Annotated in this window: 49 protein-coding genes and 1 other RNA gene (1 of these 50 cut by a window edge); 31 read left to right on the top strand and 19 right to left on the bottom strand. The window is 65.1% G+C overall.

Annotated features, from left to right (window positions below):
* Positions 1 to 57 precede the first annotated feature (57 nt).
* The 8 genes from C7449_RS18485 (at position 58) to C7449_RS18450 (ending at position 10,067) form a co-directional block, all read left to right on the top strand.
* Positions 58 to 570: a TRAP transporter small permease subunit gene (locus tag C7449_RS18485; protein WP_108004463.1), complete on the top strand. Its 513-nt coding sequence runs from the start codon at positions 58 to 60 to the stop codon at positions 568 to 570.
* Entirely contained in the window at positions 567 to 1,895 is a 1,329-nt protein-coding gene (locus C7449_RS18480; RefSeq protein WP_108004377.1) for a TRAP transporter large permease, read from the top strand. Before C7449_RS18485 ends, C7449_RS18480 begins: the two co-directional genes overlap by 4 nt.
* A 127-nt stretch (positions 1,896 to 2,022) precedes the next feature.
* Positions 2,023 to 3,090, top strand: coding sequence for a TRAP transporter substrate-binding protein (locus C7449_RS18475; RefSeq protein WP_108004376.1), 1,068 nt, complete (start codon positions 2,023 to 2,025; stop codon positions 3,088 to 3,090).
* 118 nt (positions 3,091 to 3,208) lie between these two features.
* Positions 3,209 to 4,573: a glutamine synthetase family protein gene (locus C7449_RS18470; RefSeq protein WP_108004462.1), complete on the top strand. Its 1,365-nt coding sequence runs from the start codon at positions 3,209 to 3,211 to the stop codon at positions 4,571 to 4,573.
* Positions 4,574 to 4,698: 125 nt separating this feature from the next.
* On the top strand, positions 4,699 to 6,084 hold the full coding sequence (locus C7449_RS18465; protein WP_108004375.1) for an aldehyde dehydrogenase family protein: 1,386 nt from the start codon (positions 4,699 to 4,701) through the stop codon (positions 6,082 to 6,084).
* A complete protein-coding gene (locus tag C7449_RS18460) occupies positions 6,081 to 7,226 on the top strand; it encodes an iron-containing alcohol dehydrogenase (RefSeq protein ID WP_108004374.1) in 1,146 nt (381 codons plus the stop codon). Before C7449_RS18465 ends, C7449_RS18460 begins: the two co-directional genes overlap by 4 nt.
* A gap of 297 nt (positions 7,227 to 7,523) precedes the next feature.
* Positions 7,524 to 8,231, top strand: coding sequence for a ParA family protein (locus C7449_RS18455; protein ID WP_108004373.1), 708 nt, complete (start codon positions 7,524 to 7,526; stop codon positions 8,229 to 8,231).
* 312 nt (positions 8,232 to 8,543) lie between these two features.
* Positions 8,544 to 10,067, top strand: coding sequence for a globin-coupled sensor protein (locus C7449_RS18450; protein ID WP_108004372.1), 1,524 nt, complete (start codon positions 8,544 to 8,546; stop codon positions 10,065 to 10,067).
* A 252-nt stretch (positions 10,068 to 10,319) separates the two neighbouring features.
* Here C7449_RS18450 and C7449_RS18445 read toward each other — a convergent pair whose 3' ends face one another.
* The 4 genes from C7449_RS18445 to uvrC form a co-directional block, all read right to left on the bottom strand.
* The gene (locus tag C7449_RS18445; RefSeq protein ID WP_108004371.1) at positions 10,320 to 10,796 is read right to left on the bottom strand and encodes a molybdenum cofactor biosynthesis protein MoaE; all 477 of its coding nucleotides are present in this window, start codon (positions 10,794 to 10,796) and stop codon (positions 10,320 to 10,322) included.
* Between the two features lie 3 nt (positions 10,797 to 10,799).
* On the bottom strand, positions 10,800 to 11,054 hold the full coding sequence (moaD, locus tag C7449_RS18440; RefSeq protein ID WP_170115941.1) for a molybdopterin converting factor subunit 1: 255 nt from the start codon (positions 11,052 to 11,054) through the stop codon (positions 10,800 to 10,802).
* Positions 11,054 to 11,629 (bottom strand): CDP-diacylglycerol--glycerol-3-phosphate 3-phosphatidyltransferase, encoded by a 576-nt coding sequence (gene pgsA / locus C7449_RS18435; protein WP_108004369.1) that lies wholly within the window; start codon positions 11,627 to 11,629, stop codon positions 11,054 to 11,056. The genes moaD and pgsA overlap by 1 nt, the downstream gene beginning before the upstream one ends.
* A gap of 304 nt (positions 11,630 to 11,933) precedes the next feature.
* Complete coding sequence (gene uvrC / locus C7449_RS18430; RefSeq protein ID WP_108004368.1) at positions 11,934 to 13,982, bottom strand: excinuclease ABC subunit UvrC; 2,049 nt, start codon at positions 13,980 to 13,982, stop codon at positions 11,934 to 11,936.
* A 494-nt stretch (positions 13,983 to 14,476) separates the two neighbouring features.
* On the opposite strand from uvrC, the gene C7449_RS18425 reads away from it, so the two are divergent.
* Positions 14,477 to 15,112, top strand: coding sequence for an outer membrane protein (locus C7449_RS18425; RefSeq protein ID WP_108004367.1), 636 nt, complete (start codon positions 14,477 to 14,479; stop codon positions 15,110 to 15,112).
* Between the two features lie 162 nt (positions 15,113 to 15,274).
* On the opposite strand, the gene C7449_RS18420 is transcribed toward C7449_RS18425, so the two are convergent.
* Positions 15,275 to 16,585, bottom strand: a complete 1,311-nt coding sequence (locus tag C7449_RS18420; protein ID WP_108004366.1) for a L,D-transpeptidase family protein — start codon at positions 16,583 to 16,585, stop codon at positions 15,275 to 15,277.
* 485 nt (positions 16,586 to 17,070) lie between these two features.
* Between C7449_RS18420 and C7449_RS18415 the strand changes: the two genes are divergently transcribed.
* Together C7449_RS18415 and C7449_RS18410 are read left to right on the top strand one after the other, a co-directional pair.
* Positions 17,071 to 17,922, top strand: a complete 852-nt coding sequence (locus tag C7449_RS18415; RefSeq protein WP_108004365.1) for a DUF4432 family protein — start codon at positions 17,071 to 17,073, stop codon at positions 17,920 to 17,922.
* 83 nt (positions 17,923 to 18,005) lie between these two features.
* On the top strand, positions 18,006 to 18,344 hold the full coding sequence (locus C7449_RS18410; protein ID WP_108004364.1) for a TIGR01244 family sulfur transferase: 339 nt from the start codon (positions 18,006 to 18,008) through the stop codon (positions 18,342 to 18,344).
* A gap of 192 nt (positions 18,345 to 18,536) precedes the next feature.
* On the opposite strand, the gene C7449_RS18405 is transcribed toward C7449_RS18410, so the two are convergent.
* The 4 genes from C7449_RS18405 to C7449_RS18390 form a co-directional block, all read right to left on the bottom strand.
* On the bottom strand, positions 18,537 to 20,222 hold the full coding sequence (locus tag C7449_RS18405) for a thiamine pyrophosphate-binding protein (protein ID WP_108004363.1): 1,686 nt from the start codon (positions 20,220 to 20,222) through the stop codon (positions 18,537 to 18,539).
* Entirely contained in the window at positions 20,219 to 21,415 is a 1,197-nt protein-coding gene (locus tag C7449_RS18400) for a CaiB/BaiF CoA transferase family protein (protein ID WP_108004362.1), read from the bottom strand. Before C7449_RS18400 ends, C7449_RS18405 begins: the two co-directional genes overlap by 4 nt.
* 153 nt (positions 21,416 to 21,568) lie before the next feature.
* The gene (locus C7449_RS18395) at positions 21,569 to 22,525 is read right to left on the bottom strand and encodes a DMT family transporter (RefSeq protein WP_108004361.1); all 957 of its coding nucleotides are present in this window, start codon (positions 22,523 to 22,525) and stop codon (positions 21,569 to 21,571) included.
* Positions 22,522 to 23,481: an alpha/beta fold hydrolase gene (locus C7449_RS18390; RefSeq protein WP_108004360.1), complete on the bottom strand. Its 960-nt coding sequence runs from the start codon at positions 23,479 to 23,481 to the stop codon at positions 22,522 to 22,524. The genes C7449_RS18395 and C7449_RS18390 overlap by 4 nt, the downstream gene beginning before the upstream one ends.
* Positions 23,482 to 23,675: 194 nt before the next feature.
* Between C7449_RS18390 and C7449_RS18385 the strand changes: the two genes are divergently transcribed.
* From C7449_RS18385 to metF, 4 genes are all read left to right on the top strand, one after another.
* The gene (locus C7449_RS18385; protein WP_210204755.1) at positions 23,676 to 24,410 is read left to right on the top strand and encodes a ribonuclease T2 family protein; all 735 of its coding nucleotides are present in this window, start codon (positions 23,676 to 23,678) and stop codon (positions 24,408 to 24,410) included.
* A 199-nt stretch (positions 24,411 to 24,609) separates the two neighbouring features.
* The gene (ettA, locus tag C7449_RS18380; protein ID WP_108004358.1) at positions 24,610 to 26,259 is read left to right on the top strand and encodes an energy-dependent translational throttle protein EttA; all 1,650 of its coding nucleotides are present in this window, start codon (positions 24,610 to 24,612) and stop codon (positions 26,257 to 26,259) included.
* Positions 26,260 to 26,847: 588 nt separating this feature from the next.
* Positions 26,848 to 27,864, top strand: coding sequence for an ArsR/SmtB family transcription factor (locus tag C7449_RS18375; RefSeq protein ID WP_374828209.1), 1,017 nt, complete (start codon positions 26,848 to 26,850; stop codon positions 27,862 to 27,864).
* A gap of 1 nt (position 27,865) precedes the next feature.
* Positions 27,866 to 28,759: a methylenetetrahydrofolate reductase [NAD(P)H] gene (metF, locus tag C7449_RS18370; RefSeq protein ID WP_108004356.1), complete on the top strand. Its 894-nt coding sequence runs from the start codon at positions 27,866 to 27,868 to the stop codon at positions 28,757 to 28,759.
* A 388-nt stretch (positions 28,760 to 29,147) separates the two neighbouring features.
* Here the strand turns inward: metF and C7449_RS18365 are convergent, their stop codons facing one another.
* The 6 genes from C7449_RS18365 to C7449_RS18335 form a co-directional block, all read right to left on the bottom strand.
* Positions 29,148 to 30,140 (bottom strand): DMT family transporter, encoded by a 993-nt coding sequence (locus C7449_RS18365; RefSeq protein ID WP_108004355.1) that lies wholly within the window; start codon positions 30,138 to 30,140, stop codon positions 29,148 to 29,150.
* Between the two features lie 132 nt (positions 30,141 to 30,272).
* Positions 30,273 to 31,487, bottom strand: a complete 1,215-nt coding sequence (locus C7449_RS18360) for a lytic murein transglycosylase (protein ID WP_108004354.1) — start codon at positions 31,485 to 31,487, stop codon at positions 30,273 to 30,275.
* Between the two features lie 354 nt (positions 31,488 to 31,841).
* The gene (locus tag C7449_RS18350) at positions 31,842 to 32,639 is read right to left on the bottom strand and encodes a glycoside hydrolase family 25 protein (protein ID WP_108004352.1); all 798 of its coding nucleotides are present in this window, start codon (positions 32,637 to 32,639) and stop codon (positions 31,842 to 31,844) included.
* A gap of 159 nt (positions 32,640 to 32,798) precedes the next feature.
* On the bottom strand, positions 32,799 to 33,455 hold the full coding sequence (locus C7449_RS18345; protein ID WP_170115940.1) for an outer membrane protein: 657 nt from the start codon (positions 33,453 to 33,455) through the stop codon (positions 32,799 to 32,801).
* Positions 33,456 to 33,598: 143 nt separating this feature from the next.
* A complete protein-coding gene (locus C7449_RS18340) occupies positions 33,599 to 34,276 on the bottom strand; it encodes a class I SAM-dependent methyltransferase (RefSeq protein WP_108004350.1) in 678 nt (225 codons plus the stop codon).
* Positions 34,276 to 35,523 carry a DUF3419 family protein gene (locus C7449_RS18335; RefSeq protein WP_108004349.1) on the bottom strand — a complete coding sequence of 416 codons (1,248 nt, stop codon included), beginning with the start codon at positions 35,521 to 35,523 and terminating at the stop codon, positions 34,276 to 34,278. Before C7449_RS18335 ends, C7449_RS18340 begins: the two co-directional genes overlap by 1 nt.
* Positions 35,524 to 35,728: 205 nt before the next feature.
* Between C7449_RS18335 and C7449_RS18330 the strand changes: the two genes are divergently transcribed.
* Entirely contained in the window at positions 35,729 to 37,111 is a 1,383-nt protein-coding gene (locus C7449_RS18330) for a serine hydrolase domain-containing protein (protein WP_108004348.1), read from the top strand.
* Between the two features lie 27 nt (positions 37,112 to 37,138).
* Here the strand turns inward: C7449_RS18330 and C7449_RS18325 are convergent, their stop codons facing one another.
* The 4 genes from C7449_RS18325 to C7449_RS18310 form a co-directional block, all read right to left on the bottom strand.
* Positions 37,139 to 38,041 (bottom strand): lytic transglycosylase domain-containing protein, encoded by a 903-nt coding sequence (locus tag C7449_RS18325; protein WP_108004461.1) that lies wholly within the window; start codon positions 38,039 to 38,041, stop codon positions 37,139 to 37,141.
* A gap of 136 nt (positions 38,042 to 38,177) precedes the next feature.
* Complete coding sequence (locus tag C7449_RS18320; protein WP_108004347.1) at positions 38,178 to 38,813, bottom strand: LysE family translocator; 636 nt, start codon at positions 38,811 to 38,813, stop codon at positions 38,178 to 38,180.
* A gap of 88 nt (positions 38,814 to 38,901) precedes the next feature.
* Positions 38,902 to 40,116 (bottom strand): pyrophosphate--fructose-6-phosphate 1-phosphotransferase, encoded by a 1,215-nt coding sequence (locus C7449_RS18315; RefSeq protein ID WP_108004346.1) that lies wholly within the window; start codon positions 40,114 to 40,116, stop codon positions 38,902 to 38,904.
* A gap of 115 nt (positions 40,117 to 40,231) precedes the next feature.
* Positions 40,232 to 41,134 (bottom strand): DMT family transporter, encoded by a 903-nt coding sequence (locus C7449_RS18310; protein WP_245414441.1) that lies wholly within the window; start codon positions 41,132 to 41,134, stop codon positions 40,232 to 40,234.
* Between the two features lie 211 nt (positions 41,135 to 41,345).
* Here C7449_RS18310 and C7449_RS18305 point away from each other — a divergent pair, with 211 nt between their 5' ends.
* The 15 genes from C7449_RS18305 to murC all read left to right on the top strand — a co-directional run.
* Positions 41,346 to 42,059, top strand: coding sequence for a J domain-containing protein (locus tag C7449_RS18305; protein WP_170115939.1), 714 nt, complete (start codon positions 41,346 to 41,348; stop codon positions 42,057 to 42,059).
* Positions 42,056 to 42,829 carry an N-acetylmuramoyl-L-alanine amidase gene (locus C7449_RS18300; RefSeq protein WP_108004345.1) on the top strand — a complete coding sequence of 258 codons (774 nt, stop codon included), beginning with the start codon at positions 42,056 to 42,058 and terminating at the stop codon, positions 42,827 to 42,829. Before C7449_RS18305 ends, C7449_RS18300 begins: the two co-directional genes overlap by 4 nt.
* A gap of 298 nt (positions 42,830 to 43,127) precedes the next feature.
* Positions 43,128 to 43,655, top strand: a complete 528-nt coding sequence (locus C7449_RS18295; RefSeq protein ID WP_108004344.1) for a lytic transglycosylase domain-containing protein — start codon at positions 43,128 to 43,130, stop codon at positions 43,653 to 43,655.
* A gap of 129 nt (positions 43,656 to 43,784) precedes the next feature.
* Positions 43,785 to 44,180: RNase P RNA component class A (gene rnpB, locus C7449_RS18290), an RNA gene on the top strand.
* A gap of 445 nt (positions 44,181 to 44,625) precedes the next feature.
* Positions 44,626 to 45,066, top strand: coding sequence for a division/cell wall cluster transcriptional repressor MraZ (mraZ, locus tag C7449_RS18285; RefSeq protein WP_108004343.1), 441 nt, complete (start codon positions 44,626 to 44,628; stop codon positions 45,064 to 45,066).
* Positions 45,067 to 45,080: 14 nt separating this feature from the next.
* Positions 45,081 to 46,106, top strand: a complete 1,026-nt coding sequence (rsmH, locus tag C7449_RS18280) for a 16S rRNA (cytosine(1402)-N(4))-methyltransferase RsmH (protein ID WP_108004342.1) — start codon at positions 45,081 to 45,083, stop codon at positions 46,104 to 46,106.
* Between the two features lie 3 nt (positions 46,107 to 46,109).
* Entirely contained in the window at positions 46,110 to 46,493 is a 384-nt protein-coding gene (gene ftsL, locus C7449_RS18275) for a cell division protein FtsL (protein ID WP_108004341.1), read from the top strand.
* Positions 46,493 to 48,244 carry a peptidoglycan D,D-transpeptidase FtsI family protein gene (locus C7449_RS18270; RefSeq protein ID WP_108004340.1) on the top strand — a complete coding sequence of 584 codons (1,752 nt, stop codon included), beginning with the start codon at positions 46,493 to 46,495 and terminating at the stop codon, positions 48,242 to 48,244. Before ftsL ends, C7449_RS18270 begins: the two co-directional genes overlap by 1 nt.
* A gap of 66 nt (positions 48,245 to 48,310) precedes the next feature.
* Complete coding sequence (locus C7449_RS18265) at positions 48,311 to 49,762, top strand: UDP-N-acetylmuramoyl-L-alanyl-D-glutamate--2,6-diaminopimelate ligase (protein WP_108004339.1); 1,452 nt, start codon at positions 48,311 to 48,313, stop codon at positions 49,760 to 49,762.
* Complete coding sequence (locus C7449_RS18260; RefSeq protein ID WP_108004338.1) at positions 49,759 to 51,192, top strand: UDP-N-acetylmuramoylalanyl-D-glutamyl-2,6-diaminopimelate--D-alanyl-D-alanine ligase; 1,434 nt, start codon at positions 49,759 to 49,761, stop codon at positions 51,190 to 51,192. Before C7449_RS18265 ends, C7449_RS18260 begins: the two co-directional genes overlap by 4 nt.
* A gap of 211 nt (positions 51,193 to 51,403) precedes the next feature.
* Positions 51,404 to 52,504 (top strand): phospho-N-acetylmuramoyl-pentapeptide-transferase, encoded by a 1,101-nt coding sequence (mraY, locus tag C7449_RS18255; protein ID WP_108004337.1) that lies wholly within the window; start codon positions 51,404 to 51,406, stop codon positions 52,502 to 52,504.
* Between the two features lie 4 nt (positions 52,505 to 52,508).
* Positions 52,509 to 53,912 (top strand): UDP-N-acetylmuramoyl-L-alanine--D-glutamate ligase, encoded by a 1,404-nt coding sequence (gene murD, locus C7449_RS18250; protein WP_108004336.1) that lies wholly within the window; start codon positions 52,509 to 52,511, stop codon positions 53,910 to 53,912.
* A gap of 9 nt (positions 53,913 to 53,921) precedes the next feature.
* Positions 53,922 to 55,076, top strand: coding sequence for a putative lipid II flippase FtsW (gene ftsW / locus C7449_RS18245; RefSeq protein WP_108004335.1), 1,155 nt, complete (start codon positions 53,922 to 53,924; stop codon positions 55,074 to 55,076).
* A gap of 3 nt (positions 55,077 to 55,079) precedes the next feature.
* Complete coding sequence (gene murG, locus C7449_RS18240; RefSeq protein ID WP_108004334.1) at positions 55,080 to 56,204, top strand: undecaprenyldiphospho-muramoylpentapeptide beta-N-acetylglucosaminyltransferase; 1,125 nt, start codon at positions 55,080 to 55,082, stop codon at positions 56,202 to 56,204.
* A protein-coding gene (murC, locus tag C7449_RS18235; protein WP_108004333.1) for a UDP-N-acetylmuramate--L-alanine ligase crosses the window boundary here: on the top strand, positions 56,201 to 57,457 show its 5' portion. It continues 159 nt past the right edge of the window; 1,257 of the gene's 1,416 nt are visible here — the first part of the coding sequence; the start codon lies at positions 56,201 to 56,203; its stop codon lies beyond the right edge, outside the window. The genes murG and murC overlap by 4 nt, the downstream gene beginning before the upstream one ends.

The following is a 57,457-nucleotide window of genomic DNA, read 5'->3' as shown; positions in this document are numbered from 1 at the left end:
AATATGAACGAGGTGGCCTGACTTCGCGTGGGGCCGTCATCAATGGGACTGTGCGCGATGCCTGAGTTCGTCAAGCATTACGTCCGTATCGTTGACTCACTTAACCGCAGGGTCGGCATCTTCGCGATGTACCTGATCTTCCCGATGGGCTTGATCCTGCTCTATTCGACCATGATGCGCGTCGCCTTCGGCTACCCGGTCAACTGGGTGATGGAGATGTCGCAGTTCATGCTGTCGGCCTACTACCTGCTCGGCGGCGCCTATTCGATGCAGATCGACGCCCATGTGCGCATGGACCTGTTCTACGGCATGATGAAGCCGAGAACCCGGGCGATCACCGATTCATTCACAATCCTGTTCGTGATTTTCTATCTGGTCGTGCTGTTCTGGGGCGGCGTTTCCTCCACCGAATATTCGATCACCTACAATCAGAAGAACTACACGGCCTGGGCTCCGGTCATGTGGCCGATCAAGATGATCATGACGCTCGGCATCTTCCTGATGCTGCTCCAGACCATTGCCCAGTTCTTCAAAGATGTCGCTGAAGCGCGCGGAAAGCCGATCGCATGAGCTCCGAATTCATCACCATCTTCATGTTCGCCTCCATGCTCGTGCTGATGGGCACGGGGCAGCGGGTCTACGGTGTCATCGGCGCGGTAGGCGCCGCGGCGGCGCTCTGGCTGTGGGGAAATGGATCTTTCGAACTTCCCTTCAACGCCGCCTTCCAGGTGCTCAACTGGTATCCGCTGATCACCGTGCCGTTCTTCGTCTTCATGGGCTACATGCTGTCGGAATCCGGCATCGCCAACAATCTGTACCGGATGTTCCATGTCTGGTTCGGATCGGTCCGCGGTGGGCTGGCGATCGGTACGATGGGGCTGATGATCGTCATCTCGATGGTCAACGGCCTCTCGGTCGCGGGCATGGCGATCGGCGCGACGGTCGCGCTGCCGGAACTCCTGCGGCGCGGCTATGACAAGGTGATGATCACCGGCGTCATCCAGGGCGGGTCGTCGCTCGGCATCATGGGGCCGCCCAGCGTGGTGCTCATCCTCTATGCGATGATCGCGCGCCAGCCGGTGCTGCAGCTGTGGCTGGCCGGCATCGGCCCGTTCATCCTGATGGCGATCATCTTCACCGCCTACATCTACATCCGCTGCCGCCTGCAGCCGGAATTGGGCCCGGCGCTGCCTCCGGAGGAGCGCGCCAGCATCACCTTGCGCGAAAAGCTCGTCCTGCTGCGCGAGGGGCTGCTGCCGTTCGGCCTGTTCGCTACCATCATGGGACTGTTCCTCACCGGCACGACCAGTCTCGTCGAGACCTCGATGGTCGGTGCGCTGCTGGCCCTGCTTGCCGCGTGGGGCTCCGGAAAACTGAGCGCCACCGTGGTGGAGAAGACGACGCGCAACACGCTGGCGGTTTCGGCGATGTTCCTCTGGATCATCCTGGGCGCCCTGTGCTTCAGCGCCGTCTATGACGGGCTCGGCGCGATCAAGGCGATCGAGAACCTCCTGCTGCACACCTGGGAATTGAGCCCCTGGGGCGTCCTGTCGATGATGCTGTTCTCGTTCATCATCCTCGGCATGTTCCTCGACGACACGGCCATGCTGGTCATCGTGGCGCCGCTCTACATTCCGCTGGTCAAGATCCTCGGGTTCGACCTGGTCTGGTTCGGCATCCTCTACACCATCACCTGCCAGATCGCCTACATCGTGCCGCCCTTCGGCTACAACCTGTTCCTGATGCGGGCGATGGCGCCGCCCGAGATCACCATCGTCGACATCTATCGTTCAATCGTGCCGTTCTTTCTTCTGATGGTGTTTAGCATGATCATCGTCATGGTGTTTCCGGACATCGCGATGTGGCTGCCGGAGGTCTATTCCGGGAAGAGGTAAACGCTCACTGCTTGGGGAGGAACCATGGAGCTAAGCGTGCAACGACTTGGAGACGGGGACGGCGCTGACCGCGCCGACCCGCCGCCGCAACGGAACTGATCCAATCACTTCAATAGGGGGAATTGAAATGACTGATGCCAAGACCATGAACAAGCGTGAATTCCTGCGGAAGTCCGTCCTGACCGGTGCGGGCGCCGTCGGCGCGACGACGCTCGCCGCGCCCTATGTGAAGGCGCAAAGCCCGATCAAGTGGCGGCTGCAGACCTATGCCGGTCCGGCCCTTGCCGACCATGTCGTCAAGCCGGCAATCGACGCCTTCAACAAGGCCGCAAACGGCGAGATGGTCATCGAACTCTACACGGCCGACCAACTCGTGCCGCAGGGCGAACTGTTCCGCGCCGTCCAGGCCGGCACCATCGATGCGGCGCAGAGCGACGACGATTCCATGGCCTCGCCGGTCGACGTCTCGGTGTTCGGCGCCTATTTCCCGTTTGCCTCGCGCTACAGCCTGGACGTGCCGGTTCTGTGGAACTGGTACGGCCTGAAGGAGATCTGGGAGGAGGCCTATGGCGAGGTTCCCGGCGTGACCTGGCTTTCGGCCGGCGCGTGGGACCCGTGCAACTTCGCCACCACCAAGCCGATCCGCAGCCTCGAGGACCTGAAGGGCCTGCGCGTCTACACCTTCCCGACCGGCGGCCAGTTCATCTCGCGCCTCGGCGTCGTTCCGGTGACGCTGCCTTGGGAGGACATCGAGGTCGCCCTGCAGACCGGCGAGATCGACGGCATCGCCTGGTGCGGCGCCACCGAAACCTACAGCGTCGGCTGGGCGGAGGTCACCAAGTACTACCTCACCAACAACATCTCCGGCGCCTGGTCGGGGTCGTTCTTCGCCAACACCGAAAAGTGGAATGCGGTCCCCGACCATCTGAAGGAGATCTTCAAGCTGGCGATGGATTCCTCCCATTATTACCGCCAGCACTGGTATTGGTGGGGTGAGGCGCACTACCGCACGACCGGCGGCAAGCTCGAGCTCACGACCATTCCCGAAGAGGAGTGGAAGACCGTGGAGGACATGGCGCTTACCTTCTGGGACGAGGTCGCCGCCAAGAGCCCCCGCAACGCCAAGGTGGTGGAGATCCTGAAGAAGTATCAGGAGACCATGCGCAAGGCTGGCGCTCCGTATCGCTACGGCTGAGCCCGGCCGGACTGAAAGCGAAGGCCGGCCGCTTCGGCGGCTGGCCCCCCAGGAGAACGAGCCGGGCAGTACCGACCGGTTCGGAATGGCAGGACAATCCGAGGACCGCCTGATGGCCGTGACCTATAGTTTTGATGAGTTGAAGAAGGATACGGCCGAGGGCCGCATCGACACCGTTCTCGTATGTTTCGTCGACATGCAGGGGCGCCTGATGGGCAAGCGGTTCCACGCACAGTACTTCGTGGATGGGGCCTACGAGGAAACGCACAGCTGCAACTACCTGCTGGCCACCGACATGGAGATGGAGACGGTCCCGGGCTATCGCGCCACCAGCTGGGAGGCGGGTTACGGCGACTATACGATGAAGCCGGACCTCTCGACGCTGCGTCGAATCCCGTGGCTGGAGGGCACGGCGATGGTCCTCTGCGACGTGCTCGACCATCACACGCACAAGGAGGTGCCGCATTCGCCGCGCGCGATCCTGAAGCGCCAGGTCAAGCGGCTGGAGGCGATGGGGCTGAAGGCCTACATGGCGACCGAACTGGAGTTCTACCTGTTCGATCAGACCTACGACGATGCCCGCGAGAGCGGCTTCCGGGACTTGCGGCCCGTCAGCGGCTACAACGAGGACTACCACATCTTCCAGACCACCAAGGAAGAGGATGTGATGCGGGCGCTGCGCAACGGGCTGCAAGGTGCGGGCATCCCGGTCGAGAACTCCAAGGGCGAGGCTTCGCCCGGCCAGGAGGAAATCAACGTCCGCTATGCCGACGCGCTGACCATGGCCGACCGTCACGCCCTCATCAAGAACGCCTGCAAGGAGATCGCCTGGCAGCGCGGCAAGGCCGTCACCTTCCTTGCCAAGTGGAACTACGGCTCGGCCGGTTCCTCCTCGCACATCCACCAGTCGCTTTGGAGCGCCGACGGCAAGACCCCGAAGTTCTACGATCCGGAAGCCAAGTACGGCATGTCCGACCTGATGCGCTGCTACGTCGCCGGGCTTCTCAACCACGCCAGCGAGGTCACCTATTTCCTGGCGCCCTACATCAACTCCTACAAGCGCTTCATGGCCGGCACCTTCGCGCCGACCAAGGCCGTCTGGAGCAAGGACAACCGCACGGCCGGCTATCGCCTTTGTGGCGAGGCCACGAAGGGCATCCGGATCGAATGCCGCGTCGGCGGATCGGACCTCAACCCCTATCTCGCCATGGCCGCGCAGATAGCCGCGGGCATCGCCGGAATCGAAGGCAAGCTGGAGCTGGAAGCGCCGTTTGTCGGCGACGCCTACGGCGGCAAGAACGTCCGCGAGATTCCGAAGACGCTGCGCGAGGCGACCGAGTTCATGGCGACATCGACGATGCTGCGCGAAGCGTTCGGCGAGGACGTCGTCGATCATTACGTCCGGGCCGCGCAGTGGGAGCAGGAGGAGTACGACCGGCGCGTGACCGACTGGGAGGTGGCGCGCGGCTTCGAGCGGGCCTAGGATTTACAGAAGGCTGTTTGTCCATGCCCTCTCTCCGAAAACGGCGGGAGGGCATTTGGCTGCGGAAGGTGAATGGGCGCGAAGGCGCCGACTGAATTGTAGATGCAACTGACAGGAAGACGATCATGACCATGATCAAATGCATTTCCCCCGTCGACGGCTCGGTCTATGCCGAGCGCGAGGCGATGCCGCTGGAGGCGGCGAAACAGGTTGTCGCACGAGCCCGCAAGGCGCAGAAAACCTGGGCGAAGCGGCCGCTGGAGCATCGTATCCAGCTCGTGCTGAAGGGCGTTGCCCGCCTCAACGAGATGAAGGACGAGGTGGTGCCGGAGCTCGCCTGGCAGATGGGCCGTCCGGTGCGCTATGGCGGCGAGTTCAAGGGCTTCAACGAGCGTTCGAATTACGTCGCCGAAATTGCCGGTTCCTCGCTCGCTCCGATCGTGATCGAGAACAGCAGCAGTTTCGAGCGCCGCATCGAGCGCGAGCCGCACGGCGTTGTCTTCGTCATCGCGCCGTGGAATTACCCTTACATGACCGCGATCAATACGGTGGCGCCGGCGCTGATGGCCGGCAACACCGTCATCATCAAGCACGCGGCCCAGACCCTGCTCGTCGGGGAGCGGCTGGTGCGGGCCTTCGTCGAGGCCGGCGTGCCGGACGATGTGTTCCAGAACATCTTCCTTGACCACGACACCACCTCGGCGCTGATCGCGGCGAAGAGCTTCGACTTCGTTAACTTCACCGGCTCGGTCGAGGGCGGCCGCTCGATCGAACGGGCCGCTGCCGGCACCTTCACGCCGATCGGCCTCGAGCTCGGCGGCAAGGACCCCGGCTATGTCATGGAAGACGCCGACCTCGACGCTGCCGTCGATACGCTGATGGACGGCGCCACCTACAACTCCGGCCAGTGCTGCTGCGGTATCGAGCGCATCTACGTCCATGAGTCGCTCTATGACGCCTTCGTCGAGAAATCGGTCGCCTGGGTGTCGAACTACAAGCTCGGCAATCCGCTCGACCCGGAAACGACGCTCGGACCGATGGCGAACAAGCGTTTCGCCGCGGTGGTGCGCGAGCAGGTGGCCGATGCCGTTTCGCGCGGTGCGAAGGCGCTGGTCGATCCAAAGCTGTTCCCGCAGGACGATGGCGGTGCCTATCTCGCCCCGCAGGTGCTGGTGAACGTCGACCACTCGATGCCCTTCATGAAGGAAGAGACCTTCGGCCCGGCCGTCGGCATCATGAAGGTCAGGAACGACGCCGAAGCGCTCGAACTGATGAACGATTGCCAGTACGGCCTGACGGTTTCGCTCTGGACGAAGGATGCCGAGCGTGCCGCCCGGCTCGGCCGCGATCTCGAGACCGGCACGGTGTTCATGAATCGCGCCGACTATCTCGACCCGGCGCTCTGCTGGACCGGCGTCAAGGAAACCGGCCGCGGCGGCTCGCTGTCGGTCATCGGCTTCCACAATCTCACCCGTCCGAAGTCCTACCACCTCAGGAAAGCACTCGCATGAGCATCACCGCCAACTGGAGCTACCCAACCGCCATCAAGTTCGGGGCAGGGCGCATCAGTGAACTTGCCGACCACTGCACGGCGGTCGGCATGAAGAAGCCGCTGCTGGTCACCGACCGCGGCCTCGCGCCGATGGCGATCACCCAGAACGCACTCGACATCATGGAAGCCGCCGGCCTGGGCCGGGCGATCTTTGCCGAAGTCGATCCGAACCCGAACGACAAGAACCTCGAAGCCGGCGTCAAGGCCTTCAGGGACGGCGGCCATGACGGCGTCGTCGCCTTCGGTGGCGGCTCCGGCCTCGATCTCGGCAAGGCGGTCGCCTTCATGGCCGGCCAGACGCGTCCCGTCTGGGACTTCGAGGACATCGGCGACTGGTGGACGCGCGCCAACTCCGACGGCATCGCCCCGATCGTCGCCGTGCCGACGACGGCCGGCACCGGCTCGGAAGTCGGCCGCGCCTCGGTCATCACCAACTCTGAGACCCACACCAAGAAGGTGATCTTCCATCCGAAGTTCCTGCCCTCGGTGACGATCTGCGATCCGGAACTGACGGTCGGCATGCCGAGGGTCATCACCGCCGGTACCGGCATGGATGCCTTCGCCCACTGCCTGGAGGCCTACTGCTCGCCGTTCTATCACCCGATGAGCCAGGGGATCGCGCTGGAAGGGATGCGGCTGGTGAAGGAATTCCTGCCGCGCGCCTACAGGGACGGCACCGACATCGAGGCCCGCGCCAACATGATGTCGGCCGCCGCCATGGGCGCGGTCGCCTTCCAGAAGGGGCTTGGGGCGATCCACTCGCTGTCGCATCCGGTCGGCGCCATCTACAACACGCACCACGGCATGACCAATGCGGTGGTTATGCCGCCGGTGCTGCGCTTCAACCGCCCGGCCATCGAAGGCAGGATCGCCGCGGCGGCGGCCTATCTCGGCATGGCCGGCGGCTTCGACGGCTTCTACGACTACGTGCTGCAGCTTCGCTCCGAACTCGGCGTGCCGGACAAGCTGTCGGCACTCGGGGTCGGCACGGACCGGATCGACGAGATGAGCGAAATGGCGATCGTCGACCCGACGGCCGGCGGAAACCCGGTCGAACTGACCCTTGAGGCGGCCAAGCGGCTCTTTGCCGAGTGCATCTGAGCGAGGTACGCACAGACGCATGCATTCTGAAGCCCGGCAGACCATGCCGGGCTTCTTCGTTTCAGGCCAGCCGTAACTTGCGTGCCTCGGGGAAGGCAGCGCCTCATCCTCGTCATGCACGCCTTCGTCCCGATCAAAAGTTACGACGAGCTGGCACGGCGCTTCCTCAGCCTTCGCCAGCCTCATATTTGCAATTTGTTAACCATCTTCTGAAAGGTTTGGTTAACCGGGCGCCACTCCCGCGCCGCCTCGAAGCGGCGACGGCGCGCGTACCTTGCAGGAAATGAGGATAAAGACATGCCGGTCATCACGTTCGCCAACGCCAAGGGCGGGGCAGGCAAGACCACTGCCGCCCTGATCCTTGCCACCGAGCTGGCCGCCCAAGGGTATCGCGTCACCATTCTCGACGCAGACCCGCAGCGCTGGATCACCCGCTGGCACGACCTTACCGGCACGCGGCCGAACCTGACGGTGATCTCCGAGGTGTCGATGGGGTCGCTGCAGTCACACATCCGCGAGAACCGCGACACCACCGACTATTTCGTGGTCGATCTTGCTGGCGCACGCGACGCAATGGTCGCGACGGCGATCGGCCTTTCCGACCATGTCCTGATCCCGATCCAGGGCTGTGCGATGGATGCCCACGGCGGAGCGCAGATTCTTGAACTGCTGCACCAGCTCGACAAGCGGGCGGGCGTCCGCATCGAGCATTCGGTGGTGCTGACGCGGATGAGTGCGGTCGTCACCACCCGCGCCATGGCCGCCATCAAGCAGCTACTCGCCGAGCGTGGCGTGGCGGTGCTCGACACCGCAATCGCCGAGCGGGCTGCATTCCGCGACATTTTCGACTGCGGCGGCACGCTGAGGACGATGGACCCGGCGCGGGTGTCCAATCTCGACAAGGCACGCGAGAACGCGCGCCTACTGGCCGAGGAGGTCATGCGCCGCGTCCCGGCCCCCCGGGCATCCGCGACCGTTCTGCGCGGCCGTCTGCGCGCCGCCTGACAGTTCGATCCATCTGTGCGACGGCAATCTCTCCGTTCGAGGCGCCCGGCTTTGGCCTGGCGCCTTTTCGGCGCCTGCGGCAATGTCAGCGGCTGCAGCGCAAGTGCAGCTGAAACGCGAGAAAGGCTCAGGGCCTAACCAAGCGTTTACTATGGCCGGGATAGAGCAGATGCCGAAAGCCATTTCGAGCTGCAGGCGCGTATCGCCGCGCAGCGGTCCATGATGGGCACAAAGGCAGTCGCGTTCCCGCCGGAACGGAGGTCTTTGGAGAAAATGGGCGCTGGCGCAAACCCAAAAGGGCATGGATAACCGATGAGTGCAGCTACTTCCGCATCCGGCAAGAATCACGATCTAGAGCGCCGGCTGGACTACCTCGGGCTCGACGCGAATGGCCGCAAGGAGCTGCGCAACCTCAAGTCATTCCTGGAGAGGGAACTCGCGCCCGCACTCGACCGGTTCTACGCGATCGTCCGCAACAGCCCGGAGGTAAGCCATCTTTTCTCCAGCGACGCGCACATGGCACATGCCAAGAATGCGCAGCTCAGCCACTGGGGCAACATCGCCAATGCGGATTTCAGCTCCGACTACGCCGCCAAGGTTCACTCGATCGGCAAGGTTCACGCGCGGATCGGCCTGGAGCCGCGCTGGTATATCGGCGGATACGCGTTGGTGGTGGAGCACCTGTTGACGGCGGCGCTCAAGGAGATGTGGCCGAAAGCCGGCCTGTTCTCCCGCGCCGAGACAACGGCGGCCGACGCTGCGGCCCGGCTTTCCAGCCTGATCAAGGCGGTGTTTCTCGACATGGACCTGTCGATCTCGGTCTACATGGACGCCTCCGACCTAACGAAGCAGCAGGCGGTGCAGGCGCAGGTGGTTGCCGAGGAGCGCAAGGTAGTGTCCGACAGCTTCGGTGCGGCGCTGAAGCGCATCGCCGCGGGCGATCTGACGGCCCGCATCGAAGGGCAGCTGCCGGAGGCCTACGAGACCCTGCGCGACGATTTCAATCACGCAATCTCGGCCCTGTCGCAGGCGATCGGCAGCATCCATGCCGGCGCCGGCTCCATTCACGTCAGCGTCCGCGAAATCGCCGCCGCATCGGACGACCTAGCCAAGCGCACCGAGCGGCAGGCCGCCAATCTGGAGGAAACGGCGGCGGCTGTGGAAGAAGTCACGACCACGGTGCGCCAGACGGCCAAGAGCGCGGACGATGCCAATACCCTGGTGTCGGCCGCCCGCGCCAACGCGGAGCGTAGCGGCGAGGTGGTCGAGGAGGCGATCACCGCGATGCAGGATATCCAGCAGTCGTCGGCCAGCATCGCAAACATCATCGAGGTTATCGACGAGATCGCTTTCCAGACGAATCTTCTGGCGCTGAACGCCGGTATCGAGGCCGCACGGGCCGGCGAGGCCGGCCGCGGTTTTGCCGTCGTCGCCTCGGAAGTGCGGGCACTGGCACAGCGCTGCGCGGATGCCGCCAAGGACATCCAGGGCCTGATCGCCAAGTCGCACGGGCAGGTCGAGGACGGTGTCCGCTCGGTCAACGAGGTTGCCGAGACGCTCCGCCAGATCGTGACGCAGGTGGTCGAGATCAGTTCGGTGTTCTCCGCTATTCGCGCGAGCACGGCCGAGCAGGCGACCGGTTTGCAGGCCGTCAACCAGGCGATCAACGCGATGGACCAGATCACCCAGCAGAACGCCTCGATGGTGGAACAGGCGAATGCCGCCAGCCAGGCGCTGACCCACGAGGCAGCTTCGATTGCAGCGCAGCTGAGCGCTTTCCGCACCAGCGGACAGGCCGCGGCTGCGCCTTCCGCGGGCTACGTCCGGGCGGCTTGACGCCGAAGAAGCGGGTGCGGCAGCAGGCGGGCGGCACGAAACGCCGCCTGTACCGCAGCGCCGTGGGCCCTGACTGCTTGCACATTCTGACGCGCCGGCTCCACGTGGGCCGGCGTTCGTGCGCCTTCTTCGAGGGTAGGCAACGGGAATTCGGCCGTGCCATCCGTGGCAGGCGCCATTAGAGAGAACGCCGGATCAAGCCGGGCAGGGACGAGCAAATTGCGCCGCACCCCTGTGCCGACATCGGGGCGGCTAACGCTGCCATTTCTCCCTCGCCCGGTCGTCGGCATCCTTGGCATCGACCCAGCCGCTTTCGCTGCCGTCGGCACGATGCTCCTTCTTCCAGAAGGGGGCCGAGGTCTTCAGGTAATCCATGACGAAAGAGGCGCCGTCGAAGGCGGCGTGCCGATGCGGCGCGGCGGCGATGACCAGCACGATGTTTTCGCCCGGCTCCATCCGGCCGAACCGGTGGATCGCGGCGATGCCCTGCAGTGAAAACCGCTCCACCGCCGCCTCGCAGATGCGCCGTATCTCCGCCTCGGCCATCCCGGGATAATGCTCGAGTTCCAGCGCCGCAAGGCTCCCGCCTTCGTCGCGGCAAAGCCCGGTGAAGGTGACGATTGCGCCGATCTGGCGGTTCCGGGCCGTCAAGGCCGCCGTTTCGGCGGCGGCGTCGAAATCGGCGCGCTGGACCCGCACGACCACGGGAATCTCCGCCGACACGGCCATTGCTCAGCCTCCCGTCATCGGCGGAAACAGCGCGATCTCGCGGGCGCCCTCGATCGATTCGCCGTGCTCGACGTGTTCCTGGTCGATCGCGACGCGGATGACGTTTTCGTGCTCCAGCGCCACCTCGTACTCCTCGCCGAGCGTCTTCAGGTGCTTCAACAGATCGGCCGCGGTCTTCACGTGGCCGGGAAGCTCAAGCTCTTCCTCTTCTCGTCCGATCCGCTCGCGCACCCAGGCGAAATAGACAAGCCGGGTCATCATTTCTCCACGATATGCCTAAGGCCGGCCCGGAAGTAATCGTAGCCGGTATACATGGTGATTGCCGCCGCAATCCACAGGAGCACGAGCCCGATTTCGGTGGTGAACGGCAGATACTTGGCGCCGGCCGGGCCGGCGAGCAGAAAGCCGATCGCAAACATCTGGATCGTCGTCTTCCACTTGGCGATGCGGGTCACCGGCACGCTCACCTTCAGTTCAGCCAGGTATTCGCGCAAACCCGAGACCAGGATCTCGCGGCAGAGAATGATGATGGCGGCCCAGATCGTCCAGCCGGCGATCGTGCCGTCTGCCGCCATCAGCAACAGCACCGAGGCCACCAGCAGCTTGTCGGCGATCGGATCGAGCATCCGGCCGATGTTCGAGGTCTGCTTCCAGATGCGGGCCAGATATCCATCGAAGAAGTCGGTGATCGAGGCCGCCGCGAACAGGCCCAACGCCGACCACCGGGCAAAGTCCGAGGATTGCAACCTTCCCTCGACAAAGAAGCAGAGCACGATGAGCGGGACCGCTAGGATGCGGGCGTAGGTGAGGAGGTTGGGGATGCTGTAAACCATGGATTCGCAGTCTCGGATGTGTTTCCGGTTAGTTGTGGACTTTGTGACAGGTCCGTCAACCGTTTGCGAGAGCTTTTCACCGCGAACAAGGCAATATTCCGATGGCGCTTCGGAAAAGGCCGCCGGGAGCCGCCGTCCGGCGGCGGCTTTATGTCTCACCGCGGTTGTTCGGTTTCGGTCGTTTCCGAACAGGCTGCGGATTTCTTTGCTTTTTTCCGACACGGCCGGGACGTATCGTCTGCCGGTGAGGTCTCCACAGTGCCGCCGAATTGACGCCAGCGAAAGCCGGGCAGGGTAATCGCCGCTATCGAGCGGCGTCTTCGTGGAAGTGGTTGTAGACCAGTCGGGCGATGGTCTCTGAAATGCCTTCGACCGCGGTGAGGTCGGCAATGCCGGCGCGCGACACGGCTTTGGCCGTGCCGAAATGCTGCAGCAGGGCGCGCTTGCGGCTCGGGCCGATGCCGGCGATCTCGTCCAGCGGGTTCTTCACCATCTCCTTCTTGCGCCGCGCCCGGTGTGAGCCGATGGCGAAACGATGCGCCTCGTCGCGCAGGCGCTGGACGAAGTAGAGCACCGGATCGCGGGGCGGCAGGGAGAAATCCGGCCGGCCGGCGGCAAAGAAGCGCTCGCGCCCGGCCTCCCGGTCGGCGCCCTTGGCGACGCCGATGGCGATTACCTGGTCGGTGATGCCCAGTTCCTGCAGGATCGCCCGCACCGCCGTCATCTGCCCCTGTCCGCCGTCGATAAGGATCACGTCGGGCCAGGCAGGGAAGGGCAGGTCGGCGGCGTCGGTGCCTTTGTCGGCGGTCGCATCCATGCCGCGGTCCGGCAGGCCCTCTTCCTTGATCAGGCGCGAGAAGCGGCGCGTCATCACCTCGCGCATCATGCCGAAGTCGTCGCCGGGGGTGATGTCCGTCGACCTTATGTTGAACTTCCGGTACTGGCCCTTGACGAAACCCTCGGGGCCGGCGACCACCATGCCGCCGACGGCATTGGTGCCCATGATGTGCGAGTTGTCGTAGATCTCGATCCGCCGCGGCACGTAGGGCAGCCCGAAGGTCTGGGCGAAGCCTTCCAGCAGGCGGGATTGCGATGCGGTCTCCGCCAGCTTGCGGCCATGCGCCTCGCGCGCGTTGGCCAGCACCTGGTCGACGAGATCCTTCTTCTCACCACGCTGCGGCACGTGGATGGACACCCGGTATCCGGACTTCTCGCTCAGTGCGTCGGAAAGCAGGTCCAGCTCCTCGATCTTCTCCGACAGCAGGATCTGTCTTGGACAGGGCTTGTCATCGTAGAACTGGGCCAGAAAGGCGTTGAGCACCTCCGATGCCGGAAGCTGCGGATCGGCCTTCGGGAAGTAGGCGCGGTTGCCCCAGTTCTGGCCGGTGCGGAAGAAGAACACCTGGATGCAGGAGATGCCTCCCTCATGGTGGATGGCGAAGACGTCCGCTTCCTCGACGCCGGCAGGATTGATGCCCTGATGGCTCTGCACGTGGCTTAGCGCCGCCAGCCGGTCGCGATAGACGGCGGCGCGCTCGAAGTCGAGGTCCTCTGCCGCCTCGTTCATCGCCGCGGCAATCTGGCCCTTAACGTTCTGGCTCTTGCCGGAAAGGAAGTCCTTGGCCTCCTGCACCAGTTCGGCATAGCCGGCATCGCTGATCTCATGGGTGCAGGGCGCCGAGCAGCGTTTGATCTGGTAGAGCAGGCACGGCCGGGTGCGGCTCTCGAACACGCTGTCGGTGCAGGTGCGCAGGAGAAACGCGCGCTGCAGCGAGTTGATCGTCCGCCCGACCGCGCCGGCCGAGGCGAAGGGTCCGAAATAGTCGCCCTTGCGGCTGCGGGCGCCACGGTGCTTGAAGATTGCCGGTGCGCGACTGTCGGCCGTCAGCAGGATATAGGGAAACGACTTGTCGTCGCGCAGTTGCACGTTGAAGCGTGGGCGCAGCCGCTTGATCAAATTCGCTTCAAGTAGCAGCGCCTCGGTCTCGGTGCGCGTCGTGACGAACTCCATGTTCGCCGTCTCGCGGATCATCCGGCCGATGCGATTGGAATGGCCGCGCCCGAGAGCGTAGTTGCTGACGCGCTTCTTCAGGTTGCGCGCCTTGCCGACGTAGAGCACGTCGCCTGCCTCGTTGAACATGCGGTAGACGCCGGGGCTGTTAGGCAGGCGCTTGACGAAGGCCTGGATCAGCTCCGCGCCGCGCAAGCCTTGCTGCACGTCGACCGTTTCCGACCACTCGATCGCGGGCAGCGGGGCGGGGGCGGACGTCGATTCGGCCAGGTCGTCTTCGTCGTCCCGCTCGTTTTCGTCATAGAGGATGCCGCCATCCTCGACCGGCCGACCGGTGGTCATTCCCTGCTCTCCGCGACGTGTTCTGGTCTTCCCGGACAGGCCACTGCCCGCCCTCAGAACGATCCTTTGCACGGTTAAGGCCGCGATGTCGACCGCAAGCCCGACCGTTCCCGCATTCTCCGTTCGCGGCACAGCCGGGGATCGTTGATCCTCTTCGTTGCTTAACCTTTCCTGATATAGAGATCCGCAGGCCAGTCTGCACGGGTCGAAGAATCCTTTCGAGAAGGTTAACAGCTGCCACGTCGCCCACAGCGTTTGCTGTCGAATAATAAGTATATCCGACGTTCCTTGTGGTATGGTTAACAAAATCCATGTTGTTGAAACGCAACAGCATTCTGCGATGATGCCTTTGCCATCAAATCTTCACAATTTGGCTCTTTCAAATCCTCAATCTTTATTCAAATTCGGCTCAACGGGCGGTTTGGACCGTAGTTTATTGATGCCGGGCTGGCACATTGCTCGCCAGCGGCATGGAAATGCAAAGGAGAATAGTAATGCGTACCCTGATCACCACCCTGCTGGCTTCCGCCATGTCGTTTGCCGCCCTGCAGGCCCAGGCGGCCGATGCGGTCTCGGATGTCCCGCTGGCGCCGGCTGCTGACTTTTCTGCGCCGGCTGGCGGCAACTGGGCCGGCGGTTATGCGGGTGGTAACGTCACCTGGCAGCACGGCCACTTCAACAAGCAGAGCGGCAACAGCGCCGACGGCTTCGGCGTCGGTGCCTATGGCGGCTACAACATGCAGGACGGCCAGCTGGTTTACGGCGGCGAAGCCGACATCAACTACTCCGACATCGACTCGAAGAACACCGCCCGCAAGGCCGAGCAGGGCGTCAATGGTTCGCTTCGCGCCCGCGTCGGCGTCGATCTGAACCCGGTCCTGGTGTACGGCACGGGCGGTGTCGCCACCTCGCGTGCGAAGATGAAGGACCACACCTCGTCCGATACCCGCACCATGTACGGCTGGACTGCCGGCGTCGGCGCTGAAGGTTACGTCACCGACAACGTCACCGCCCGCGTCGAGTATCGCTACACCGACTACAGCAGCAAGCGGTTCGACCTCGACTCGGGCAACGTCCGTGCAGGCCTGAACGACCAGAGCGTCCGCGTAGGCATGGGTTACAAGTTCTGATCCAGCCGATCAGGCGAACGAACAAAGGCCGGGCGGGTAACCGCCCGGCCTTTTGTGTTGGAACCGAGTGGCCGACCCCGGCTTGTGTCCATTGCATTGGGCTTCGCGGCAATGGCCGGCGACCTCCACCGGCGCTGCCGCCACAATTCACGGGTGCGGTCGTCAGTCGACGAATTCGACCGTGACGCCCGGCGCGGTCATCTTCGCCAGCTCGGTGGCGTCCCAGTTCGTCATGCGAATGCAGCCATGGCTCTGGGTCTTGCCGATCTTCGACGGTTCGGGCGTGCCGTGAATGCCGTAGGTCGGTTTGGACAGCGCGATCCAGACGGTGCCGACCGGGCCGTTCGGGCCGGGTTGCAGGGTCAGTATCTTATCGTTGGAACCCTGCTGGAAGTTGATCTTCGGGTTGTAGGTGTAGTTCGGATTGAAGGCGATCCGCTCCACCGTCACCGTGCCGGACGGGGAGGGGGTGTCGGCCGAGCCGATGCTGGCGGGATAGGCGGCAACGAGGTTGCCTGCCTCGTCATAGGCAAGCAACTGCTTGCGGCCCTTGTCCGCGAGAATCCGCGCCACCTTGCCCTTCTTGGCCTCCCCGACGTTGGTGACCTTGATGATCGTGCCGGGGATCGAGAAATCGACGCCGGGATTGATTTCCTTCAGGTACTGTTCGTCCATGTGGAACCGTTCGGCGAGCATTTCCAACGTCGAGGTGTAGGACAGCGCCGGAAGAGCGGCCTTGTGGGCATAGTCGTCGGGAATCGAAGCCACGTAAGGACCGGCGGCATCGGCCGCGGTGATCTGGTAGGTCGTGAACGGCATGCCGCCATTGAGGTGCAGGCGCTCGAGGACCGCCTCGGTGTCGTTCGGGTCGAGCCGTTCGCCGGTCGCCGCCTGCCAGGCCTCGATGGCCTTGGTGACGTTCGAACCCTTCTTGCCGTCGATGACGCCGGGCGAGAAGCCCTCGCGATCGAGGAACACCTGAAGCGCCGTCACCTCGGCCACGGTCCTCTTGCCAAGCGGAGCAGCGGCCGGAAGCTGCGGTCCAGGGACGAAATCCGGCTGCATCGAGGCGTCCGGAAGGGAGGCCATGTCGTCGGCGCCGTAGCCGTCGCGCGGATCGCCTTCGCCGGGATAACCGTCGCCGGGAAGGTCGGGCAGGTCGGAGCGGTCGATCGCGCCGGGTGCGCGGTAGGCGGGAACCGAGCCGGTTGTCAGGTCGCCATACTCGTCGGGCGCCGGCGGAAAGTAGTCGGGCGAGGTCTCCGGAAAGCCCTCGACCGGCCGGTAGCGATCGCGCCGGAAATCCGGCGTCTCGTAGCGCGAGAAGTAGCGGCCTGCCGGCATGGCGGTGGCGATCAGGTTGCCCCAGCTGTCGACATAGATCCGGCGGCCCTGCCGATCACGCCCGACGCGGACGCTCCCATCTGCCGGAATATAGTCGAGGATGTCGCCTTCCGGGGTGACGAGCACCATATCGCGTCGGCCACCGTAAACGTCCTGCGCAGCCGCCGGCGCCGCGGTGAGAAGCGCCGCCAGGGCAAGTAATGAAATGCTTGTTTTCAAAACGGAATTCACGAATCTACCTGTGTTGACGCTATTGCCGGGGACGTGACACCGAATTTCGACGTTAATATGGAGAAGTGAAATGATGGTTAATGGACTCCTAACGATCGTGCCCCTGTGACCGGGCCGCCGCACCGAAAAACAACGTTGCGATTTGCGCGCGGGTTCCAGCCACCCTGCGCTGTGGGCTGCCGAAGTCACAGGGTCTAGGCGTCTCAATGCAAATCCGGCGGCGTTGTGGTGCGACCTTGGGGCGCGCGTGCCGACGAATATGAGTCGGCAGGCATGCACGGCTGAAAGGAATTCCGCTTGGGGGATTCATGCGCTAGAACCCAGGGAGATTCCACAACCGGGACCGATCCAAGCTCGGGACGCCGCCTTTCCGGGAAGCCGCCATGACCCTCGCCCTGACCGCCGAAAACGGCGTGCACAGCTTCGATATCGCGCTCGATCCGCAATCGGCGCTTGACCTCCGCGACGCCGTTTTCTTCGGCGTCAATCTGGCGCCGGGGTCGGCGATCCCGTCCGACGGGGACCCGCGCATCGACCGGGCATTGCCGGGCTTCATGTTCACCTGCGGGCCTGACCACATCCGCCACCCGGAACCGGTCGAGGGGACGGCGGATCGGCGCTACCCGCTCCACGGCTCGCTGTCCTCGCATCCGGCCAGGGGCATCCTGTTCGAGGAGGACGAGGGCGAGGTCGTCTGTTCGGCGCGCGTTCCGGTCTCGCTTGCCAATGGCGAGACGGCCGAGTTGAGGCGCAACTGGCGTGCCGACCGGGCGACGGGTGTCATCACGCTCGACGACACCGTCGAAAATACCGGCGCCCGCGCCTGGCCGCCGGTGGCGATGTACCACATCAACATCAATACCCGCTTGTTCGACGAGCACACCCGGCTGACCGGGGCGATGCTGGAGGGCGGCAGCATGCCCTGGCGTTTCGGCGATGGCGATATGCGGATATTCTGCGTCCCGGCCGCGGAGACCGCGCATGACGGCTGGGCCGACATCGCAATCGGTCCGATCGCCTCGCTTGGCGGGCGAAGCCTGCATGTGCGGTTTCGCGTCGACACGCTGCCTTTCCTGCAGGTCTGGCGCAACCAGTCGCCTGGCTGCCACGTCATGGGCCTGGAGCCGGTGACGCACCGGCTCGTTGGCCGACAGGAGCTGATCGCCTCAGGCGAGATGAAGAGCTTCGCGCCCGGGGAGACGATCGACTACGGGCTTTCCTTCGAACTGCGCTGATGCCGATCGCGGCTGTACCGATTGACGGTAGCCGCCGCCGCGCCTACATCGAACGCAGCAGATTTCACTAAAGGGCCAGCAGCATGGACATCCGCGCCATCAATGACGAATATTCGGTCTCCGGCCAGATCACCGTCGAGGATCTGGACGAGATCAAGGCGATGGGCTTCAAGTCGATCGTCTGCCACCGGCCGGACCATGAGACGCCCGACCAGCCCGAATTCGCGACGATTGCCGCGCGTGCGAAGGAACTCGGCCTCGACACCGCGCACGTCCCGGTGGGTTCGATGGGGGTCACGGCGGATGCGGTGCGCGACATGGTGGACGCGCTCGACGAACTGCCGAAGCCGATGCTCGGATATTGCCGCTCCGGCGCCCGCTCGACCAACATCTACGGCCAGACACAGCATCTCCGCGGCTGACGTCCGGAAAAAGTGGGCGGCAGAGCCGCATTTGAGCTGCCGAGGCAGAGTTAACTGCCTCTTCTCCCCAGCGGGGAGAAGTGCCGAGCGAATGCGAGGCGATGAGGGGGCCTTGGGGCACGCCGTTGGCGCTTCGCGCCCCCTCATCCGGCCCTTCGGGCCACCTTCTCCCCGCTGGGGAGAAGAGGTGGCCTACTTCCCGTCGCGGATCTGCGACAGCGTGCGCGCCGGCGTGATCGCTTCCGGATCGAGCTTGACCTCGATGATCGCCGGCTTGCCGCTGGCGCGGGCCCGCAGGAACGCGGGCGCGAACTCCTCCGTCTTCGACACCGTCTCGCCGTGTCCGCCATAGGAGACGGCGAGTGCGGCGAAATCCGGATTGGTCAGGTCGGTGGCGCTGACGCGGCCGGGATAGTCGCGCTCCTGGTGCATGCGGATCGTGCCGTAGATGCCGTTGTTGACGACGACGGTGATGATCGGCAGGCCATAGCGCACGGCCGTGGCGAACTCCTGCCCGTGCATCAGGAAGCAGCCGTCGCCGGCAAAGCAGATGACCTCGCGCTCCGGGAACAGCTGCTTGGCAGCCACCGCGGCAGGCAGGCCATAGCCCATTGAGCCCGAGGTCGGCGCGGCCTGGGTGGCAAAGCGCCGGAAGCGGTGGAAGCGGTGCACCCATGTGGCGTAGTTGCCGGCACCGTTGGTGAAGATCGCATCCTCCGGCACGTTCTCCTCGAGCCAGGCCATGATCGGTCCCATCTGCACGTCGCCCGGACCGGTCGCCGGGGGTGTCGACCAGGCGAGATAGGCGGCGTGCATGGCCTTGGTCCGCTCAGCCCAGCGGGGCGGGGCGGCGGGGGCGAGATCGGCGAGGCTGGCGGCGAAGTCCGAGGCGCTCGCGCAGATCGCCAGGTCAGGCCGGTAGACGCGGCCCAGCTCGGACGGATCGGCGTGGACGTGCACCAGCGTCTGCTTCGGGTAGGGGCTGTCGAGCAGCGTGTAGCCCGAGGAGGGCATTTCCGAATAGCGCCCGCCGAACAGCAGGACGAGATCGGCCTCGCGGATCTCCCTGGCCAGAGCCGGGTTGATGCCGATGCCGGAATCGCCCGCATAGTTCGGGTGCAGGTGATCGAACAGCATCTGGCGCCGGAACGAGCAGGATACCGGCAGCGCCCAGCGTTCGGCAAAGGCGGCGATGCCGGCGACGCTCTCTTCATTCCACCGCGTGCCGCCGAGAATGACGACCGGCCGTTCGGCTTTCTCCAGCAGCGTCTTCAGCTTGGCGATCTGGGCCGGTCCCGGATGGGCCTCGACCGGCATGTATGGTTTTGCCGCCGGCGCCTCGACCGTCTCGGTCAGGATATCCTCCGGCAGTGCCAGCACAACCGGCCCCGGCCGGCCCGAAGTGGCGATGGCGAAGGCGCGGGTGACGAATTCTGGAATGCGGCGCGGATCGTCGATCTCCGCCACCCATTTCGCGACCTCGGTGAAGGCGCGGCGGTACTCGATCTCCTGGAAGGCTTCGCGCTCGCGCGCCTCGCGCTGCACCTGGCCGATGAAGAGGATCATCGGGATCGAATCCTGCCGGGCGATGTGAAGGCCGGCGGAGGCGTTGGTGGCGCCGGGACCGCGCGTGACCATGCAGATGCCCGGTTCCCCGGTCAGCCGGCCCCAGCAGTCGGCCATCATTGCCGCGCCGCCTTCCTGGCGGCAGACGAGCACGTCGATGTCGGTGTCGTGCAGGGCATCGAGGACGGCGAGATAGCTCTCGCCGGGAACGCAGGCGATGCGGCGCACGCCGTTTGCAACGAGGGCGTCGACGATCAACTGACCGCCGGTTCGTGCGGCGCCTTGGGCAGTGCTTGTTTCAATATTCGTCATGCGGTCCTCTTTTCGGCTTCGAGGGCATCGAGTTCGGTCAGGATCTCTTCGGTGTGTTCGCCGAGCCTCGGGCTGGGGCGTTCATAGGCGAGCGGCGTCTCGGAGAAGACGATCGGGGTCCGCACGCTGGGGATCTGATTGCCGTCCCGATCGGCAAGATCGACCCGCATGCCGCGGGCCACGACCTGCGGATCGGCGAAGGTTTCGGCGATCGAGTTGATTGGTCCGGCGGGGACGCCGTTCTCCTCGCAGGCGGCGAGAAGATCGGTCTTCTTCCAGTTCCGGCTGCGCTCCAGAATCAGCGGACGGAGTTCTGCGCGATGCTTCACGCGGGATTTGTTGGTGGCGAAACGCTCGTCCGACGCCAGATCGGCCATCCCGAGCAAGGCGCAGAAGCGCTGGAACTGCCCGTCATTGCCGACTGCGAGGATCATGTGTCCGTCGGTGGTTTCGATCACCTCGTATGGGGTGATGTTGGGATGGGCGTTGCCCAGGCGGGTGGGGGCAGTGCCGGAAACCAGGTAGTTCATGTTCTGGTTCGCCATGACGGCAGACTGCACGTCGAGCAACGCCATGTCGATCTGCTGGCCCTTGCCCGTCTTCATCACGTGGATGAGTGCGGCCTGAATTGCCGTAACCGCGTAGATGCCGGTGAAGATGTCGGCGATCGCCACGCCCGCCTTCATCGGCTCGCCGTCAGGGGCGCCGGTGACCGACATGAAGCCGGACATGCCCTGGACGATGTAGTCGTAGCCGGCGCGCGCCGCATAGGGGCCGTCCTGGCCGAAACCGGTGATCGAGCAATAGACGAGCTTCGGGTTTTCCTCGGCAAGGCTCTCGTAGTCGAGGCCGTATTTTTCCAGGCCGCCGACCTTGAAGTTCTCGATCACCACGTCGGCGGTGCGCACCAGCCGGTGAACGATCGCCTGTCCCTCCTTCGAGCGAAAGTCTACGGTGATCGAGCGCTTGTTGCGGTTGGTCGAATGGTAATAGGCCGCGGAGAGGTTTTCACCATCCTTGCCGGTGACGAAGGGCGGACCCCAGGCGCGGGTATCGTCGCCGCCGTCGGGGTTTTCGACCTTGATCACGTCGGCGCCGAGATCGGCGAGCATCTGTCCGGCCCAGGGCCCGGCGAGCACGCGCGCCAGCTCGATGACCCTGATGCCGGCAAGCGGCAGGTTCCTCTTGTCCATCGTCTCCTCCAATGCCGGCCGACCCGCACCTGGCGGAATCTGCCGTCAGCTTATGGCGTGGATAACAAATAGGGACATGCCGGGATAGCACCAACGCGGCATGAGTTGATGAGCGGGCGGACTTAACCTGTGCGCAATTGTCAACGCCAACGATCAGACCAGCGGCGGCAGCGCCGGCAGGGTCGCGCGCTTGCGCAACTGGTGCTCGCGCCAGATCACGTAGCAGCCGGAGCCGATGATGATGGAGATGCCGGCCCATTTGAGCGGATCGGGCAGGTCGCCGAACACCCACCAGCCGAGCGCGGTGGCGGAGACGATCTCCAGATACTGCAGCGGCGCCAGCACGGAAGCCGGCGCGTTGCGATAGGCATAGGCGCCGAAAATGCCCGAGATCGTGGCGGCGATGCCGGCGCCGACGATGAAGAGCGCCGACAGGGCCCCCGGCACGACCGGCTGGAAATCCGCCCAGCCGAACCGGCTGCCGACCAAGAGCGCGATGGCGGCGAACCCCGCGCCCCAGAGGCCGGAATGCAGCTGCATCGACCAGGGGTCCTCGTTCTGCGCTGCCAGCCGCGTGATCAGCAGGTAGACGGCGAGGCCGAAAGCCGAGACTATGGGCAGAAGGGCGACGAGACCAACCTCCTGCAGGCTCGGCTGAATGACGAGCATCGCGCCGAGGAAACCCACGGCACACGCGGTATAGCGCCGCCAGCCGATCGTTTCCTTCAGGAAAATCGCGCCGAGGATCGTCAGGATGATCGGCTCGACGAAGAAGATCGCCAGCGCATCGGCCAGTTCCATCACCGCAAGCGCCATCACGAAGCTGATCATCACAATCGCGGTCATCAGGCCGCGGACCGCATGCAGCGCCGCCTTTTTCCAGGTGAGGTCGAAAAGCGTGCCGCGCCAGAGCACCACCGGCAACAGCGTCAGCGTCTGGAAGATGAAGCGGCAGAAGGTGATCACCGTTGCCGGCACCTCGGCGACGGCGAGCTTGGAGAAGATGTCGATGACCGGCGCAAGCAGCACCGAGACCACCATCAGGGAGAGGCCAAGGCCCACCTCGTGGCGGAGTGTGGCGGTCGGGGAGGCGGCCGTCTGCGCGGTCATGTCGGTCTACCGATGGGATTGTCAGGGCGGACAACCCTTTCGCACCAACGGCAGAAATCCGCAACCGGCATTTCGCGCAGGTCCGGCCGCTCCAGAAGGGTCTCATGCCGCAGGCCGGGATAGATGCGACATGTCGTGTCGACCAGCCCCGCACGCCGCAGCCGCTCGCCGAGCCAGCCCACCGCGCGCCCGAAGTCAGTCGCCGGATCCTCGCCGCCGCCGACGAGATGGATCGGCAGCGTGCGCGGCAGCCGGGCGATCCTCGCGGCAGTTGCGCCCGCATAGCTCAGCGCGAAAACGTCGAGCCATAGCGACACGCTGGGATCGAAGCCGCAGAGCGGGTCGGCAACGTAGTTGTCGACCTCGCGGTGATCGTGCGAGAGCCAGTCGAACTCCGTCCGCCGGTCCGGGATCGCCTTGGCCCAGGCACCGAAGGTGAGCCGTGCAAGCCGCGTGCTCGGCACGTCAGACCCCTTCAGCATCCGTTCGGCCAGCAAAATGGCCTGGGCGGCACGGCCGGCGAGACCGGGCCGGAAATTCGAATTCCAGACTGCGAGCGCGTCGATCTTGTCCGGATAGGTCTCCGCGAAACCGAGCGCCAGCAGGCCCCCCATCGAATGGCCGAACTGGATGATCGGCAGCCCCGGATGCGCGCCGGCTGCCAGTTCCCGCATCGCCAGCATGTCCTCGAGCGCGACGCGCCAGCCATCGCGGACGGCGAAGCGCCCGGTCGGCGCATCAGGCGCTTGCGTGTGGCCATGGCCGCGATGGTCGTGCGCATAGACATGGAAGCCGGCCGACGCCATACGCCCGGCGAACGCGCTGTAACGGCGCGAATGTTCGGCAAGGCCGTGGCTGACGAGCAACACCCCAGCGGCGGCACCCGCGGCCGGCTCATGGTGATAGGCCATCCGGGCGCCGGTCGGGCTCGATAGATGATGGACGTCGGAGAACATGCCGGTCGGCTGCCTGCGCGGACTGTGTGATGCGGCCATGAAATTGATTTTCTGCCGAAAAGCAATCCATCCCCGGAGAGCAGCGCAGGACTATTTGGAATTTCCGGTTGCATTTCTCCCGCATTTGTTGATTAATGTTCTTGATATGTCCGATCCGGAGAGGTGTCATGACGATGTAATCCGCATGCCGCATGATGGCGGCGCTTGTCCTGTTTTTGGCGGCGCCCGCCTTGGCCGAGGCGCTGCAGCAGGAGCCGCATGACGGTGAAGGAGGGCAGGGCGCAACCCGCCATGTACTGGCGCTCACCTGGCAACCCGGTTTCTGCCTGACAAAGCCGGAGAGCCCGGAATGCAGGCGGCATCCGAAAGCCGGCGCTCCGCGCCTGTCGCTGCACGGGCTGTGGCAGGTTCGAAAAAGCTATTGCGCCCTCGATGCGGACCTGAAGAAGCGTGACCGCTCCGGCAAATGGACGGATCTGCCGCAACTGTCGCTGTCCGAGGGAACGGCGGCACGGCTGGCCGAAGCCATGCCGGGCGTCGCGTCCGGACTCGACCGCCACCAATGGCTGATGAACGGCGCCTGCCATGCGGCGACGGCAGAGGCCTATTATGTGCGGTCGCTGGCGATGCTCGACGCCGTCAACGGTTCGGCCGTCGGGACGTTCTTCGAAACACACGCGGGTCGCAGCGTGACGATGGCGGATGTCGCTGCCGCCTTCGACGCGGCGTTCGGCGCCGGCGCCGGCGAGCGGGTACGCCTGCGCTGCCGCGACGTCGATGGGCAAAGCGTCCTTACCGGGCTGACCATCGGACTGTCGGCGCCGGATGGCGATCTGCCGGCACTCATCCGTGGCGCCGCGCCGACCAGGTCCGCATGCGAGGCCGGGCTGGTGGCGCAGGTCGGGCTGGTGGCGCAGGCCGTCGACTGACAAACGGCTCGGGCCGCGCCAACTGACGGTCAAAAGTGACGTGCGCGGAGCGCGCCTTGCGCGACGCCCTGCGAGAGGTTTGGCGGGCGCTGCCGACCGCGTGCGACAAAACCCGCCATCCGGCCGCTCCGCATTGCCGCTGCCGCTGATTTCGCCTACATAGCGGGCAAAATCTCTTGCGATGCGGAGCAGACGCGTAATGGCACGACAGTTCATCTATCACATGGCCGGGCTCAACAAGGCCTACGGCAACAAGAAGGTCCTGGAGAACATCCATCTTTCCTTCTACCCCGACGCCAAGATCGGCATTCTCGGCCCGAACGGCGCCGGCAAGTCGACGGTGCTGCGGATCATGGCCGGGCTGGACAAGGAATTCACCGGCGAGGCCTGGGTCGCCGAGGGCGCGACCGTCGGCTACCTGCCGCAGGAGCCGCAGCTCGACCCGGCGAAGAACGTGCTCGACAACGTCATGGAAGGCGTTGCCGGCAAGAAGGCGATCCTCGATCGTTACAACGAGCTGATGATGAACTACTCGGACGAGACGGCCGAGGAGGGCGCCAAGCTTCAGGACATCATCGACAGCCAGAACCTCTGGGACCTGGAGAGCCAGGTCGAGATGGCGATGGATGCGCTGCGCTGCCCGCCGGGCGATGCGGACGTCGCCAATCTTTCCGGCGGTGAGAAGCGCCGCGTCGCGCTCTGCAAGCTGCTGCTGTCGCAGCCCGACCTGCTGCTGCTCGACGAGCCGACCAACCACCTCGACGCCGAGACGATCGCCTGGCTGGAAAAGCACCTGCGCGAATATCCGGGCGCGGTGCTGATGATCACCCACGACCGCTACTTCCTCGACAACGTCACCGGCTGGATCCTCGAGCTCGACCGTGGCCGCGGCATCCCCTACGAGGGCAACTATTCGGCCTACCTGCAGGCCAAGGCCAAGCGCATGCAGCAGGAGGGCCGCGAAGAGGCCGCCCGCCAGAAGGCGCTCTCCCGCGAGCAGGAATGGATCGCCTCCAGCCCGAAGGCCCGCCAGGCGAAGTCGAAGGCCCGCATCCGCGCCTATGACGAGCTGGTCAAGGCCGCAGCCGATCGTCGTCCCGGCGACGCGCAGATCGTCATTCCGGTCGGCGAGCGGCTTGGCAATGTCGTGATCGAGGCCGAGAATCTGACCAAGGCCTACGGCGATCGCGTGCTGATCGAGAATCTCTCCTTCAAGCTGCCGCCCGGCGGCATCGTCGGCGTGATCGGCCCGAACGGCGCCGGCAAGACGACGCTGTTCCGCATGATCACCGGCCAGGAGCAGCCCGACAGCGGCGAGATCCGCGTCGGCGAGACCGTCGATCTCGGCTATGTCGACCAGAGCCGCGACGCGCTGGCCGCTGACAAGACGGTCTGGGAGGAGATCTCCGGCGGCAACGACGTCATCAAGCTCGGCAAGCACGAGGTCAACTCGCGCGCCTATTGCGGCGCCTTCAACTTCAAGGGCGGCGACCAGCAGCAGAAGGTCGGCACGCTGTCGGGCGGCCAGCGCAACCGCGTGCACCTTGCCAAGATGCTGAAGGCCGGCGGCAACGTCATCCTGCTCGACGAGCCGACCAACGACCTCGACACCGAAACCCTGGCGGCACTCGAAGATGCGCTCGAGAACTTCGCGGGCTGCGCGGTGATCATCAGCCACGACCGCATGTTCCTCGACCGCCTGGCCACCCATATCCTCGCCTTCGAGGGTGACAGCCATGTGGAGTGGTTCGAGGGCAACTTCGAGGAATACGAGCAGGACAAGATCCGCCGCCTCGGGCCGGATTCGGTCAATCCGAAGCGCGTGACCTACAAGCGCCTGACGCGCTGACGGGCATCACCGCTTGCGACTTGCGCGGTGTGCCTTGGCGTGCCGCTCCCCCTTGTCGACGGGGCGTGGAACGACGTACGCCGGGGCGGAATTCCGGCGCGTTGCTGATGATGAGGCTGGGCATGCGGGCCATGTCCGGCCGTCTCGCCAGCGGCGGGCCGGCCGCGCTTGCCGGAGTGGCCCGGCCCGCCTGGAGCCGGACCTGCTGCGTGAAGAGTACACATGCTGCCGTCCTGCCGTCGTCGCTGCAGTTCTGCCGGTGATCGCAACCCGGCTGCTCTAAGGGGGGCGCCGAACACTGTAGCGGTGCTCGGCGCACCTTTCGATGCACCTACCGGGCGCGGTTTCTCTGCGGCCGATTTTCGCCTTGCCGCCACCGCAGGCAGTTGATGATCGTTCCGCTTTCGCGGCAGATCGCTGCGAGGGTTCACACCCCTAGGCTCCTGCATATCTATATTCGGAAACCTCTATGCGACTCCGCCGACACCGGAGGAGTCGCAACTCGGCTTCGACTAACATTGCGGCTTGCGTTCCCGTCGTCCGTGACATAAAGATATCTTTATGTCTTGATGATGCATGGGGAACGGCGTGGCGAAGCTCGGGTTGGAGGCAATCGTAGAAATTTTGAAGTCGGCCGGCGAGCCGACGAGGCTGCGGCTGCTGGCGCTGCTGGCGCGTGGCGACCTGACCGTCACCGACCTGACCGACATCCTCGGCCAGTCGCAACCGCGCATATCGCGCCACCTGAAGCTTCTGACGGAAGCCGCGCTGGTCGAGCGCTACCAGGAGGGCGCCTGGGCCTATTTCCGGCTGCGCCACGATGGTGCGGCTGTGTCGCTGGCCCGCCATCTGCTCGAAAGCGCCGATGAAGCCGATCCTGTGCTCGCCCGGGACGCCGAGCGCCTCGTGGTGCTGAAGAAGGCGCGGGCGGAGAAGGCCCAGGCCTATTTCAGCCGCAACGCCGCGGAATGGGACGAGTTGCGGCGCCTGCACGTCAGCGAGGCCGAGGTCGAGGCGACACTCGTCAGGCTGATCGGCGAGGAACCGGTGGATGCCTTCCTTGATCTCGGCACCGGCACCGGCCGCATCCTGCAACTGTTCGAAGGGCTGTATCGCCGCGGGGTTGGTGTCGATGCCAGCCGCGACATGCTGGCCGTCGCCCGCTCCAATCTCGATCGCGCCGGCATCACCAAGGCCTCGATCCGCCATGGCGATATCTTCAACCTGCCGCTCGAACGCGACGAGTTCGACGTGGTGACGATCCACCAGGTGCTGCACTTCCTCGACGAGCCGGATGCGGCCATTGCCGAGGCGGCGCGGATGCTGCGGCCCGGCGGCCGGCTGGTGATCATCGACCTGGCACCGCACACGCTTGAGCACCTGCGCGACGCGCACGCCCATCTGCGCCTCGGCTTTTCGCACCAGATCGTCAAGGACTGGCTGGAACAGGCAGCCCTTGCGCTGGAGCAGACGATCGACCTGGCGCCCGCCGATCCCAGCGCCGACGCGCTGACCGTGACGATCTGGCTGGCGCGCGACCAGAGACCCGCAGAAAAAGGCGCGACCGGCGCCGAACCGCTCATCGCCATCGGTCGGAGGACCTGACATGACGTTTGGCCAGAATGCGCGCCGCAGCGATTCCTTGAGGCTATCCTTCGAGTTCTTCCCGCCGAGGAGCGAGGAGGGCGAACGCCAACTGGGCGAAACGATCGATGCCCTTGCTGCCTATGCACCGGAGTTCGTCTCGGTGACATACGGAGCCGGCGGCTCGACCCGCCAGCCGACACTTGCCACCTTGGCGCGGATCATTCGCGACACGCCGCTCGAGGCGGCCGCGCATCTGACCTGCGTCGGCGCGACCCGGCCGGAGGTGAATGCCGTCATCGAGGAATTTAGCGCCGTCGGGATCCGCCATTTCGTCGCGCTGCGGGGCGATCCGGCCGGCGGCGTCGGCGCCGCCTACCAGCCCCATCCGGGCGGCTACGCCAATGCCGCCGAACTGGTTGCGGGCCTGCGGCAGATCGGCGAGTTCGAGATCTCGGTCTCCGCCTATCCGGAGAAGCATCCTGAAAGCCGGGACGTGGCCGCCGATATCGACATGCTGAAGCGCAAGGTCGATGCGGGGGCGACCCGCGCGTTGACGCAGTTCTTCTTCGACAACGATCTCTATGCCCGTTATCTGGAGCGCGTGCGGGCGGCAGGCATCACGATCCCGATCGTGCCGGGTATCCTGCCGGTGCACAATCTCGGCCAGGTCCAGAAGTTCGCCGGGTTATGCGGCGCGACGGTGCCGCAATGGCTTGCCGAGCGGCTGGCTCCCCTCGACGCCAGTCCCGAGGAACGGGCGGCTGTCGCCGCAGAAATTGCCGCCCGTCAGGTGGAGGGGCTGATCGGGCTCGGCATCGATGAGTTCCACTTCTACACCATGAACAGGTCAGCGCTCGTATCGGCTGTTCTCGACCAGGTCGGATTCCGACGCCGCAACCAGGCCGCGGCTTGATCAGCAGGTCGGCTGCCGGTCCGCATGAAAAGCGCATGACGCCGGTCGGGGTCATGCGCTTTCATTGACTGGGTGTTTTTATGTGGTTTGGTCCATTTGGACGACGCACGCCGTCAGATGAAAATCATGCTGACGACGAAGAGGAACGCGGCACTGATCATCAGAACATTCAAGGAATGTGTGAGTCTCATGGGCTTACCTCCTTGCGTTGCGAGGCAATAATATGGCGGATCAGCCGTCATTGAAAAGAAGTATGTGTGTTGCGATGCGGCATCACCCATGCCGAAGCCGATTTTCCACAGGGCTAACCGATTGATTCGACGGAAAGATTCCGGGCGGAAAAATTTTCACGAAATGTTAATTTCGGTTAACCGGCGCCACAGCCGTTTCACCGCTTTTGGGCGGTCTCACGGCTTTCGGCGGAAACGCCTTTCGGCTGCAGGGGCGATGCCATCCGCCTCAGCAGGCGGCCGTCGAGGATGACGAGCCCGGCCAGCACGAGTGCGATGCCGACGCTGGCCGCGACGGAAAGCTGCTCGCCGAGGAACAGCATTCCGGCAACGATCGCGCTCGGCGGCACCAGCAAAGTGACGAGGGAGGTGTTCGTCGCACCGGCCTCGGCCATGATTCGGAAGAACAGAATGTAGGCGTATGCGGTGGAAACGAGCGCAAGGGCGAGAACGGCCAGCACGACGCCAAGCGATGGCACGGGCACGGTCCACGGTTGGTCGACGATGCAGGCGAGCGGCAGAAGGACAATAGCCGCGGCGGTGATCTGCCCGGCCGCTGTCACCGGCGGCGCCACGTTGCGGAAGCGCTTTCCATAGGTGCCGGCAAACCCATAGGAGGCGGCTGCCGCCAGCGGCAGGAGGAGCGCCCAGAGAGGCGGGCCGCCGCTGTCGCCGGCGAAGGGGGCGAGTGCCCGCGGCCCGACGAGCACGGCGGTCCCGGCCAGGCCGACAAGACAGCCCGCGACCTTTGCCGGCGTCATCTTCTCATCCGCGGTCAACTGGTTGGCGATGAGCACCGTGAAGATGGGCGTCGTCGCGTTCAAAACGGCGGCCAGTCCGGCGCCGATTTCCGTCTGGCCGGTGAAGATCAGGATATGCGGCACGACGTTGTTGATCAGCCCCATCGCCAGGAACTCGCGCCAGCGCTGCCGCAGCGTGGCGTAGAGGCCAAAACGTCCGGCGATGTAGACATGGAGCGCAATCGCGGCGAGGCCGAGCCGCAGAAGCACGAGGGTGATCGGAGGCAGGTGCTGTACCGCGACCCGGGCGAAGAAGAACGAACCGCCCCAGATCGCGCCGAGCAGGATGAGCAGCGACCAGGTCCGCGCCGTCATCGTGTAGTCGGCCCTGGTACTGACAGGTTGATCCATTTGCGCCCCCTCTTGCTGGGGGAAGCAATAGCGTGGCGCTGGCGGCCTTGCCACCCGTTTCCTGCGCCACGCATCTCGCCCGTCAGATCGCCCCTGTGATGTGAGGCGGACGGACGACTACAGCGCCGCCGCTCAGAGGGCCCCGAGCAGCGCCGGCGTCGCCCAGCCGTCGGCCGGCATGCCAAGGCGCAACTGTTCCTTCTGGATCGCCGTGCGCGTGCCGGAGCCGAGAATGCCGTCGATCTTGCCGACGTCGTGCCCGAGTTCGACAAGCCGCGTCTGCAACGCCTTCATGCCGCCGTCGTCGAGACCCTGCTCGGGCTGGCCCTTCTCATAGGGCGGCGCGCCGGCCAGGCGGGTGGCGAAATGGGCCGCCGAAGTCGTGTAGATGAACGACTGGTTCCATTCGAGATAGACGTTGAAGTTCGGGTAGGTGATGAAGGCCGGCCCCTTGCGTCCCTGCGGCAGCACCAGCGACGAGGCGAGGTTGGCAAACCGCGTGTCGCCGTCGCGCGGCGTCACGCCGAGGGCAAACCAGTCGCCGGCGTTCATGCCCTCCTGCAGCCCGGTCTTTTCGAAAGGCAGGGTTTCGGGCACCGAGACCTCCTGGATCCACGGCTCTCCTTTTTTGAAGCCGAGGTTCTGGATGAATTTCGCCGCCGTCAGGATCGCATCCGGCGCGCTGGCCTTGACGTTGACGTGGCCGTCGCCGTCGCCGTCGACCCCAAAGGCGATGATATCCTTCGGCAGCATCTGCACCTGGCCGATCTCGCCGGCCCAGGCGCCGGTCGTCGAGGCGGGGTCGAGGTCGCCGTGCTGCACCATCTCGATCGCCGCGATCAACTGCGGGCGGAACAGCTCCGGCCGGCGGCAGTCATGAGCGAGGGTGACGAGGGCATTGCGGGTGTTGAAGTCGCCCTGGACGGCGCCGAAATCGGTCTCCATCGCCCAGAATGCCGCGATTACCGGTCCGGGAACGCCGAACTCGTGCTCGGCGCGCTGGAACACATGGGACAGTTCCTGCAGCTTCTTGCGGCCGATATCGAGGCGCGAGCGGCTGACCGTGCGGCTGGAAAACTCCAGGAAGGTCTGCCGGAACACGCCCTGGGCACGGTCGCGGGAAAGCACCTTCTGGTCGATCGCCGCACCGGCAAGCGCGCGGTGCACCACATCGGCAGGAACGCCCTTTGCGACGGCCTCCGCCTTCACGCCGTCAAGGAAGGTGGCGAGATCGCCCCCGCATGCGACGCCGGGCGCGGCAGACGGGCTTGCGGCCTGCTGAGCAAGAGCAGTGCCGGAAAGAAACAGCGCCAGAATGGCGCCGAGTGGCAGAAAACGCGGTTGCATGGTGGGTCCTTTCATTCGGTTGCCCCGCCTTCTCAGATTACTGTGACCGAAGCAAGAACGAAAAGGCGGCGCTTTGCCCGCCGCCAAATGACCCTGTTGATCGCCGGTTTTTCGACTGTCGGTTGGCCTTTGGCCAGGTTGGACCCGAAGGGTTTTTGGCTCGAATCGAGCCGCATGGTTGACCGGTTGGCTGGCGCTTCAGTCAAAGCCTGCGGCCAAGCGGGCCGGTCGATCGGGAGGCAGTTCGCGCTGGCCCTGGGCGTGCCAGTTTAGCGCTAGGCGACTCGGATTTACCTTCAGGGATGCCCTTGGCAAATCGCCCCTGCCTGACAGAAGCTGCTTCGACAGAATGCATCACTCCAGCGCGGAAAGGCTCTGCTTCGAGACCTCGGCAAGCCACCGCTCCCAGTTGCGGCGAGAGCCGGCGAAGGCGTTGATGTCGGTTTCACCCGTGATGCCGGGCACGATGCCGGTACTGGTATATTGCCAGAACGCCCACTTGCGGCCGTAGACATTGTCCGGATGATCGGCCACGGCGCGCAGCCAGAGGTGATACTTGTCGAAATGGCCGGCCATGTTCTGACGATGGAAGTCGACTGTCGTGTAGATGATCGGGCGCTTGCCGTAATGTGCCTCGATCCGGTCGAGGAAACGCTGGAGGTTGGCGTGCACCTCGGCAGGCGGCGGGCGCTTGCGGCAGGTCGGCGAAGCCGGGTTCCACTCCGCGTCGAGCACCGGTGGCAGCAGCGCCGCGCTCCTGGGTACGCTCCTGATGAACCAGTCGGCCTGTGCGTCCGGGGTCGAGCAGAAATAGTAGAAATGGTAGGGCGCATGCGCGATGCCGGCAGCGCGCGCGTCGCGCCAGTAACCGTCGAAGCGCGGGTCGATCCTGTCCGTCCCTTCCGTCGCCTTGATGAAGGCGAAGGAGATGCCCGAGGCCTTTACCGCCGGCCAGTCGATGTCGCCGTTCCACTTCGAAACGTCGATGCCATGCACCTCATGGTGGTGTGGCGTGCGGGCGCCGAATTTCTGCGGATCACTGTCCTCGAATCGCGGCTTGGGACCGGTCGTGGAGATGAGATCGTAATCCACCGACGAGCACGATGCCGCAAGGACGAGAGGCGCAAGGAGGGCCGGAATGAAACGGTGCATGAATGTCCCGATGCAGAGGCAGGCGGATACTGCCCGACATCCGGGATTCGGTAAAGGGCGCCGTTCGACGCCAGATCCTGCCGCGATCGGATTTTGGTCACGATCGCGGCGGGATGCCGATGGCCGGCCTACAGGTCCGCCGGCCGGCCATCGCGCGGATCAGAACTTCCAGCCGACGCCGAGCATCAGCGTGTTGCTGCTGAGGTCGGTGTTGACGCCCATCAGGTTCTTGTCGCCGTAATCGGTGTAGCGGTATTCGGCACGCCCGATCAGGTTGTCGGTGAAGGCCTGCTCGATGCCCGCGCCGATCGTCCAGCCGTGGAAGGTCTTGTCGTCGCTAGCGCCGGTGCCGCGGTCGGTCAGCTCGGCATTGGTGAAGGCGTAACCGCCGGTCCCGTAGACGAGCGTACGGTCGAAGGCGTAGCCGACGCGGGCGCGCAGCGAGCCGCTCCAGTTCGTCTCGAGGTTCATCGGAATGCCGCCGAGGTCGAAGTTGTCGTCACTCCAGTTGTACTTGACGTCGCCTTCGAGACCCATGACCCAGGGGCCGGTCTGGTAGTTGTAACCGGTGTAGCCACCGAGCGCCCAACCGTCGAGACTCGGGCTGGACTTGAAGCCGGCGTCGTTCGTATCGGCATCGATCCAGTCGTAGCCGGTCATCGCACCGACATAGAAGCCGTTCCAGTCATAAACCCCGGACACTTCCTCGATGATCGGCGCCGCCGGCGCCTCTACCTGGGCCAGATCGGCCGCCCGGGCGGTTGTCGCCGCGGAGGCAATCGCAAGCGCAGCAGCACCGATGTAGAGTGTTTTCATGGTTGTCATTCCTTCTGCTTCATTACCATGCAGACGCAGCCCCAAAGCGTCGGCAAACGAGATACAACCCCCTCAAGATTCGAGGGTTCTCACAGAATGAGGCGCAAAATCGGGCAAATTGGGCGAAGAAGGCAGAAGGTGTTTCAAGCTGGCATTTTTGCAACAGCCAGCCAGGCATAGCCGCGATAGGGGCGCTCGGTCGCGACGACCGCGCCGCGTGCGGCTGCTGCTTCCTCCAGGACACGGAAAAGATCGGCGCGCGGCGTGACGTGGAACCGCTCCAGCCAGCTTCGCAGGGCCCGGCGGAAGGCGGCGGGCAGCTGCTCCTGCTGGCCGAAGTCGACCACATGCAGCGAACCACCGGGATTGAGGCTCTGGATCGAGTTCATGACGGCAGCCTGCCAGGCGGGAATCATCGACAGCGAATAGGAGATGACGATCCTGTCGAAACCTGCCTCGCCGAAGTCTTCGGGGGCATAGGCGGTGGCGTCGGCCAGCCGCAGCACGGGCCGGCCAGCCTTTCGCCGGGCAAAGCGCTTCTCGGCCGTCTGCAGCATGTTGCCGGAAATATCGAGGCCGAAGAGACGCGCCTGTGGATAGAGGCGCGCCAGCTGCTCGATATTGCGGCCGGTGCCGCAGCCGACCTCCAGGATCGACTGGCCTGCCTCCGCCGCGATCCCGCGGAGCAGGCGATCGCGGCCGAAGAGATAGTATTTCCGCGTCAGATCGTAGACGTGGCGTTGATACCGGTATTGCCGGTCCATCCTCTCCGCGTGTTCGCCTTGCAATATTGCTTCCGGATCGAACGCCTGTCGTGCCATTAAGACTTCTTCCGATAGATGTGGAAACCGCCGTATATGGCCGACCGGTCGCGCCGGCCGAGCGCCAGCGAGCGCTCCTGCTCGTAGTGCCACAGGTCGAGGAGGGCCGGGGAGAGCTTGCCGTCGAGAATGCTGCGTTCGGCCGCCGTCCGGAAGATCACCACAGCACCCTCCGCAGCGGTGCGGCTGATCTCGCTCCAGAGTTCGTTGAGCTGTCCTTCGTTCATCCAGTCCTGTGCATCGAGCAGCACGAAGCGGTCGACCGAGCCGGCCGGCTTGGTGGCCAGCAGTTCGGTGAAGCTGGCATGGTGGACGCGGACCCGCTCCGCACGGGTGCGGATCGCCGCGTAGTGCTCGGCGGCGAGGTAATCCGGCAGCCGGCCCTCCTGCTCGGTCGGATAGCGCCGGGCGAAGGCCTGCCAGGCGAAATAGTTGTCCTTCAGTGGGAAGTGGCAGGTCAGCTTCTCGAGGCGCTGGCGCAGCACGGGTGCGACCGAGTTGCCGCCATTAAGGCTGGCGAGCTCGTCGAACTGCTGCGGCGGTATGCCGAGGCCGAACAGCGACGCCTTTCTCGAGGTCAGCCAGCGAATCAGCGGCCGGTCGAACAGTGGCGCGATGCGGGTCTCGAAGAACTGCCGCTGCTCGCGCAGCGAACGGGTCTTTGCGAATTCGCGGGGATCGACGCCGTGGAGGCGGGCGACGATGTGGCCGAGCAAGATGAAGCGGCCGAGCAGGCCGGTGCGATAGATGTTGCGCTCGAACACGCCGATCCGCCGTCGTCCGAGCCGGGTGCGGCCGTTCCAGTAGTCGCGCACCGACCGATCGAGCTTCGGCTCGATGAAGAGCCGGTAGGCCTGCTCGTTGGCCGTTCCGCCGTTGCCGCAGAGAAAGCGCGTCACGTCGGCATGGGTCGGCAGGTGACGGAAGGCGGCGAGCTTCAGCCGGTTCAGGGCGATATGGTGCGGGTTCAGATCCACCACGTCGATCGATTCGGGCGCGCGGGAGAGATAGGCGAGCATGTTGCATCCGCCAGAGCCGATCGTGACAATCCGTTGTCCGGCCGAAAGCTCCATCGCCTCGATGTCGACGGCCGGATCCTCCCAGATCTGCGGGTAGACGAGGCCGGAGAAAAGCAGGCCGAACAGGCGCTCGGACAGTCCCTCGAACGTCAACGCCCGGTGCTGCAGCAGCGCCGACCTGAGTTTCCCGTTGTTCCCGTAATGCGCATTCCTGGCGAGTTCGCTCATGATACCGTCTCAGCTGTGGGCCTTTGACGGGCAATAACTGCGGTGCGCTACAGTTTGATGACCGGACCGGCAGGCGGTGTGGACAACGGCGGGCGGCCGGCGCTGCTACCTTCACTTGGTGCCAAGGCTGGATCGTCGCTTCGGAATGGCTCTTTTCAGGAGAACCGATTTTTGATTGTCTGCCGCCGAGGCGAGGGGAGCGCGAATGGGGCGATTGCGGCGAATTGCGGCAAGAACAACGATCGGGGCTTCCGTGGTGCTGGCAATTGCCGCCAGTTGGCTAATCGCGCGCCCGCCCGAACTGCTCAGCGTCGGCTCCGGCTATGCCGCCAAGATCGTCTGCTCCAACGTTTTCATTGCCGGCCGCGACCCTGATGCCGTTCTTGCGCTGGACGTGCAGGCGCCCGGCCATCCGCTGCTGCGCCTGATGCACCAGTCCGTTGACCGCGTCGACAAGACGGTCACGGCATCGCTGCTCGGCATCTTTGCGCCCAACTATGCGGCCTATCGGGAGGGATTCGGTTGTGCCAATGTGCCGGATGGCGACTTCGTTGCCGCGCAACAGGCCGTCGCGGACGTCGTTCTGCCCAAAATCGCCCCGCCGCCAGCCGATCGTCCCTGGCCCGAGGGCGAAACGGGCAGCGCCGATCCTGGGCTTGCCGCCTTGCTCGACGATCCGGACCTCGTCGGCCCCGGTATGCGCAGCGTCGTGGTCGTGCATGACGGCCGGCTGGTCGGCGAGCGGTATGGCGACGGCTTTTCCGCTGACGTGCCGCTGCTCGGCTGGTCGCTCACCAAGACCGTCAACGCGGCGCTCGTTGGCCGGCTTGTCAAGGACGGGCAGCTTTCGCCGCTTCAGTCGAACCTCTTCGCCGGCTGGCAGGGTGACGCGCGCGCGAAGATCACCGTCGCCGACCTCCTCGCCATGCAGGACGGACTCGCCTTCAACGAGGGCTACGGCAATGTCACAGACGTGACACGCATGCTCTTTCTCGAGCCGAACATGGCGCGGTTCGTCTGGTCCCTGCCGCTCGACGCCAATCCCGGCGAGCGGTTCAACTATTCCAGCGGCACCGCCGTCCTGCTCTCGCATGTCTTCATGAACGTGCTCGGCGATCGGTGGACGGCGCTATCCTATCCGGCCTCCGCCCTATTCGGCCCGCTCGGCATGCGCAGCGCCGTGATGGAGACGGACGAGACCGGCATTTTCGTCGGCTCGTCCTACATGTATGCGACGGCACGCGACTGGGCCCGCTTCGCGCAACTGCTTCTCGACGACGGCCGGTGGAACGGGGTTCGGCTGCTGCCGGAAGGATTCGTGAAAGCGATGGGGACGCCGACCTCGGTCTCGAACGGCGCCTACAGCCACGTGCAGACCTGGATCAACGGTCCGGGAGGCGTGGCGAACGCCCGCTACGGGCTGCCGGCGGACACGTTCTGGATGCTCGGCCATGACGGCCAGTCGATCGCGGTCATCCCATCGCGACAGATCGCCGTGATCCGCCTCGGCCTGACGCCTTCGAGGCTGGATTATCGCCCGCAGGAATTGGTGCGGCAGGTCGTCGACGCGCTCGCGACGAAAGGCTGAATTGGCTCAGAGGCTGTAATCCGGCGCCTACTTCAGGCCGGTTTCTTCAAGGAGGCCCTTGCTCTTCGCAGTGTAGTAGTAGCCGCTGGCGTAGAGGCGCACCGCGCCGTCATGCTGATTGTCGGCGACCATCAGGGCGCCGCGCAGGTATTTCGCGCCGTACTTGATGTTCGTCTCGGCATCGAACAGACCGTCGGGCGTGCCCTCGTAGCCCATGCCCTTGGCCGTGTTGTAGCGAATCTGCATGAGGCCGTAGTTGCCGGAATGATAGGCCCGCGGATTGTAGCGGCTCTCGCGCTTGATGACGCGGTGGAGGAGCGCCTCCGGAATTTCATAGATCTCGGCGTACTTGGTGATCAGGGCATCGACCGGGGTGCCTGATTTCTCGAATGCCTGCTGGCTCGGCTGGAGAGCCGACCTGGCTTGCGGCGCTGCAAAAGCAACCGGCTGCAGCGTCGGCTTTGCCGTCGGCACGACCTGGAGCGAGGCGACGAGCTGCTCCAGTCCCTGCGGCTCGCCGGTGTCGAAGCCCGGCTCCATCACCGCCGTTTCGAACGCGACCGGGATGAACTTTGCCGGGGCAGGGTCGGGACTGGTCGGAACCGGCACCGTGGAGGCGGCCTGCAGTTCGGGCTGCGGCGTGGCCGCCGCGATGGCCATTTCGGCATTGCTGGCGCGGGTGACCTCGACGGCCGCTGCGACCGTCTGCACGTCGCGGGTTTCGGCCGCATCCGGATCGGCGAGCGGCGCGGGCAGGGCATCGGCGGTCATTTCGGTGCCGGGTTTTGCGATCGGCATCACCGTTTGCATGGCCGCCATGTCCTCGACCGGTGTTTCGATGACGCTGGCGCAGCCGCCGAGAACAAGCAATGCCGTGGCGCAGCCTGCCGTCATGAAACGCTTCGCATGGGTCGGGTGTCTGTCTGCCATCAGGTCGCTCTCGTCTGCCTCAGGGCTCGAAAACTTGGCGTTTCCGGCGCGATTGCAAATCAACGGCGCTTCGACCGTGGTTCGTCCATTAGCCCATCGAACCGCGCCGGGCAACCCGGCGAGGCCGATAGCCGCGTCAGGCGGAGACCCGCCGCAGCCCAGCCGTAAGCAGCCCGGCCCCCATCAGGAGCGATCCGCCCACCCGATTGACGACCTTCTGGACCCCGGGCTTACGGATCGTTCCGCGCGCGGCCGAAGCCATCAGGGCATAGGCCAGTGCATTGGCGGTGGCGAGGACGAGGAAGGTGATCTCGAAGATCACCATCTGCGGCGCGATCGGCCGCGACAGGTCCAGAAACTGCGGCAGGAAGGCGACGAAGAAGACGATGCTTTTCGGGTTGAGCGCCGTCACCACATAGGCATGGGCGAAGATGCGCATCGGCTTTTCTTCCCGCGTCGTCCCTGCCGGGTTGGCGTCGCTTCCGGCGACCGGCGCACGCCACAGCTTGAGGCCGAGCCACAGGAGGTAGGCGGCGCCGATCCACTTGAGGGCGGTGAAGATCGCCGCCGAGGTGGCGAGCAGCGCGCCGAGGCCGAGCATCGAGGCGGTCATGGCGGTGAAATCGCCGAGCGCCACGCCGGCGACCGTCGCCCCAGCCGTCCGGCGGCCGTGGCCGAGTGCGTAAGAAATGACGAGCAGGATGGTAGGCCCAGGGATCGCCAGCATGACGGCTGACGCGGCAGCGAAGGCGAACCAGTGTTCGAACGACATGAAAAGCTCCCCGGAACGATGTGATCCGGGGAGCAAGCCATTGGCGCATTGCGCCGTCAAGAGATTTGCGTCGGCGTCGGCGCGTGCTTCAGACCGCCGACGTCCACTTCTGGCCGATCGCGTCCATCATCTCGCCGAACCACTCGGCGCTCGTGTCGAAGCGCTTGCCGCCCTTGATGCGCGGGAACTCGATCGTGCGCAGCTTGCCGTTCTGGGCCTCGTCGTGCCCCGTGACGCCGGAGACCTTGTTGAGGGCGCTTTCGACGGCGAGGTCGACCATGCTCTGGATCAGGCGCAGGTCGTCCTGGTTGGCCGGGGCGGAGCGGGCATAGTAGCCGGACTTCTGCACCATGGCGCGCTCGGCGCCGAGCAGGGCGGCGAACTGCTTGGAGAACCAGTTGCCGACATTGATCGTGTCGATCTTCACGTGACCGAAGGCATCGCGCTTGACTGTCTCTCCCGCCGCTTCCCGCTCGGCCACGATTGCATCGAGACAGGCACCTTCGGAGACGAACAGGGTGACATATCCGTGGCGGTCCATGGCGCTTCTGAGCCTGTCGGCCTCGGCCTCCAGATCGAAAGCCATTTCCGGCAGGTAGAGCCCGTCGATGCTCTTCATCTCCTTGCCCATCATGAAGCCGTCGACATATTCGTTGCCGGCGGTCTTCTGCAGGTAGGCACGGGCGGTGGCGGCGGTCAGCCAGCCGCAATGGCGGCCCATCACCTCGTGCACGACGAGCGTGCGCGGCGCGGCGCTCTGTTCGTTGGAGACGTTGTCGAAGAAGCCGGCGCCGACCTCGGCGGCCGTCCAGGCGCCGAGCGACTGGCGGATCGGCACGACGTCGTTGTCGACGGTCTTGGGCAGGCCGACGACGGTGAGATTGTAGCCGTTGGCGCCGAGGTAGGCGGCAAGGTCGGCAGCGGTCGTATTGGTGTCATCCCCGCCGATGGTGTGCAGGATGGTGACGCCGTCGCTGGCGAGCCGTTCGGCGGCGACGCGCAGCGGGTTCTCACCCTCCTTGACCAGTCCGCGCTTGACGCAGTCGGCAGCGTTGGTCAGCTTGACGCGACTGTTGCCGATCGGCGAGCCGCCGTAGCGGTGCAACAGATGGGCCTTGTCGCGCATGGTCGGGGTGATCTCGATGCGGTCGGCCAGCAGCAGGCCCTGGTAGCCCGAGCGGTAGGCGACGAGTTCGATTTCCGGGGCGATGTCCGTATAGCGCCCAATGAGACCGCCCACAGCGGAGGAAAGGCAGGGCGCAAGGCCTCCTGCGGTGAGCATTGCGACTTTTTGTTTGGTCATTGGTACCTCCTCGCCGAACGAACCAGTCGGTCGGCGGATCTCTAACCCAGATTCCGCGGCAGGGGAATCACGATCGCTACTTATACGCCGTAGATGACGCCTTGTCGGCGACGCATCAGGCGCGGCCAGCGCCGGGCGCTTCGATGCGCGAGATCTTCGCCTTGCGGCCGAGCCAAACCACGAAGGCGACGGCGAGTGCAAAGCCGACGGTGGATGCGCCGATCGCTTCGCCGAGCAGGAGGGCTGCGATCGCAAGCGTGACGAAGGTCTGGAACAGCTGGACTTGCGCCACCCGGGCAATGCCGCCGAGCGCGAGACCGGCGTTCCAGAAGATGAAGCCTCCGAACATCGACATAAGGCCGAGATAGAGCAGGGCGCCGTACTGGGCAGGGCCGGGCGAATGGATGCCGCTTCCCGCAACCAGCAACGTCCCAACCAGCGTGAACGGCGCGCAGAGCACCAGCGCCCAGCCGATCACCTCCCAGCCCGGCAGCGCACGCGCGAGCTTTCCGGACAGCACGTAGGAGAAAGAGGCGGAGATCGCCGCCAGGAACAGCCAGACGTCGCCGCCTCCGAGATGGAAGCCGCCCTCGCGCAGCGAAAAGGCGACGACCAGGGCGGAGCCTGCGATCCCGCACAGCCAGAATAGCGGCCCCGGTCGCTCGCCGTCGACGAGCGCGGCGAAAATAGAGGTCAGAAGCGGCAGGATGCCGAGCACGACGCCGCCATGGCTGGCCGGGATCGTCTGCAGGGCGATCGAGGAGAAGATCGGAAAGCCGAACACAGCGCCGAGGCCGATGCCGGCAAGCGCCGGCAGGTGCTCGCGCGGGAACGGTCGGCGCAACAGGATCAGCGCGGCGCCCGCGGCCGCAGCGGCGATGACCGCGCGGCACATGGTGAGGAAGAGGGGGCTGAACGCCTCCAGCGCAACCCGCGTCATCGGCAGGGTGGCGCCGAAGATCGTGACGCCGACGAGACCGAGCAGCATGCCGGCAGCCGTGGTGGACAAAAATCTCACGCTTAGGTTCTCATCATGGGGACATTGCTTGACGTGCTCGCATCCGCTGTGGCGGCCGTCAAATGCATAAGCCTGATCGCTCGATCAAAAAAAGGAATGCAGCCACTTGTTGAGGGGCCTCAAAATATCGTGACCTGGCGCTGGACGGGTTGCATTCAGGATCGATGTCTGATCAAGATCACCTTATGTTCTTACACATGGGCGATGCTTGATGACTTCCCTCTGGGACCGGCTGGTAGGCATGGTTGCGGACGCAGCCAGCAATGCGCTTTCGGGTGTGGTCGAGGCCGTTCGCACCCTGTTCGAGGGGGATCCCGAGACGCGCCGCCAGGTTGCGTTTTCCGTTGCCATGATCGCGCTTTCGGCCAAGATGGCAAAAGCCGATGGGGTGGTCACGACGGCGGAGGTCGACGCCTTCCGGCACGTCTTCAAGTTTCCCTCCGACCAGGCGGCCAACGTGGCGCGGCTCTATAATCTCGCACGCCAGGACGTTGCCGGCTACGAGGCCTATGCCGAGAAGATGGCGGCGCTCTGCATCGCTTGCGAGAGCAACTGCACCCTCCTCGATGACATCATCGACGGGCTGTTCCACATCGCCAAGGCCGACGGACTGATCCACGAAAGCGAAATGGCCTTCCTGTCGCGGGTGGCGGAGATCTTCGGCATGACCGACGAGCGCTTCGAGCAGATCACGGCGCGCCATGTGCATGTGAGCGGCCGTGATCCCTACAAGGTGCTCGGCGTTTCGCGCCACGACGATTTTCCTTCGATCCGCAAGCGCTACCGCTTCCTGGCGGCCGAGAACCATCCCGACACGCTGATGGCGCGGGGCGTGCCCGTCGAATTCCAGCGCATCGCCAACGACCGGATGGCCGCCCTCAACTCGGCCTTTGCCGAAATTGAGAAAGAGCGACAGGCGGCATGACCGCATTCGAGCCCGATTTTCCCGGTGCGGCCGTTGTGCCGTCCCCGAACCACGGCGAACGCAGGGACGGGCGCCGCCCCGACGCGATCATCCTGCATTATACCGGCATGGAAAGCACGGACGGGGCGCTTGCCTGGCTCTGTGCGGAGGAGAGCGAGGTCTCCAGCCACTATTTCGTTTACGAGGACGGCCGCATCGCGCAGCTTGTGCCGGAGAGCCGTCGCGCCTGGCACGCGGGCAAGAGCAATTGGAAGGGCGAGACGGACATCAATTCCTGTTCGATCGGCATCGAGATCGCCAATCCGGGACATCCCGGCGGCCTGCCGGACTTCCCCGAAGCGCAGATCGCTGCGGTCGTCGAACTGTGTCGCAACTGTGGCGAAAGGTGGAGAATTGCGCCCGAGAGGGTGCTGGCCCACAGTGACGTCGCCCCGATTCGCAAGGTGGATCCGGGTGAAAAGTTCCCCTGGGAGCGCCTGCACGCGGCCGGCATCGGCCATTGGGTCGAGCCGGCGCCGATCGCCGGTGGTCGGTTCTTCCAGCGCGGCGACGAGGGGGCGCCGGTCGAGGCCTTGCAGGCGATGCTTGCTCTCTATGGATATGCCACGGAAATCACGGGGATTTTTGACGTGGCGACGGAGGGCGCGGTTGCTGCTTTCCAGCGTCATTTCAGGCCCGCCCGCGTCGATGGAATCGCCGATTCCTCGACGATCGACACATTGCACAGGTTGCTTAAACGCCTGCCTGTCCGCAATGGTTTCACGGCATAATTATCACGTTAAGTTTCCCATTGTAACGCAAGTTTAACATTCCGCCACATCCTGAACGGATTGGGAATGTTTGTTCCCGCCTGCCTTCGATCCCCCGGAGATTGCCATCCAGCGGTTGTCGGGTCGGGTTCGAGGGCACGGGCTTTTGCCGGCGGGAGGTTGGGCCTCTTCCGTAATCGCCCCAGGTTCGATCCATCGGACCGCTTCATGAATTTTGATCCATGCGCGAGGTTCCGGCCGATGGGCCGGTTCCTCAAGGCCTTGCCGTGCGCCCATTCGACCGGAGACTTTGAAAAGCATGAGGAATTCGTTTACGGCCGCAGGGGCCGCTTGCCTATTTAGCCTTCTGATGCAGGTTGTGCCGGTGCAGGCGGAACCGCTCCCCGGCGTCATCCTGAGCAAGCCCCTGAAGACCACCACCCGAACCACCGGTTATCCGAGCATAGGCGCTCCGGTCGCCTATTCAGACCTGATCGTGGTCTATGCCCGCCGGTACGGCGTCCCCGTCAACCTCGCGCATGCGGTCATCCGGGTGGAGAGCAACTTCAATGCGAATGCGCGCGGCAGCGCCGGCGAGATCGGTCTGATGCAGATCAAGCCGGCCACGGCCCGCATGATGGGCTACACCGGCAGCACCAAGGGCCTTTACGATCCCGAGACGAACATCAAGTACGGCATGAAATACCTTGCCATGGCGCATGATCTCGGTGGCGGCACCACCTGCGGCACGATCCTGAAGTACAATGCCGGCCACGCCGCCACCCGCATGAACCCGGTCTCCAAGCGCTATTGCGGCAAGGTCCGCGACCTGCTGGACCTTCTCTGAGGCACGGTCCCGAGCGCGCACCACCGTCGCCGCGGGCAGCGGCGCGCTCGGCCGGCTTCGGAGGGCGGCAGACCCCGCCTGATGATTTGCGCTGGTCATCGCCGTCCGCCTCGATTACATAGGCGCGGACCAGTTGGCCGGGCAGCCGCGCCCCGCAAGTGCCGAAAGGCCGCGGGGTGAGGAAAGTCCGGGCTCCACGGAAACACGGTGCCGGATAACGTCCGGCGGGGGCGACCCCAGGGAAAGTGCCACAGAAAGCAAACCGCCTTCTTCGGAAGGTAAGGGTGAAAGGGTGGGGTAAGAGCCCACCGCGGCCATGGCAACATGGACGGCACGGTAAACCCCACCGGGAGCAAGACCGAATAGGGATGACGTGAGCGGCGCGAGCCGCTCAGCCCGTTTCCGGGCCGGTCATCCGGGTGGGTTGCACGAGGCCGGGCGCAAGTCCGGTCCCAGATGAATGGCTGCCACGTTCCGGCGTCAGTCGGAGCCATACAGAACCCGGCTTACAGGCCAACTGGTCCTTTCTTCTTCTCCCCGCGAAATCGCCGTCGCTCTGCGTCTGCGGATCGGGGCGCGTGCGCGCTCCGATCGGCGGCTTGCGCCAAGGCACCGGGGCCGCTCCCCCGTATCCAGCGGGATTGTTCCTTCGATCGTAGCGCAGCCCTTCTCCAAGGAAACCAACGCATTGAGGAGGGCCTAAACCTTTCGTTAAACTTAACGGCCTATGAAGATTGGATGTTCTACTCCGGGAGTTCGGCCCGTTCCCATTGACGCCCATTCGGTCCCATGATATCCCATAACCCTACCGTGCAGGGGCGAATGATCGCCCATCCATCGCGAAATACGCAGATGTCCCGGTCGGGATGGAAGCGGCGCTTGCGTGTCGCGCCGCGCTCGATGGTGTTCTGCGTGTGGTTTCCGGCGTTCACGGGTTTTTTGCCGGCAAAGGAAGCGGCTGTAAGGCGTCATGAACCGGTTCCTGTCGAATGCGACCAACAGGATCGATGCGAAGGGCCGGGTCTCGGTGCCTTCTTCGTTCCGTGCGGTCCTTGCGCAGCGCGACATCCGGGAGCTCTACTGCTTCCAGGATTTCGTCTTTCCGGCGATCAGCGTCGGCGGTCCGGAGTTGCTCGACCGGTTCGAGCGGCAGATCGCCGGCGAGGATCCGTTCTCGCCGATGGCGAACCGGATGTCGCTCCTCATTCACGGGGGCGGCGTCTTCATGAGGCTCGATTCCGAGGGCAGGCTGATGGTCACGGATTTCATCCGCGACTTCTCCGGCATCACGACGGATGTCACGTTCGTCGGTCGGGCGGATCACTTTCAGCTTTGGGCGCCGCAGGCGTTCGAGGCGGAGCAGGCAGCGGCCAGGGCGGAGCGCAGATCGCGAGGTCCGGGGCCCGGTTGACATGGAGAGACGGGATGACGGCGGACTTTGGCGGAGGGCATCCTGAAGCCGATGGCGGACCGGTCCGTCACATCCCGGTTCTTCTGGCAGAGGTGATCGAGGCGCTGCAACCGGAGCCCGGGCAGGTCTTTCTCGACGGCACCTTCGGCGCCGGCGGCTACACGTCGGCCATCCTCTCCACCGGCGCCTCGGTGATCGCGCTGGACCGCGACCCGGGCGCGGTCGAGGCAGGGCAGGGGCTGGTTGCCGCTTCGGGCGGCCGCCTTACTCTCGTCCATTCGCGTTTTTCCGAGCTTGGTCGTTACGCGCCGGCCGAAGGACTGGATGGCGTTGTGCTCGACATCGGCGTTTCCTCGATGCAGCTCGACGAAGCAGAGCGCGGCTTCTCCTTCCAGAAGAGCGGACCGCTGGACATGCGCATGTCGAGCGCCGGCGTTTCCGCCGCCGACGTGGTCAACCGGGCGAAGGTCTCCGACCTGATCCGCATCTTCGGCTTCCTCGGCGAGGAGAAGCAGGCGGGGCGCATCGCCCGCGCCATTGAGAGACGCCGTGCCGAGGCGCCGTTCGAAACCACCCGCGACCTCGCCGGCCTGATCGAGACGGTGACGCCGCGCAAGGCCAAGGACAAGATCCATCCCGCGACGCGGGTTTTCCAGGCGCTGCGGATCTACGTCAACGACGAACTGGGGGAACTGGCGCAGGCGCTGCTTGCCGCCGAGCGCGTGCTCAAGCCCGGCGGTCGCCTCGTCGTCGTCAGCTTCCATTCCCTCGAGGACCGGATCGTCAAGAAGTTCTTCCAGGACCGCTCCGGCAAGGCGACGGGCTCGCGCCACCTGCCAGCGCTGCACGAGCGTGCCGCAACCTTCGCACCAGTCGGAAAGGCGATGATCGTCGCCGGCGAGGACGAATGCGCGCTCAACCCGCGCGCGCGCTCGGCCAAGCTCAGGGCGGGTGTGCGTACCGCGGCGACGCCGGGACGCGAGGACCTGTCCATTTTCGACCTGCCCGAGCTTGCAAGTCTCGAAAAGATTGGAGGCTGAAGGATGTTTCGTACCTTTGATTTCATCCTGATCGGTATCATGACGGCGGCTGCAACCGTCACCTACACGATCAAGCACAAGGCCGAGAACAAGCTCGAAGAAGTCCGGAAGCTCGACGCCGAGATCCTCCTCGAGGAGCACACGATCGACCTTCTGCGCGCCGACTGGGCACTTCTCACCCAGCCGACCCGGCTGAACCACCTGGTTAAGATCTACGAGGAGGATCTGAAGCTGGCGCCAACCGAGTCGACCCAGATCGCCCAACCGAACGAACTGCCGATGCCCACTTCGGAACTGCCGGCCCTCGAGCCTGAGGGCGGCGCAAACATTGCGGCCAAGGGCGGCGCCAGGACGGACACGATCACAACAGGTTCGGTGGCGCGCTGATGTCGTTCCTCTCCCGCATCATGGACTTGAAGAGCAAGGCCCATTTCTCGCATGGCGGCAATGGCCGGCCGGCGGGCGCGACGGGAGGCACCGCCTTCCAGGGCCATCGCAAGCGCAGCGCCGCCCAGGCGCGCAGCCGCGTCGCCGTCATCATGGCCTGTTTCGGTCTTGCCTACTGCGTCATCGGCGGTCGGCTGGTGCAATACGCCATGACAACGTCGGAAGCGGTGTCCAGCATCGGCCCGGCCGACAACCTGCTCGCCTCGCGCCCGGACATCGTCGACCGCAACGGCGAGATCCTGGCGACCGACATCCGCACGGTCTCGCTCTATGCCGAGCCGCACAAGATCGTCGACGCCGACGAGGCGCTGGAGCGGCTGCAGACGGTGCTGCCCGAGCTTGATCCGCGCGCCACCTACAAGAAGCTTACCTCCAAATCCCGATTCCAGTGGCTGCAGCGCCAGCTGACGCCGAAACAGCAGAGCCGCATCCTCGCGCTCGGCATTCCGGGTGTCGGGTTTCGCCCCGAAAAGCGTCGTTTCTATCCAAGCGGTTCGACCGCCGCCCACATCGTCGGCTACGTCAACATCGACAACCGCGGCATTGCCGGCATGGAGCGCTATATCGACAACCAGGGCCTTGCAGACCTGGCCGCGATCGGCATGACGAGCGATGCCAAGATGGAGCCGGTGCGGCTGTCGATCGATCTGCGCGTTCAGGCGATGCTGCACGACGTGCTGGTCAACTCGATGCAGAAATACGAGGCGGAGGCCGCCGGTGGCGTGATCCTTGATGTCCATACCGGCGAGGTGCTGGCCATGGCGTCGGTACCGGACTACGACCCGAACAATCCGGCCGAGAGCGCCAAGGACGGCTGGCTCAACCGCATGTCGGACGGCACCTTCGAAATGGGTTCGACCTTCAAGATCTTCACGACGGCCATGGCTCTCGACTCCGGCAAGGTCAAGCTGTCGGACAGCTTCGATGCGACCAATCCGATTCGCATCGGCGGCTTCACGATCAAGGACTTCCACGGCAAGCGCCGCGTGCTGACGGTGCCCGAGATCTTCCGCTACTCTTCCAACATCGGCACCGCCAAGATGGCCGATGTCGTCGGGATCCCGGCGCAGCAGGAATTCCTCACCCGTCTCGGGCTGCTGACCAAGATGCAGACCGAACTCCCGGAGGTGAAGACGCCGACCCAGCCGCGCGAATGGAAGAAGATCAACTCGATCACCATTTCCTTCGGACACGGCGTGTCGACGACGCCGCTCCAGACAGCCGTCGCAGGCGCGGCGCTGATGAACGGCGGCAAGTACCTGCCGCCGACCTTCCTGCCCCGCAGCCGCGACGAGGCCGATGCGATTGCCCAGGCTGTCGTCAAGCCGCGGACCAGCGACGAAATGCGCTACCTGATGCGCGTCAACGCGATAGAAGGTTCCGGCAAGCGTGCGCTTGTCCCCGGCTTCAACGTCGGCGGCAAGACGGGCACGGCGGACAAGGTCGTCAACGGCCGCTATGTCAAGAATGGTTTGAACTTCAACGCCTTCCTGTCGGCCTTTCCGATCGACGACCCGCAATACGTGGTGCTGACGTTCATCGACGCGCCGAAGACGGGCGAGGGCGGCGGCCGGACCGCCGGTCTGAACGCTGCGCCGATGGTCGGCGAAATCATCCGCCGCAGCGCCGCACTTCTCGGTGTAAAGCCGAAATTCGGTGAGGACGGGTCTGCCTTGCTCGTGTCTTATTGAGCGCAGAATGAACGGAAAACGCCGATTCGCCCCCGAATCGGCGACACCGACACAACAGGACTGCAGATGAAGATCACTGACCTTGCCGGAACCGAAATCCCATCGCTGGGCGCCGCATCGGAACTCGAAATCGGCGGCATTTCGGCCGACAGCCGCAAGGTCAAGCCCGGCGACCTGTTCGTCGCCCTGCCGGGATCGAAGGCCGATGGCGCAGCCTATGTGGCCGACGCCGTTGCGCGGGGCGCCGCCGCCGTCGTCGTCGGCGGCGATGCGCGGGTCGAGGCCGAGGTTCCGGTGTTTTCGGTCGCCGAGCCCCGTCGCTTCCTGGCGCTGGCGGCCGCGCGGTTCTATGGCCGCCAGCCGCAAACCATGGTCGCCGTCACCGGCACGGCCGGCAAGACCTCGGTTGCCTCCTTCGCGCGCCAGATCTGGGCGCACGCCGGTCATTCGGCGGCGATGATCGGCACGACCGGCGTCACCGCACCCGGCCGCGAGGACTACGGCTCCCTGACGACCCCCGATCCGGTTTCGCTGCACGAGCTACTGGCGGAGTTGGCCGATGCCGGCGTCACCCATGCGGCGATGGAGGCCTCCAGCCATGGTCTGGATCAGGCGCGCCTTGACGGCGTTCGCCTCTCCGCCGCCGCCTTCACCAATCTCGGCCGCGACCACATGGACTATCATCCGACCGTCGAGCACTACATGGCCGCCAAGATGCGGCTGTTCGATACGCTGCTGCCGAAGGGCGCGCCCGCCGTCATCTTCGCCGACGACGAATGGTCGGCGGCGGCGATCGGTGCGGCCCGCAAGGCCGGCCTCGACGTCCGCACGGTGGGACGCAAGGGCAGCTACCTGTCGCTGAAGCGGGGCGAGCATTTCCGCCACAAGCAGGTGGCCGAGGTCCATGTCGGCGAAGACATTTACGAGGTCCATATTCCGCTCGCCGGCGATTTCCAGGTCGCCAATGCGCTCGTTGCCGCCGGGCTCGCGATGTCGACCGGCGTTGCGGCGAAGGATGCGATGGCGGCACTGGGCCATCTGGTCGGTGCCTCCGGCCGGCTCGAACTGGTCGGCCACGCGAAGAACGGCGCGCTGGCCTATGTCGACTACGCCCATAAGCCCGATGCGCTGGAGAACGTCCTGGCCTCGGTGCGGCCGTTTACCTCGGGTCGCATCATCGTGGTGTTCGGCTGCGGCGGCGACCGGGACAAGGGCAAGCGGCCGATCATGGGCGAGATTGCCACGCGGCTGGCGGACGTGGCGATCGTCACCGACGACAACCCGCGGACGGAAGTCCCGGAGGTGATCCGTTCCGAGATCATGGCGGCGGCCAAGGGGGCGATGGAGATCGGCGACCGCGCCGCTGCGATCCGCACTGCCGTCGGCATGCTTGCGGCAGGGGATACGCTGATCGTCGCCGGCAAGGGGCATGAAGAGGGGCAGACGATCGGCAGTGTCACCTTGCCGTTCTCCGACCACGCGGAAGTCCGCAAAGCCCTGGAGGAACTCGACCTTTGAGCGTGCTATGGACCATCGCCGACCTGATCGCGGCCACCCATGGCCGCCCCATCGGGGCCATGCCGGCCGGGATCACCGGAATTTCCATCGACAGCCGCTCGATCAACACCGGCGAGGCCTTCTTCGCCATCAAGGGCGACCGGGTCGATGGCCATGATTTTGCAGGCCTGGCCTATGCCAACGGCGCAGCCCTGCTTGTCGTTTCCGAAGGCAAGCTGCCGGCGCTCGGCCGCCTCACGGCGCCGATCCTGGTGGTCAAGGAAGTGCTGCAAGCCCTCGTCGACCTCGGCTGTGCCGCGCGCGATCGCAGCGCCGCCAAGGTGATCGCCGTCACCGGGTCGGTAGGCAAGACCACGACCAAGGAGATGCTGCGGCACTCGCTTTCCGCCTGCGGCAGCGTGCATGCCTCCGCCGCCTCCTTCAACAATCACTGGGGCGTGCCACTGACGCTGGCGCGCATGCCGGAGAACACCACCTACGGCGTGTTCGAGATCGGCATGAACCATCCGGACGAGATCCGGCCGCTGGTGAAGATGGTGCGGCCGCACGTTGCGCTCGTCACCACGATCGCGGCGGCCCACCTCGGCAATTTCGCAAGCCTCGACGAGATCGCGCTGGCCAAGGCGGAGATCTTCGAGGGACTGGCACCGGGCGGCCATGCGCTGCTCAACCGGGACAACGAGCAGTTCGATGTTCTCGAACAGGCGGCCCGGGCGGCCGGCGTCGAGCATATCCATACATTCGGCGCCGATCCGAGGGCCGAGTTCCGCCTGATCGATTACGTGGCGGGCCAGCGCAGCAACGTGCTGTGGGCGTCGATCGGCGGGCAGACGCTCGAGATCCCGATGGGGGCGCCCGGCCGGCACATCGCCGACAACGCAGTGGCCGTCCTCGGGGCGGCTTATCTGGCCGGTGCCGACATCGAGACGGTGATGAAGGCGCTTGCGACGATGCAGCCGGAAAAGGGGCGGGGCCGCCGCTATCGGCTCGCGATCGACGGCGGCTACTTCACGCTGATCGACGAGAGCTACAACGCCAACCCGGCCTCGATGCGGGCGGCGATCGCGCTCCTGCGCGATACCGTGCCGGGCGAGGGCGGTCGACGGATCGCGGTGCTCGGCGACATGCTGGAGATGGGCGAGTTCTCCGGGCAGGTGCATGCGGAACTCGCCGCGCCGCTCGCCGAAGCCGGCATCGACGATGTCTGGATCGGCGGGACGGAGATGGCGGCGCTGCGCGATGCGCTCGGCGAGGAGGCGCGCGTCGAATACCGGGACGATGCCGATGGAATGCAGGCATTGGTGCTGCAGGCGGTGCGGCCGGGGGACGTGCTGGTTGTGAAATCGTCGAAATCGACGGGATTCAGCCGGATCGTCGCCGCATTGCTTGACAAGCACGAGGCATTCCCCGACACGGAGCGCGCCGAATGAAGCGCTGTGTGCCTGCCGGGTACAAGGCCTCGTGACGAGTATCTGCGCATGACCCTGGTGCCTGACGGTGCGGGGACCCGTGCGCGAAAAGGGGCACGCCGGGCAAGACCGCCCTTGCGCCTCGAAGTTTCGTAATTGGTGCGGTCACTTTCCGGCCTGGACGTCCTCCGGCGGCCGCGACTCCCGCAAAACCTCTGGGGAAAGGTCCAGAATGCTGCTTTGGCTTGTCGAACTGGCGGATAGAGTCCAGATCTTCAATCTCTTCCGCTACATCACGTTCCGCACTGGGGCAGCGCTGTTTACCTCGGCCACTATTGTCTTCCTGTTCGGGCCGGCGATCATCGCCTCGCTGCGCGTCCGCCAGGGGAAGGGGCAACCGATCCGCGCCGATGGGCCGCAGACCCACTTCAAGAAGGCCGGCACGCCGACCATGGGCGGCATCATGATCCTTGCCGGCATCGTCGGCAGTTCGCTGCTCTGGGCCGACCTCTCCAACATCTACGTCGTCGCGACGCTTCTGGTCACCCTCGGCTTCGGGGCGATCGGCTTCTACGACGATTACCTGAAAGTGACCAAGCAGACGGACAAAGGGTTTTCCGGCAAGGCCCGGCTCGGGCTCGAATTCATCATCGCCGGGATCGCCACCTTCTTCATGATGCGTGCGGCCCTTTCCACCGGCGTGACCGGCTCCACCCTCGGTTCCTCGGTCGCCTTTCCGTTCTTCAAGGACTTGCTGCTCAACCTCGGCATCTTCTTCGTGCTGTTTGGCGGCTTCGTGATCGTCGCCGCCGGCAACGCGGTGAACCTCACTGACGGACTGGACGGGCTTGCGACCGTGCCGGTGATGATCTCGGCCGCCTCTTTCGGCGTCATCGCCTACCTCGCCGGCAACGCGGTGTTCGCGAACTACCTGCAGATCCACTTCGTTCCCGGTACCGGCGAGCTCGCAGTCATCCTCGGCGCGGTCATCGGCGCCGGCCTTGGCTTCCTCTGGTTCAATGCGCCCCCGGCGGCCATCTTCATGGGCGATACCGGCTCGCTGGCGCTCGGCGGCCTGATCGGCACGGTCGCCGTCGCGACCAAGCACGAGATCGTCATGGCGATCATCGGCGGTCTGTTCGTGATGGAAACGCTGTCGGTGATCATCCAGGTCGCCTCGTTCAAGCTCACCGGCAAGCGGGTGTTTTTGATGGCCCCGATCCACCATCACTTCGAAAAGAAGGGCTGGACGGAGAGCCAGGTCGTCATCCGCTTCTGGATTATTGCCGTCATCCTCGCGCTGGTCGGCCTGTCGACCCTGAAGCTGCGGTGAGCCGATGATCCCGGTCACGACCCTGAAGGACAAGAACGTCGCGCTCTTCGGGCTCGGGGGCTCCGGGCTTGCAACGGCACAGGCGCTTGCCGCCGGCGGCGCCAGGGTCGTCGCCTGGGACGACAATCCGGACAGCGTCGCCAAGGCCGAGGCCGCGCGCATTGCGACCGCCGACCTGCGGCAGATCGACTGGTCCGCGGTCTCTGCCTTCGTCCTGTCGCCCGGCGTGCCGCTCACCCATCCGAAACCGCACTGGAGCGTCGACCTGGCGCGCGCCGCCGGGGTCGAGATCATCGGTGACGTCGAGCTGTTCGTCCGCGAGCGCCGCGCATACGCGCCCGATTGCCCGTTCATCGCCATTACCGGCACGAACGGTAAGTCCACGACCACGGCGCTGATTGCCCACATCCTGAAGGCAAGCGGGCGCGACACGCAGCTTGGCGGCAACATCGGCACCGCCGTGCTGACACTCGATCCGCTGAAGGCGGGGCGGTTCTTCGTCGTCGAGTGCTCCTCATACCAGATCGACCTGGCGCCGACGATCGATCCGACTGCCGGCATCCTCCTGAACCTGACGCCCGATCACCTCGATCGGCATGGCACCATGCAGCATTACGCCGACGTCAAGGAGCGGCTGGTCGCCGGTAGCGACACCGCGATCGTCGCTGTCGACGACACGTACACCACGCTGATCGCCGATCGGGTCGAGCGCTCCGGCACGAAGGTGGTGCGCGTCTCGCGACGCCAGCCGGTCATCGACGGCGTATATGCGGAAGGTGCGCGCATCTTCCTGGCGCTTGACGGCGCAAGTCGCCTGTTCACCGATCTCTCCGACATCCAGACGCTGCGCGGCGGCCACAATGCCCAGAACGCGGCCGCGGCGATCGCCGCCTGCCTCGCCGTTGGTGTCGACGAGGACGAGATTCGCGCCGGCCTTTCCTCCTTCCCGGGGCTGAAGCATCGCATGCAGCCGGTCGGCCGCAAGGGCAGCGTGGTCTTCGTCAATGACTCCAAGGCCACCAACGCCGATGCCGCAGCGCCGGCGCTGTCGAGCTACGATCGCATCTACTGGATCGCCGGCGGCCTGCCGAAGGAAGGCGGCATCTCCACCCTCAGCGGCTATTTCCCGAAGATCGCCAAGGCCTATCTGATCGGCGAGGCAGCGCCCGCATTTGCCGCGACGCTGGGCGACCGGGTCGCCTACGAAATTTCCGGCACGCTCGAGCGGGCCGTGCTGCATGCGGCGGCGGACGCGGAGCAGGATGCAACGGGGCCGGTTGCGGTTCTGCTTTCCCCGGCCTGCGCAAGCTTCGACCAGTACAAGAACTTCGAAGTCAGGGGCGATGCCTTCGTCGGCCACGTCGCCGCCCTTCCGGGCGTGACCATGCTGATCGAGGCAAACGGATAGGGGATTGCCATGGTTAGTCGTGCCGAGCGTGGTCCGGTTGCCGATTGGTTCTGGACGATAGACAGGTTTTTTCTTGCCGCCTTCATCCTGCTCCTCGGGATCGGCTTCATGCTGTCGTTTGCGGCAAGCCCGGCGGTGGCGGAGCGGCTGAACCTCGACAGCTTCCACTTCGTCAAGCGCCATTTCGCCTTCCTCCTTCCGGCGATCGTCACCATGGTGGCCATCTCGTTCCTGTCGCCCCGCCAGGTGCGCCGAACCGCGGCCATCCTGCTCGTCGTGGCGCTGGCGCTGATGGTGCTGGCGCTCTTCTTCGGCGTCGAGGTGAAGGGCGCGCGGCGCTGGATCTCGATCGGCAGCCTGTCGATCCAGCCCTCCGAGTTCATGAAGCCTGCCTTCGTCGTTCTCTGCGCCTGGCTGTTCTCCGAGCACGCCCGCCAACCGGAGATCCCCGGCAACCTCTTCTCCATCCTGCTGTTCGTCATCGTCGCGGCCCTGCTGGTCGCCCAGCCCGACCTTGGCCAGACGATCCTCGTCACCGCCGTATGGGGCGGCATGTTCTTCATGGCCGGGATGCCGTGGATCTGGATCCTCCTGCTCGGCGGTGTGGCGATCGGTGCGTTCGCATCGGCCTATTATCTCTTCGACCACGTGGCCGGCCGTATCGACCGGTTCCTCACTGGCGAGGGCGACACGTTCCAGGTGGATACTGCCCGCGAGGCCATCATCCGCGGCGACTGGTTCGGCAAGGGACCGGGCGAGGGCGTCGTCAAGCGCATCATCCCGGACAGCCACACCGACTTCATATTCTCTGTCGCGGCCGAGGAATTCGGCATCGTCTTTTGCATGATCATCGTCGCCGTCTTTGCCTTCATCGTCTTGCGCGGCTTGAACCACGCCTTCAAGGAGCGCAACGACTTCAACCGTTTCGCCGTTGCCGGTCTCGTGCTTCTGATCGGCACGCAATCGATGATCAACATCGGCGTGAACCTCGAACTGCTGCCGGCCAAGGGCATGACGCTGCCGCTGATCTCGTATGGCGGCTCGTCCATGGTGGCGGTCTGCGTCACGGCCGGCTTTATCCTGGCATTGACGCGGCACCGTCCCGAAAAGCGGGCGGCCGAGCGCAGCCTGTTCCGGTCCGGCATGTTGTCGCCTGCGGAGTAACCTATGAGCAAGGGCATCATCCTGCTTGCCGCCGGCGGCACCGGCGGCCATCTTTTTCCGGCCGAGGCGCTGGCGCACGAGCTGAAGGCGAACGGCTGGTCGGTGCACCTCGTCACCGACAGCCGGGCCGAGCGGTTCGCCGGCAAGTTCCCCGCCGACGAGATCCATGTCGTCCCTTCGGCGACGATCGGCTCGAAGAACCCGGTGAAGGTCCTCTCATCGCTGCTGACGCTCTGGAAGGGCTTGCGGGCCGCCCGGCGCCTGCTGGCGCGCCTGCGGCCGAAGGCCGTCGTCGGCTTCGGCGGCTATCCGACCTTGCCGCCGCTCCTGGCTGCGACCGGCATGAACATTCCCTCGATGATCCATGAGCAGAACGCGGTGATGGGGCGCGCCAACAAGGCGCTCGCCGGGCGCGTCCAGGCGATCGCTGGCGGCTTCCTGCCGGACGGCGAGGGGCCTTATGCAGCGAAGACGGTGACCACCGGCAATCCTGTCAGGCCTGCCGTGCTCGCAGCCGCCGAGGTGGCATACGAGCCGTCGGCGGCCGATGGCGAATTCCACCTCGTCGTTTTCGGAGGCAGCCAGGGGGCGCAATTCTTCTCTAAGGCGGTGCCGCAGGCCATCTGCCGGCTGAGCGAGGCCAAGCGGGCGCGCCTGCGCATCACCCAGCAGGCGCGTGCCGAGGATCGCGAGGGCGTCGAGGCGATCTATGAGAAGCTGGCTCTGCCGGCCGAAGTCTCGCCGTTCTTCACCGACATGGCCGAGCGGTTGGCACGCGCCCATCTCGTCATCTGCCGCTCCGGTGCTTCGACGGTGTCGGAGATATCCGTCATTGGCCGCCCCTCCGTGCTCGTGCCCTATCCGTACGCGCTCGATCACGACCAGGCGGCCAATGCGGCCGCGCTGGCCGCCGCTGGCGGCGCACAGGTGATCGCGCAGTCGGAACTTTCACCCGAGCGGCTTGCATCCATCATCGCCGAGGCGATGACGCATCCGGAGCGCATGGTCGAGATGGCAAGGAACGCCCGGAAGGCAGGCAAGCCGGACGCCGCCCGCTTGCTCGCCGCAATGGTGGAGTCTATTGCGAACGGCAGGACGATAGCGGAACTCAAAGGAGAACGGGCATGAAGATGCCGAAGAGCATAGGGCTCGTTCATTTCATCGGAATCGGCGGCATCGGCATGAGCGGCATCGCCGAGGTGCTGCACAATCTCGGTCACCGGGTTCAAGGCTCCGACCAGTCCGACAGCGCCAACGTGCAGCGGCTGCGCGACAAGGGCATCAAGGTCGCCGTCGGCCACGCGGCCGAGAACCTGGGTGATGCCGAGGTGGTGGTCGTTTCCACGGCGATCAGGCAGGACAATCCCGAGCTCGTCGCTGCCCGCGAGAAGTTCCTGCCGGTCGTGCGCCGCGCCGAGATGCTGGCCGAGCTGATGCGCTTCCGCAACGCCATCGCGATCGGCGGCACGCACGGCAAGACGACGACGACGTCGATGGTGGCGGCCCTGCTCGAGGCAGGCGGCCTGGACCCGACGGTCATCAACGGCGGCATCATCAACGCCTACGGCACCAACGCGCGCATGGGCGAGGGCGAGTGGATGGTCGTGGAGGCCGACGAATCCGACGGCACCTTCCTGAAGCTACCGGCCGACGTGGCGGTGGTCACCAACATCGATCCCGAGCATCTCGACCACTACGGCAGCTTCGACGCGGTGCGCGAGGCGTTCCGGCAGTTCGTCGAGAACGTGCCGTTCTACGGCTTCGGGGTCATGTGCCTGGACCATCCCGAGGTTCAGGCGATGGTCAGCCGCATCGAGGATCGCAAGGTCGTCACCTACGGCGAAAACCCGCAGGCGGACGTGCGCTTCGGCAATGTGCGCATGGACGGGGCGACCTCGGTCTTCGACGTCACGATCCGCAAGCGGCGCACCGGCCAAGTGATCGAACTGAAGGATCTGCGCCTGCCAATGCCCGGCCGCCACAACGTTTCCAACGCCACCGCAGCGGTGGCTGTGGCCCAGCGGCTGGGCATCGAACCGGAAGCCATCGCCCGGGGCCTTGCGTCGTTCGGCGGCGTGAAGCGCCGCTTCACCCACACCGGCAGCTGGAACGGCGTCAATGTCTATGACGACTACGGTCATCATCCCGTCGAGATCAAGGCGGTCCTGAAGGCTGCCCGGGAGGCGGCCGAAGGACGTATCATCGCAATTCATCAGCCGCATCGCTACAGCCGCGTCCACAGCCTGTTCGAGGATTTCGCCGGCTGCTTCAACGATGCGGACACGATCATGATCGCACCCGTCTATGCCGCGGGCGAGGAGCCGATCGACGGCGTAACCGCCGAGGCGCTGGTATCGCGGATCAAGGCCGGCGGGCACCGC

It is taken from the genome of Mycoplana dimorpha, from assembly GCF_003046475.1.
Classification (GTDB): domain Bacteria; phylum Pseudomonadota; class Alphaproteobacteria; order Rhizobiales; family Rhizobiaceae; genus Mycoplana; species Mycoplana dimorpha.
This window is presented reverse-complemented; position numbering and strand designations above follow the sequence as displayed.

Bases quoted from the DNA above. Each gene is read 5' to 3' on its own strand.
- C7449_RS18485 (WP_108004463.1), top strand. From the start codon at position 58: ATGCCTGAGTTCGTCAAGCATTACGTCCGTATCGTTGACTCACTTAAC.
- C7449_RS18480 (WP_108004377.1), top strand. From the start codon at position 567: ATGAGCTCCGAATTCATCACCATCTTCATGTTCGCCTCCATGCTCGTG.
- C7449_RS18475 (WP_108004376.1), top strand. From the start codon at position 2,023: ATGACTGATGCCAAGACCATGAACAAGCGTGAATTCCTGCGGAAGTCC.
- C7449_RS18465 (WP_108004375.1), top strand. From the start codon at position 4,699: ATGACCATGATCAAATGCATTTCCCCCGTCGACGGCTCGGTCTATGCC.
- C7449_RS18460 (WP_108004374.1), top strand. From the start codon at position 6,081: ATGAGCATCACCGCCAACTGGAGCTACCCAACCGCCATCAAGTTCGGG.
- C7449_RS18455 (WP_108004373.1), top strand. From the start codon at position 7,524: ATGCCGGTCATCACGTTCGCCAACGCCAAGGGCGGGGCAGGCAAGACC.
- C7449_RS18450 (WP_108004372.1), top strand. From the start codon at position 8,544: ATGAGTGCAGCTACTTCCGCATCCGGCAAGAATCACGATCTAGAGCGC.
- C7449_RS18445 (WP_108004371.1), bottom strand. From the start codon at position 10,796: ATGGCCGTGTCGGCGGAGATTCCCGTGGTCGTGCGGGTCCAGCGCGCC.
- moaD (WP_170115941.1), bottom strand. From the start codon at position 11,054: ATGACCCGGCTTGTCTATTTCGCCTGGGTGCGCGAGCGGATCGGACGA.
- pgsA (WP_108004369.1), bottom strand. From the start codon at position 11,629: ATGGTTTACAGCATCCCCAACCTCCTCACCTACGCCCGCATCCTAGCG.
- uvrC (WP_108004368.1), bottom strand. From the start codon at position 13,982: ATGACCACCGGTCGGCCGGTCGAGGATGGCGGCATCCTCTATGACGAA.
- C7449_RS18425 (WP_108004367.1), top strand. From the start codon at position 14,477: ATGCGTACCCTGATCACCACCCTGCTGGCTTCCGCCATGTCGTTTGCC.
- C7449_RS18420 (WP_108004366.1), bottom strand. From the start codon at position 16,585: ATGGTGCTCGTCACCCCGGAAGGCGACATCCTCGACTATATTCCGGCA.
- C7449_RS18415 (WP_108004365.1), top strand. From the start codon at position 17,071: ATGACCCTCGCCCTGACCGCCGAAAACGGCGTGCACAGCTTCGATATC.
- C7449_RS18410 (WP_108004364.1), top strand. From the start codon at position 18,006: ATGGACATCCGCGCCATCAATGACGAATATTCGGTCTCCGGCCAGATC.
- C7449_RS18405 (WP_108004363.1), bottom strand. From the start codon at position 20,222: ATGACGAATATTGAAACAAGCACTGCCCAAGGCGCCGCACGAACCGGC.
- C7449_RS18400 (WP_108004362.1), bottom strand. From the start codon at position 21,415: ATGGACAAGAGGAACCTGCCGCTTGCCGGCATCAGGGTCATCGAGCTG.
- C7449_RS18395 (WP_108004361.1), bottom strand. From the start codon at position 22,525: ATGACCGCGCAGACGGCCGCCTCCCCGACCGCCACACTCCGCCACGAG.
- C7449_RS18390 (WP_108004360.1), bottom strand. From the start codon at position 23,481: ATGTTCTCCGACGTCCATCATCTATCGAGCCCGACCGGCGCCCGGATG.
- C7449_RS18385 (WP_210204755.1), top strand. From the start codon at position 23,676: ATGGCGGCGCTTGTCCTGTTTTTGGCGGCGCCCGCCTTGGCCGAGGCG.
- ettA (WP_108004358.1), top strand. From the start codon at position 24,610: ATGGCACGACAGTTCATCTATCACATGGCCGGGCTCAACAAGGCCTAC.
- metF (WP_108004356.1), top strand. From the start codon at position 27,866: ATGACGTTTGGCCAGAATGCGCGCCGCAGCGATTCCTTGAGGCTATCC.
- C7449_RS18365 (WP_108004355.1), bottom strand. From the start codon at position 30,140: ATGGATCAACCTGTCAGTACCAGGGCCGACTACACGATGACGGCGCGG.
- C7449_RS18360 (WP_108004354.1), bottom strand. From the start codon at position 31,487: ATGCAACCGCGTTTTCTGCCACTCGGCGCCATTCTGGCGCTGTTTCTT.
- C7449_RS18350 (WP_108004352.1), bottom strand. From the start codon at position 32,639: ATGCACCGTTTCATTCCGGCCCTCCTTGCGCCTCTCGTCCTTGCGGCA.
- C7449_RS18345 (WP_170115940.1), bottom strand. From the start codon at position 33,455: ATGAAAACACTCTACATCGGTGCTGCTGCGCTTGCGATTGCCTCCGCG.
- C7449_RS18340 (WP_108004350.1), bottom strand. From the start codon at position 34,276: ATGGCACGACAGGCGTTCGATCCGGAAGCAATATTGCAAGGCGAACAC.
- C7449_RS18335 (WP_108004349.1), bottom strand. From the start codon at position 35,523: ATGAGCGAACTCGCCAGGAATGCGCATTACGGGAACAACGGGAAACTC.
- C7449_RS18330 (WP_108004348.1), top strand. From the start codon at position 35,729: ATGGGGCGATTGCGGCGAATTGCGGCAAGAACAACGATCGGGGCTTCC.
- C7449_RS18325 (WP_108004461.1), bottom strand. From the start codon at position 38,041: ATGGCAGACAGACACCCGACCCATGCGAAGCGTTTCATGACGGCAGGC.
- C7449_RS18320 (WP_108004347.1), bottom strand. From the start codon at position 38,813: ATGTCGTTCGAACACTGGTTCGCCTTCGCTGCCGCGTCAGCCGTCATG.
- C7449_RS18315 (WP_108004346.1), bottom strand. From the start codon at position 40,116: ATGACCAAACAAAAAGTCGCAATGCTCACCGCAGGAGGCCTTGCGCCC.
- C7449_RS18305 (WP_170115939.1), top strand. From the start codon at position 41,346: ATGACTTCCCTCTGGGACCGGCTGGTAGGCATGGTTGCGGACGCAGCC.
- C7449_RS18300 (WP_108004345.1), top strand. From the start codon at position 42,056: ATGACCGCATTCGAGCCCGATTTTCCCGGTGCGGCCGTTGTGCCGTCC.
- C7449_RS18295 (WP_108004344.1), top strand. From the start codon at position 43,128: ATGAGGAATTCGTTTACGGCCGCAGGGGCCGCTTGCCTATTTAGCCTT.
- mraZ (WP_108004343.1), top strand. From the start codon at position 44,626: ATGAACCGGTTCCTGTCGAATGCGACCAACAGGATCGATGCGAAGGGC.
- rsmH (WP_108004342.1), top strand. From the start codon at position 45,081: ATGACGGCGGACTTTGGCGGAGGGCATCCTGAAGCCGATGGCGGACCG.
- ftsL (WP_108004341.1), top strand. From the start codon at position 46,110: ATGTTTCGTACCTTTGATTTCATCCTGATCGGTATCATGACGGCGGCT.
- C7449_RS18270 (WP_108004340.1), top strand. From the start codon at position 46,493: ATGTCGTTCCTCTCCCGCATCATGGACTTGAAGAGCAAGGCCCATTTC.
- C7449_RS18265 (WP_108004339.1), top strand. From the start codon at position 48,311: ATGAAGATCACTGACCTTGCCGGAACCGAAATCCCATCGCTGGGCGCC.
- mraY (WP_108004337.1), top strand. From the start codon at position 51,404: ATGCTGCTTTGGCTTGTCGAACTGGCGGATAGAGTCCAGATCTTCAAT.
- murD (WP_108004336.1), top strand. From the start codon at position 52,509: ATGATCCCGGTCACGACCCTGAAGGACAAGAACGTCGCGCTCTTCGGG.
- ftsW (WP_108004335.1), top strand. From the start codon at position 53,922: ATGGTTAGTCGTGCCGAGCGTGGTCCGGTTGCCGATTGGTTCTGGACG.
- murG (WP_108004334.1), top strand. From the start codon at position 55,080: ATGAGCAAGGGCATCATCCTGCTTGCCGCCGGCGGCACCGGCGGCCAT.